The 56495-nt window shown below is 62.1% G+C and carries 48 protein-coding genes and 1 pseudogene (1 of these 49 running past the window's edge); 20 read left to right on the top strand and 29 right to left on the bottom strand.

The genetic code is table 11. From position 1 onward, the window contains the following. Positions 1-465, top strand: partial view of an amino acid ABC transporter permease gene (locus tag ACOI6Z_RS10495; RefSeq protein WP_048296980.1) — the 3' portion only. 201 nt of this gene lie to the left of the window's left edge; 465 of the gene's 666 nt are visible here — the last part of the coding sequence; the start codon falls outside the window, past its left edge; it ends in the stop codon at positions 463-465. Next, positions 458-1219, top strand: a complete 762-nt coding sequence (locus tag ACOI6Z_RS10490; protein ID WP_032455037.1) for an amino acid ABC transporter ATP-binding protein — start codon at positions 458-460, stop codon at positions 1217-1219. Before ACOI6Z_RS10495 ends, ACOI6Z_RS10490 begins: the two co-directional genes overlap by 8 nt. A 53-nt stretch (positions 1220-1272) precedes the next feature. Here ACOI6Z_RS10490 and ACOI6Z_RS10485 read toward each other — a convergent pair whose 3' ends face one another. Continuing rightward, positions 1273-2037 (bottom strand): SDR family NAD(P)-dependent oxidoreductase, encoded by a 765-nt coding sequence (locus ACOI6Z_RS10485; RefSeq protein ID WP_023288749.1) that lies wholly within the window; start codon positions 2035-2037, stop codon positions 1273-1275. A gap of 180 nt (positions 2038-2217) precedes the next feature. Here ACOI6Z_RS10485 and ACOI6Z_RS10480 point away from each other — a divergent pair, with 180 nt between their 5' ends. After that, positions 2218-3555, top strand: a complete 1338-nt coding sequence (locus ACOI6Z_RS10480; protein ID WP_065812434.1) for an aspartate aminotransferase family protein — start codon at positions 2218-2220, stop codon at positions 3553-3555. 1338 nt (positions 3556-4893) lie between these two features. On the opposite strand, the gene ACOI6Z_RS10475 is transcribed toward ACOI6Z_RS10480, so the two are convergent. The 5 genes from ACOI6Z_RS10475 to ACOI6Z_RS10455 all read right to left on the bottom strand — a co-directional run bounded on the left by ACOI6Z_RS10475 (position 4894) and on the right by ACOI6Z_RS10455 (position 9958). Further along, the gene (locus tag ACOI6Z_RS10475; protein ID WP_023288751.1) at positions 4894-5598 is read right to left on the bottom strand and encodes an ABC transporter ATP-binding protein; all 705 of its coding nucleotides are present in this window, start codon (positions 5596-5598) and stop codon (positions 4894-4896) included. Then, complete coding sequence (locus ACOI6Z_RS10470) at positions 5585-6421, bottom strand: ABC transporter ATP-binding protein (RefSeq protein ID WP_065812435.1); 837 nt, start codon at positions 6419-6421, stop codon at positions 5585-5587. The genes ACOI6Z_RS10475 and ACOI6Z_RS10470 overlap by 14 nt, the downstream gene beginning before the upstream one ends. Then, positions 6414-7247, bottom strand: coding sequence for an ABC transporter permease (locus tag ACOI6Z_RS10465; protein WP_065812436.1), 834 nt, complete (start codon positions 7245-7247; stop codon positions 6414-6416). The genes ACOI6Z_RS10470 and ACOI6Z_RS10465 overlap by 8 nt, the downstream gene beginning before the upstream one ends. Beyond that, complete coding sequence (locus tag ACOI6Z_RS10460; RefSeq protein WP_044521521.1) at positions 7247-8269, bottom strand: ABC transporter permease; 1023 nt, start codon at positions 8267-8269, stop codon at positions 7247-7249. The genes ACOI6Z_RS10465 and ACOI6Z_RS10460 overlap by 1 nt, the downstream gene beginning before the upstream one ends. 120 nt (positions 8270-8389) lie before the next feature. Continuing rightward, positions 8390-9958, bottom strand: coding sequence for an ABC transporter substrate-binding protein (locus ACOI6Z_RS10455; protein ID WP_032455044.1), 1569 nt, complete (start codon positions 9956-9958; stop codon positions 8390-8392). 205 nt (positions 9959-10163) lie between these two features. On the opposite strand from ACOI6Z_RS10455, the gene ACOI6Z_RS10450 reads away from it, so the two are divergent. Beyond that, complete coding sequence (locus tag ACOI6Z_RS10450; RefSeq protein WP_044521523.1) at positions 10164-10859, top strand: GNAT family N-acetyltransferase; 696 nt, start codon at positions 10164-10166, stop codon at positions 10857-10859. A gap of 140 nt (positions 10860-10999) precedes the next feature. Here the strand turns inward: ACOI6Z_RS10450 and betA are convergent, their stop codons facing one another. From betA to betI, 3 genes are read right to left on the bottom strand one after another with little or no spacing between them, the layout of a single operon-like run. Continuing rightward, a complete protein-coding gene (betA, locus tag ACOI6Z_RS10445) occupies positions 11000-12664 on the bottom strand; it encodes a choline dehydrogenase (protein WP_023288757.1) in 1665 nt (554 codons plus the stop codon). Between the two features lie 13 nt (positions 12665-12677). After that, positions 12678-14150 (bottom strand): betaine-aldehyde dehydrogenase, encoded by a 1473-nt coding sequence (gene betB, locus ACOI6Z_RS10440; RefSeq protein ID WP_032455046.1) that lies wholly within the window; start codon positions 14148-14150, stop codon positions 12678-12680. Between the two features lie 13 nt (positions 14151-14163). Beyond that, complete coding sequence (gene betI, locus ACOI6Z_RS10435) at positions 14164-14751, bottom strand: transcriptional regulator BetI (RefSeq protein ID WP_023288759.1); 588 nt, start codon at positions 14749-14751, stop codon at positions 14164-14166. A gap of 128 nt (positions 14752-14879) precedes the next feature. Between betI and betT the strand changes: the two genes are divergently transcribed. Then, complete coding sequence (gene betT, locus ACOI6Z_RS10430) at positions 14880-16913, top strand: choline BCCT transporter BetT (protein ID WP_023288760.1); 2034 nt, start codon at positions 14880-14882, stop codon at positions 16911-16913. Between the two features lie 46 nt (positions 16914-16959). Here betT and ivy read toward each other — a convergent pair whose 3' ends face one another. Then, a complete protein-coding gene (gene ivy, locus ACOI6Z_RS10425) occupies positions 16960-17406 on the bottom strand; it encodes an Ivy family C-type lysozyme inhibitor (protein WP_023288761.1) in 447 nt (148 codons plus the stop codon). Between the two features lie 225 nt (positions 17407-17631). Between ivy and ACOI6Z_RS10420 the strand changes: the two genes are divergently transcribed. Beyond that, a complete protein-coding gene (locus ACOI6Z_RS10420; protein ID WP_420687270.1) occupies positions 17632-18888 on the top strand; it encodes a mechanosensitive ion channel family protein in 1257 nt (418 codons plus the stop codon). Here the strand turns inward: ACOI6Z_RS10420 and ACOI6Z_RS10415 are convergent. Next, entirely contained in the window at positions 18885-19778 is an 894-nt protein-coding gene (locus ACOI6Z_RS10415) for a LysR substrate-binding domain-containing protein (RefSeq protein ID WP_065812457.1), read from the bottom strand. The two genes, ACOI6Z_RS10420 and ACOI6Z_RS10415, sit on opposite strands and share 4 nt — an antisense overlap. Positions 19779-20031: 253 nt before the next feature. Between ACOI6Z_RS10415 and ACOI6Z_RS10410 the strand changes: the two genes are divergently transcribed. Beyond that, positions 20032-20637 carry a glutathione S-transferase family protein gene (locus tag ACOI6Z_RS10410; protein ID WP_049013967.1) on the top strand — a complete coding sequence of 202 codons (606 nt, stop codon included), beginning with the start codon at positions 20032-20034 and terminating at the stop codon, positions 20635-20637. A gap of 52 nt (positions 20638-20689) precedes the next feature. Here the strand turns inward: ACOI6Z_RS10410 and ACOI6Z_RS10405 are convergent, their stop codons facing one another. The 8 genes from ACOI6Z_RS10405 to ACOI6Z_RS10370 form a co-directional block, all read right to left on the bottom strand. Further along, positions 20690-21475 (bottom strand): SDR family oxidoreductase, encoded by a 786-nt coding sequence (locus ACOI6Z_RS10405; RefSeq protein WP_048334340.1) that lies wholly within the window; start codon positions 21473-21475, stop codon positions 20690-20692. An 88-nt stretch (positions 21476-21563) separates the two neighbouring features. Further along, a complete protein-coding gene (locus tag ACOI6Z_RS10400; protein WP_040243511.1) occupies positions 21564-22361 on the bottom strand; it encodes an SDR family oxidoreductase in 798 nt (265 codons plus the stop codon). A 60-nt stretch (positions 22362-22421) separates the two neighbouring features. After that, a complete protein-coding gene (locus ACOI6Z_RS10395; RefSeq protein WP_023288766.1) occupies positions 22422-23489 on the bottom strand; it encodes an ABC transporter permease in 1068 nt (355 codons plus the stop codon). A gap of 17 nt (positions 23490-23506) precedes the next feature. After that, a complete protein-coding gene (locus ACOI6Z_RS10390) occupies positions 23507-25051 on the bottom strand; it encodes a sugar ABC transporter ATP-binding protein (protein ID WP_023288767.1) in 1545 nt (514 codons plus the stop codon). A gap of 1 nt (position 25052) precedes the next feature. Beyond that, positions 25053-25673, bottom strand: coding sequence for a DUF2291 family protein (locus ACOI6Z_RS10385; RefSeq protein ID WP_032455053.1), 621 nt, complete (start codon positions 25671-25673; stop codon positions 25053-25055). 43 nt (positions 25674-25716) lie between these two features. Next, entirely contained in the window at positions 25717-26652 is a 936-nt protein-coding gene (locus ACOI6Z_RS10380; RefSeq protein ID WP_023288769.1) for a D-ribose ABC transporter substrate-binding protein, read from the bottom strand. Between the two features lie 160 nt (positions 26653-26812). Then, positions 26813-28333: an FGGY family carbohydrate kinase gene (locus tag ACOI6Z_RS10375; RefSeq protein ID WP_023288770.1), complete on the bottom strand. Its 1521-nt coding sequence runs from the start codon at positions 28331-28333 to the stop codon at positions 26813-26815. A 347-nt stretch (positions 28334-28680) separates the two neighbouring features. Further along, on the bottom strand, positions 28681-29631 hold the full coding sequence (locus ACOI6Z_RS10370) for a sugar-binding transcriptional regulator (protein WP_002893602.1): 951 nt from the start codon (positions 29629-29631) through the stop codon (positions 28681-28683). A 381-nt stretch (positions 29632-30012) separates the two neighbouring features. Between ACOI6Z_RS10370 and ACOI6Z_RS10365 the strand changes: the two genes are divergently transcribed. Both ACOI6Z_RS10365 and ACOI6Z_RS10360 read left to right on the top strand, forming a co-directional pair. Then, positions 30013-30843 carry a transketolase gene (locus tag ACOI6Z_RS10365; RefSeq protein WP_032455056.1) on the top strand — a complete coding sequence of 277 codons (831 nt, stop codon included), beginning with the start codon at positions 30013-30015 and terminating at the stop codon, positions 30841-30843. Continuing rightward, positions 30836-31771, top strand: a complete 936-nt coding sequence (locus ACOI6Z_RS10360; protein WP_049013966.1) for a transketolase family protein — start codon at positions 30836-30838, stop codon at positions 31769-31771. Before ACOI6Z_RS10365 ends, ACOI6Z_RS10360 begins: the two co-directional genes overlap by 8 nt. A gap of 34 nt (positions 31772-31805) precedes the next feature. On the opposite strand, the gene entD is transcribed toward ACOI6Z_RS10360, so the two are convergent. Beyond that, positions 31806-32435, bottom strand: coding sequence for an enterobactin synthase subunit EntD (gene entD / locus ACOI6Z_RS10355; protein WP_101997186.1), 630 nt, complete (start codon positions 32433-32435; stop codon positions 31806-31808). 66 nt (positions 32436-32501) lie between these two features. Continuing rightward, on the bottom strand, positions 32502-34730 hold the full coding sequence (gene fepA / locus ACOI6Z_RS10350; RefSeq protein ID WP_048296999.1) for a siderophore enterobactin receptor FepA: 2229 nt from the start codon (positions 34728-34730) through the stop codon (positions 32502-32504). Between the two features lie 259 nt (positions 34731-34989). Here fepA and fes point away from each other — a divergent pair, with 259 nt between their 5' ends. Genes fes through entF form a run of 3 tightly spaced genes read left to right on the top strand, consistent with a single transcriptional unit; the run spans position 34990 to position 40321 of the window. Then, a complete protein-coding gene (gene fes / locus ACOI6Z_RS10345) occupies positions 34990-36198 on the top strand; it encodes an enterochelin esterase (RefSeq protein ID WP_023288776.1) in 1209 nt (402 codons plus the stop codon). Between the two features lie 27 nt (positions 36199-36225). After that, positions 36226-36429 carry an MbtH family protein gene (locus ACOI6Z_RS10340; RefSeq protein ID WP_065812439.1) on the top strand — a complete coding sequence of 68 codons (204 nt, stop codon included), beginning with the start codon at positions 36226-36228 and terminating at the stop codon, positions 36427-36429. 10 nt (positions 36430-36439) lie between these two features. Next, complete coding sequence (gene entF, locus ACOI6Z_RS10335) at positions 36440-40321, top strand: enterobactin non-ribosomal peptide synthetase EntF (RefSeq protein ID WP_420687267.1); 3882 nt, start codon at positions 36440-36442, stop codon at positions 40319-40321. A gap of 64 nt (positions 40322-40385) precedes the next feature. On the opposite strand, the gene fepC is transcribed toward entF, so the two are convergent. Genes fepC through fepD form a run of 3 tightly spaced genes read right to left on the bottom strand, consistent with a single transcriptional unit; the run spans position 40386 to position 43173 of the window. Further along, entirely contained in the window at positions 40386-41180 is a 795-nt protein-coding gene (gene fepC, locus ACOI6Z_RS10330) for an iron-enterobactin ABC transporter ATP-binding protein (protein ID WP_064158184.1), read from the bottom strand. Beyond that, positions 41177-42169, bottom strand: coding sequence for an iron-enterobactin ABC transporter permease (gene fepG / locus ACOI6Z_RS10325; protein WP_004147521.1), 993 nt, complete (start codon positions 42167-42169; stop codon positions 41177-41179). Before fepG ends, fepC begins: the two co-directional genes overlap by 4 nt. Continuing rightward, positions 42166-43173: a Fe(3+)-siderophore ABC transporter permease gene (gene fepD / locus ACOI6Z_RS10320; RefSeq protein ID WP_023288781.1), complete on the bottom strand. Its 1008-nt coding sequence runs from the start codon at positions 43171-43173 to the stop codon at positions 42166-42168. The genes fepG and fepD overlap by 4 nt, the downstream gene beginning before the upstream one ends. A 112-nt stretch (positions 43174-43285) precedes the next feature. Between fepD and entS the strand changes: the two genes are divergently transcribed. Further along, the gene (gene entS, locus ACOI6Z_RS10315) at positions 43286-44527 is read left to right on the top strand and encodes an enterobactin transporter EntS (RefSeq protein WP_048334354.1); all 1242 of its coding nucleotides are present in this window, start codon (positions 43286-43288) and stop codon (positions 44525-44527) included. A gap of 284 nt (positions 44528-44811) precedes the next feature. Here entS and fepB read toward each other — a convergent pair whose 3' ends face one another. After that, positions 44812-45771: a Fe2+-enterobactin ABC transporter substrate-binding protein gene (fepB, locus tag ACOI6Z_RS10310; RefSeq protein WP_065812441.1), complete on the bottom strand. Its 960-nt coding sequence runs from the start codon at positions 45769-45771 to the stop codon at positions 44812-44814. Between the two features lie 188 nt (positions 45772-45959). Between fepB and entC the strand changes: the two genes are divergently transcribed. From entC to ACOI6Z_RS10275, 7 genes are all read left to right on the top strand, one after another. Then, positions 45960-47135 carry an isochorismate synthase EntC gene (gene entC / locus ACOI6Z_RS10305; RefSeq protein ID WP_032455077.1) on the top strand — a complete coding sequence of 392 codons (1176 nt, stop codon included), beginning with the start codon at positions 45960-45962 and terminating at the stop codon, positions 47133-47135. 9 nt (positions 47136-47144) lie between these two features. After that, a complete protein-coding gene (gene entE, locus ACOI6Z_RS10300; protein ID WP_064155093.1) occupies positions 47145-48752 on the top strand; it encodes a (2,3-dihydroxybenzoyl)adenylate synthase EntE in 1608 nt (535 codons plus the stop codon). Positions 48753-48765: 13 nt separating this feature from the next. After that, positions 48766-49617 carry an enterobactin biosynthesis bifunctional isochorismatase/aryl carrier protein EntB gene (gene entB / locus ACOI6Z_RS10295; RefSeq protein WP_064158181.1) on the top strand — a complete coding sequence of 284 codons (852 nt, stop codon included), beginning with the start codon at positions 48766-48768 and terminating at the stop codon, positions 49615-49617. Continuing rightward, positions 49617-50372 carry a 2,3-dihydro-2,3-dihydroxybenzoate dehydrogenase EntA gene (gene entA / locus ACOI6Z_RS10290; protein WP_065812442.1) on the top strand — a complete coding sequence of 252 codons (756 nt, stop codon included), beginning with the start codon at positions 49617-49619 and terminating at the stop codon, positions 50370-50372. Before entB ends, entA begins: the two co-directional genes overlap by 1 nt. After that, positions 50373-50786 (top strand): proofreading thioesterase EntH, encoded by a 414-nt coding sequence (entH, locus tag ACOI6Z_RS10285; protein WP_023288788.1) that lies wholly within the window; start codon positions 50373-50375, stop codon positions 50784-50786. A gap of 698 nt (positions 50787-51484) precedes the next feature. Further along, the gene (gene cstA / locus ACOI6Z_RS10280; RefSeq protein ID WP_023288789.1) at positions 51485-53590 is read left to right on the top strand and encodes a pyruvate/proton symporter CstA; all 2106 of its coding nucleotides are present in this window, start codon (positions 51485-51487) and stop codon (positions 53588-53590) included. A gap of 60 nt (positions 53591-53650) precedes the next feature. Beyond that, a complete protein-coding gene (locus tag ACOI6Z_RS10275) occupies positions 53651-53848 on the top strand; it encodes a YbdD/YjiX family protein (RefSeq protein ID WP_023288790.1) in 198 nt (65 codons plus the stop codon). Here ACOI6Z_RS10275 and ACOI6Z_RS10270 read toward each other — a convergent pair. From ACOI6Z_RS10270 to ACOI6Z_RS10255, 4 genes and pseudogenes are all read right to left on the bottom strand, one after another. Further along, complete coding sequence (locus ACOI6Z_RS10270; protein WP_065812444.1) at positions 53845-54249, bottom strand: helix-turn-helix domain-containing protein; 405 nt, start codon at positions 54247-54249, stop codon at positions 53845-53847. The genes ACOI6Z_RS10275 and ACOI6Z_RS10270 overlap by 4 nt on opposite strands. Further along, positions 54224-54307: pseudogene (locus ACOI6Z_RS10265) on the bottom strand (type II toxin-antitoxin system RelE/ParE family toxin); the annotation flags it as partial. The gene ACOI6Z_RS10270 and the pseudogene ACOI6Z_RS10265, both read right to left, overlap by 26 nt. A 232-nt stretch (positions 54308-54539) precedes the next feature. Beyond that, positions 54540-55283, bottom strand: a complete 744-nt coding sequence (locus ACOI6Z_RS10260) for an SDR family NAD(P)-dependent oxidoreductase (RefSeq protein WP_023288792.1) — start codon at positions 55281-55283, stop codon at positions 54540-54542. Between the two features lie 57 nt (positions 55284-55340). Next, a complete protein-coding gene (locus tag ACOI6Z_RS10255) occupies positions 55341-56429 on the bottom strand; it encodes an oxidoreductase (RefSeq protein WP_065812445.1) in 1089 nt (362 codons plus the stop codon). Between the last annotated feature and the right edge of the window lie 66 nt (positions 56430-56495).

Below are 56495 nucleotides of genomic sequence, written 5' to 3'. Positions count from 1 at the left end.
ATCCTCGCCTATCTGCTGTATTACGGACTGCCGCAGCTCGGTATTAGCATGGAGCCGTGGACCGCCGGTTTACTGGCCCTGATTATTTATCATGGCGCCTATTTCTTTGAAATACTGCGTAGCCAGCGGCGGGTATTTTCCGGCGGGTATATTGAAGCCGCCATTGCTCAGGGCTTTTCTCGCTATGCCATTTTTCGGCGGATTATTTTACCCAATATCGTCTCTTCCGCCTTACCGCTGATCGGCAATCAGCTGATTATCTGCCTGAAGGACACCGCTTTCCTGAGCATTATTACCGTTCAGGAGATCACCGCCGCCGCCAACAGCGTCCAGGCGACCTATTTTATTCCGTTTAACGCCTTTATCGTCGCCATTGGGCTTTACTGGGCGATTAGCATTCTGCTGGAGCTGCTGATTAAGCGCCTGACCGCCTGGGGAGCCAAAAGAGGAATGAGCCATGCCTGAGTCTATTGCCGTAAGCGTCAAAAACGTCTCCAAGCAGTTCGATAATGTGGAAGTCCTGCGGGATATTAACCTGACGGTGGAGAAGGGGACCGTGGTGAGTATTCTCGGCTCGTCCGGGTCGGGAAAATCCACCCTGCTGCGCTGTATGAACTGGCTGGAACAGCCGGACCGCGGCGAAATTCATATCGGCGGTCAGCGGCTGGGGATTGATGAGCAGCGCGGCCGGGCGATGTCGCACCGCCAGCTGGCGAAAATTCGCGAGCGGGTGGGGATGGTGTTTCAGAGTTTTAACCTGTGGCCGCACCTGACCGTGCAGCAGAACGTCAGCGAGGCGCTGCTGCGCGTTAAGGGCATGAAACGAGACGAGGCGCAGGCCATGGCCATGCAGCAGCTGGAGAAAGTCGGCATGGCGCACAAAGCCGATGTCTACCCGATCACCCTCTCCGGCGGGCAGAAGCAGCGGGTGGCGATCGCCCGTTCGCTGGCGATGTCGCCGGAAGTTATCCTCTTTGACGAACCGACCTCGGCGCTGGATCCGGAGCTGGTGAACGAGGTGTTAGGGGTGATGAAAGCCCTTGCCGCCGAGGGCTACACCATGGTGGTGGTGACCCACGAGATGGATTTTGCCCGCCAGGTGTCCAATGAGGTGGTGTTTCTGGAGAAGGGGCTGCTGATTGAGAAGGCGCCGCCGGAGAAGTTTTTCACGCAACCTGACTCCGAACGCGTCAGGCAGTTTCTGCAAAGCAGCCGCTAGACCGGCCTGTGCCCCCTGCCGGCAGCGCCGGCAGGGGGAGCGTCGGGTTTCGCTTAATCCCGGTCGATGGCGAACGGCTGCCACGCCTGGCGCACCGGCATCACCTCCACCCGGTTAATGTTCATATGCGCCGGCAGCGTGGCGATATAAAACATCTGCTCGGCGATATCGCGCGCGCTCAGCGGCGTGGTGCCGCGATAGAGCTTATCCGATGCCGCCTGGTCGCCCTTAGTGCGCACCAGGGTAAATTCGGTCTCGGCAATCCCCGGCGCCAGATCGGTGACCCGCACGCCGGTGCCAAGCAGATCGCAGCGCAGGTTATAGCTGAACTGTTTTACAAAGGCCTTGCTGGCGCCATAGACATGGCTGCCGGGATAGGGCCACTGCCCGGCGATCGAGCCGATATTGATAATGCTCGCCCCGGCGCCATGGCGGATCAGCGTCGGCAGCAGGGCGTGGGTCATCGTCACCAGACCGGTGACGTTGGTGTCGATCATCGTTTTCCAGTCCTCCAGCGCCACCTCCTGCGCCGGCAGCGGCGACAGCGCCAGCCCGGCGTTGTTGATCAGGGTGGTGATATCGGCGAAATCGGCGGGCAGCGACGCCACCGCCGCAGCCACCGCCTCGCTGTCGCGAACGTCAAGCTCAATAATATGCACCGGCACCTGGGCGGCGAGTCTGTCCTGCAAGGCCTTCAGTCGCGGATAGCGGCGCCCGCTCAACACCAGCGACCAGCCCGCATCGGCAAACACCTGCGCTGCCGCTTCGCCAAAACCCGAGGTCGCCCCGGTGATAAACACTACGTTGCTCGTTGCCATCTCATTCTCCTGTGCGGTTGTCCCTTCACTATAAAAACGCCGGACGGCAAGGCACAGGGCCAGACGACGGGCGGGGATGTGACACCGTGTCACATCGTTTTGCGCACACTGGCTCTATCCGATTTGCGCGGCCGCGGCCAATGATGAAGTCAACCACTACGACATGAGAGAGGGCAGGGTATGAAGCTGGCAATTCACAACGAGGTCGCGGTAAGCAATGACGAAGTTCGGCAATTGGATCGCGCCTATGTGTTTCATTCATGGTCGATGCAGGGCAATCTCAACCCGCTGGTCATCGCCGGGGCGCAAGGCTGCGAGCTATGGGATTATGAGGGGAACACCTGGCTCGACTTCAGCAGCCAGCTGGTGAATGTCAACATTGGCTATCAACATCCCCGGGTGCTGGCGGCCATGAAGGCGCAGCTGGAGACCCTGGTCACCATCGCGCCCGCTACCGCCAACCTTGCCCGCGGCGAAGCGGCGAAGCGCATCGTCGACCTGGCGCCGGCGGGCTTCAGCAAGGTGTTTTTCACCAACGCCGGGGCGGATGCCAATGAGAACGCGATTCGCATGGCGCGGCTGTATACCGGACGCGACAAGGTGCTGTCGGCCTATCGCTCCTACCATGGCAACACCGGCAGCGCGATCGCCGCCACCGGCGACTGGCGCCGGGTGCCGAATGAGTTTTCCCGCGGCCATGTGCACTTCTTCAATCCTTACCTTTACCGCAGCGAGTTCAACGCCGCGACCGAGGAGGAGGAGTGCCAGCGCGCGCTGGCCCATCTGCGGCGGATCATTGAATGCGAGGGGCCGACGGCTATCGCGGCGATCCTGCTGGAGTCCATCCCCGGCACCGCCGGGATCCTCGTGCCGCCGGCAGGCTATATGCAGGGCGTGCGCGCGCTGGCCGACGAGTTTGGCATCGTGCTGATCCTCGATGAGGTGATGGCCGGCTTTGGTCGTACCGGCAGCTGGTTCGCCTTCGAACAGGATGGCGTGGTGCCGGATCTGGTGACCTTTGCCAAGGGGGTTAACGCCGGCTACGTGCCGGCGGGCGGGGTGCTGATTAGCGAGCCGATTGCCCGCTATTTTGACGATCACTTCTTTGCCGGGGGGCTGACCTACTCCGGCCATCCGCTGGCGATGGCGGCGATTGTCGCCACCATCGACGCGATGAAAGAGGAGAAGGTGGTTGAGAACGCGGCCTATATCGGCAACGAGGTGCTGCGCCCCGGTCTCGAGGCGCTGGCGGAGAAGCACGCCATTATCGGCGAGGTGCGCGGTCGCGGCCTGTTCCAGGCGCTGGAGCTGGTGAGCAGCCGTGAACAAAAAACGCCGTTGACCGCCGCCGACATGGCCGCGATCAAAGGGGCCCTGACCGAAGCCGGGCTGCTGGCCTTTGTGGTGGATAACCGCATTCATGTGGTACCGCCGTGCACCATTACTGCTGAGCAGGTGGCGCAGGGGCTGGGGATTTTTGATGCGGTCTTCGCCCGCTTTGCCAGCCTGGCGAAGTAGGGGAGAGTAGCGGAAGCGACCGCCGGACGGTTCCCTTTCCCTCCGGGAGAGGGCCAGGGGGAGGGGAAGCGCTGCCGTGTGGTTTTTTATGTTATCTGTGGCTTCAGCGTAGTTTGCGCTCCCGGCTAATCGTCTGCGTTATGTCAATTCCGGGCAGATTGCGCTCCCGGTTAATTTTCTGCGTTATGTCAATCATGGCGCAGGGAGCGCACAGGGGGCGGCCAGTCGCCGCCGCCCCCTGTACCCCCGGCCTGCCGGGAACGTCTCAGCGATTTTGAGGCCGCCAGCACCGGCAGTTTCAGCGACCCCGGCGCCAGCGGTGATTTGGGGCCCCAGGCCGGGTAAGGCGCAGCCGCCACCCGGCAAAATAACGGCACAACCGGAAATGTCCTTGTTCGCACTGCGCCTGGCAGGGCTACAACTTCTATGTTAATTCCGGGCAGATTGCGCTCCCGGTTAGTCTTCTGCGTTATGTCCCTTATGGCGCAGGGAGCGCACAGGGGGCGGCCAGTCGCCGCCGCCCCCTGTACCCCCAGGCTCCGGCCAGCAAAATCGCCGCTGCGCGGTCCCTTCGACTTATCCCTGCAGGCTTCGGGTCGGGCCGAGGCAGCGTCCATGCAAAACACGGCCCTCAGCCCGCATCCATGCGGGCTGCCCCGGCCTTCCGGGAACGTCTCAGCGATTTTGAGGCCGCCAGCACCGGCAGTTTCAGCAACAATGGTGAATAAATTAACGACAGGTCGTAAGAACGTAGGCCGGGTAAGGCGCAGCCGCCACCCGGCAACACCACGGGTACCGTGCCTGATTATTCCCGGTGGCGCTGCGCTTGCACGGGCCTACGAGGTATGAGCCTGTGAGAGGACCCCGTAGGCCGGGTAAGGCGCAGCCGCCACCCGGCAAAATAACGGCACAACCGGAAATGTCCTTGTTCGCACTGCGCCTGGCAGGGCTACAACTTCTATGTTAATTCCGGGCAGATTGCGCTCCCGGCTAATCGTCTGCGTTAGGTCAATCATGGCGCAGGGAGCGCACAGAGGGCGGCCAGTCGCCGCCGCTCCCTGTACCCCCGGGCTCCGGCCAGCAAAATCGCCGCTGCGCGGTCCCTTCGACTTATCCCTGCAGGCTTCGGGTCGGGCCGAGGCAGCGTCCGTGCAAAACACGGCCCTCAGCCCGCATCCATGCGGGCTGCCCCGGCCTTCCGGGAACGTCTCAGCGATTTTGAGGCCGTCAGCACCGGCAGTTTCAGCAAGGCTGGTGAATAAATGAACGACAGGCCGCACGGACCCCTGGTCGGGTAAGCGAAGCGCCACTGACAAAACGACGGCTACTCCGCTGACCTCACTTCATCCGGTGTTCCCCGTTGAGCAGCGCTTCGCGATCGAAAAAGCGCTGGATCACACCCTCCGCCATAAACGCCGCCCGATCGGACATATGGGCGATGACATCGGCATCGTGGCTGACCAGCAGATAGGTCATGCCGTGCTCCTGTTTCAGGCGATTAAGCAAATTGAGGATTTCCGCCTGCACCGACATATCCAGCGCCGAGGTCGGCTCATCCAGCAGCAGGATCTGCGGACGCAGCAGCAGGGCACGGGCAATGGCCACGCGCTGCCGTTGACCGCCGGAGAGCTGGTGCGGATAGCGGCGTGCGGCGTCGGCGGCCAGACCCACCTGCTCAAGGGCGGTGGTTACCCGCGGGGCAACGTCGCGGATGCCATGGATCTGCAGCGGCTCCGCCAGGGTGCGCCACAGGGTGTGGTTGGGATGCAGCGAAGCATACGGATCCTGAAACACCATCTGCACATTGCGTCGCAGCTCGCCCTGAAAGCGGGCGCCCGGCGCGATGGCCTGGCCCAGCAGCGCCATGCTGCCGCGCCATTCGCGCTGTAATCCGGCGAGCACGCGCAAAATCGTCGATTTGCCGCAGCCCGAGGCGCCGATCAGGCTGAAGGTTTCCCCGGCGTCGACACGGAAACTGGCGGCGGAAACCGCCGTCTTCGCGCCGAATGTTACCTGTAGATCCTTAAGATTAACGATCGCCATGGGTCGTCTCCGTAAAGTCCTGGGTTCTGTCGAGGGTCGGCAGCATCTGACCGTAGGTTTGCGCATTTGGCCGGCAGGTCCACAGGGTGCGGGTATAAGGGTGCGTCGCGGTCGGCAGCGCCCGCGCCGGCATCTCATCGACCTGTCTCCCCTGGTACATCACCAGCACGCGATCGCAATGCGCGGCCACCAGCGGTAGATCGTGGCTGATCAGTAACATGGCCATCTGCCGCTGCGCGCACTGCTCCACCAGCAGCTCGAGGATCTGGTTGCGCAGGCGGGCGTCAAGGGCCGAGGTCGGCTCGTCGGCTATCAGCACCCTCGGGTTATTGAGCAGCGCGAGGGCGATCATCACCCGCTGCCCCATCCCGCCGGAGAGCTCGCCGGGATAGCGGCTGAGGACCGGGAGATCCAGACCGACGGCGGCGATGGCGTCTTTGACCGCCTCGGCGCGAGCGCGGCGGCGGAGACGCTGATGCAGGGTTAACGCCTCCTCCAGCTGCGTCTGAATGGACTGCACCGGATTCAGCGCATAGCGCGGATCCTGCAGCACCATGGCGATATCGTTGCCGCGCACTTCGCGCCAGCCGCGGGCGCTGAGGGTCAGCACATCGCGCCCCAGCACCTCCAGCCGTTCGGCACTCACCACCCCGGGCTTGCGCACCAGGCCCATCAGCGCCCGGGCGGTCATCGATTTGCCGGAGCCGGATTCCCCCACCAGCGCCAGCCGCTCGTTGCCGAGGGTGAAGCTGACGTTGTCCACCACCCGGGCGGTGGGGTAGTCGACGGCGAGTCCCTGGACGGTCAGTCGGATGTCAGTCATGTTGCGGCTCCAGAATATCGCGCAGGCCATCGCCCAGCAGGTTAAACGCCAGGCTGGCGAGCAGGATCGCCGCGCCGGGGATGGCGGCGATCCACCACTGATCGAAAATCACCTGCATCCCGTCGGCAATCATCGCTCCCCACTCCGCCATCGGCGGGCGGGCGCCCAGGCCGAGAAAGCCGAGCCCGGCGGCGGCGAGGATAATGCCCGCCAGATCGAGCGCCAGCCGGACAATCGCCGACGGCAGACACAGCGGCAGAATATGGCCGACCAGCAGCCGCCAGCCGCGGATGCCCAGCATCTCCGCCGCGGCGAGGTAATCGCTATGGCGCAGGCGCTGAATTTCGCTGCGCACCTGCCGGGCGTAGGCCGGCCAGGTAGTCAGGGCTAACGCCAGCGCGCCGTTGACCAGCCCCGGGCCGAGCATCGCCACGAACGCGAAGGCGAGGATCAGCCGCGGCATCGACATCACCACGTCGGTAAAGCGCATCAGTATCCGCTCCAGCCACCCGCCATAGTAGCCGGAGAGAATACCCACCAGCAGACCGACAGGCAGGGTAATGGCGGTCACCAGCGCGACCAGACCCAGCGCCGGACGGGCGCCGTAGAGCAGGCGCGACAGCAGATCGCGGCCGTAGCTGTCGGTGCCGAGCCAGTGCCCCGCGCCCGGGCCCTGCAGACGGGCGGCGGCATCCTGCCAGTTGGGATCGTGCGGCGCCAGCCACGGGGCGAACAGCGTGGTCAGCACCAGCAGGATCACCAGGGTCAGGCCGCAGAAGGCGGCGGGTGAGCGGCGCAGACGGCGTAAAAACAGATAAGTCGGCATCAGCGCACCCTCGGGTCGGTTAACCGCACCAGCAGGTCGGTCAGGTTATTGATCAGCACAAAACTCACGCCGATCAGCAGCGTGCCGCCCATGATCGCCGTGGTATCTCCGGCGAACAGCGCGGTGGTGAGGTAGCGACCGATCCCCGGCCATGAGAAGACGGTTTCGGTGAGCACCGCCCCTTCGAGCATTGAGGTCCAGGCGAGGGCGGTTACCGTCAGCAGGGTGCCGCGAATATTGGGCAGAACGTGACGCAGCAGAATCGTCATCTCACCGGCCCCTTTGGCCCGCGCCAGCAGAATGTACTCTTTGTTCATTTCACTGAGACAGGCGGAGCGGGTCAGACGGGTGATGCTCGCCAGCGAGTAATAGGCCAGCACCAGCCCCGGCAGCAGCAGATGGCCGATAGCATTTTTGAAAGCCGCTGTATCGCCGGAGAGCCAGGTGTCGATCAGCGCAAAGCCGCTGCGCGGCTCGACGGTGTACTGATAAATATCGTCGAGACGACCCGGGCCCGGCGCCCACTGCAGCCGGGCGTAGAACAGGGCCAGCATCAGCAGGCCGAGCCAGAATATCGGCACCGAGTTGCCCAACAGGGTAAAGGTGCGCACCGCCAGATCCCACGGCGAACCGGCGTAACGGGCGCACAGCACCCCGGCGACGATGCCCAGTACCGCGCCGACGATCAGCGCCAGGGTCGCCAGCTCAAGGGTCGCCGGGAAGACCGCCAGCAGATCGTGGAGCACCGGCTGGCCGGTGGCGCTGGCGATACCGAGATCGCCATGGGCCAGGTTGACCAGGTAGTGCCAGAACTGCACCGGCAGCGGCTGGTCGAGACCCAGCTGATGGCGAACCTGATCATAGGTCGACTGGCTGGCATGGTCGCCGACGATCTGCAGTACGCGGTCGACCGGCGACAGCGCGGAGAGCGAGAAGGTGACCAGCAGCAGCCCGAACAGCGTCAGCAGCAGGGTCAACAGCCCCTGCAGCAGGCGGGTAAGATGAGTGGAAAACGATGGCATGGAAAATGGAAATTCCTGGTATATCAACATGGTTCCCGGCGGCGCGACGTCCACCGGGTCCGGGTGGAGAAACGGTCATCCGGGCAGGGCGAGACCGCCGTGCCCGGTAACATAACCCGCTTACTTGGTCACGTTATCGTACCAGACCATGTCGGCGTTCAGCCCCTGCTGATAGCCCTTCACGTTATCGCGCACCACGATCTGGGTTTTCCCCTGGTCAATAAAAACGTATGGCGAATGCTGCAGCAGGGTTTCCTGCATCGTTTTGTACAGGTCGAGGCGTTTTGCCGGGTCCGGCTCCGCCACCGCGGCGAGAGTGGCTTTATTCAGCTCAGGGATCTGCCAGCCGTTGAGCCCGGCCACGGTGCTGGATTTACCATCGTTCCACGCGAAGGCGCTGGCGTTGGAATGGGCATCAAAGTAGTCCGGGATCCACAGGCGGATCGCCGCCTGATGCTGCTTCGCGCGCACCCGGGCATAGACCTGGCTGCCGGCGGCCGGCAGGAGATCTACCTTCACCCCGCCCTGGGCAAAGCTGGCCTGCAGCGACTGGGCGATGGTGATAAACGGCGGTTTGTTCTCCACGTCGAGGGTGAAGTGCGCATCCTTAATGCCCGCTTTATCAAGGATAGCCTTAGCTTTTTGCGGGTCGAAGGCGAATGGATTGGTCTCCAGCGCCCCCGGCAGGCCGGCCGGCAGGAAGCTTTGGTGAATAAAGTACTGGCCTTTCAGCAGATTTTTGGTAATGCCCTCATAATCGACCAGCCAGCGCGCCGCCTCCCAGAAGGCCGGATTATTGAGCAGCGGGTTGGCGCTGTTGGCGGTATTAAACACCAGATAGTTCTGCTCGGCGGACGGGATGCTCAGCACCTTCACGCCGGGTTTATCTTGCAGGGCGGCAATCTGGTCAGCGCCGAGATCGCGCGCCACGTCGGCATCCCCCTGCTGGATCAGCAGGCGGCGGGAAGCCGGGTCGGGGACGTTTTTAATAATGATGCTCTTGATCTTCGGCGCGCCGGTGGGGGAGCTGGCGTTGGCTTCCAGCACGATGGCCTGATGCGGCTGGTAGACGCGCATTTTATAGGCGCCGCTGCCCGCCGAGTGCATCTTCAGCCAGTCGTTGCCGAAGTCGTTATTTTTCGCGTTCGGCGCCACCTGTTTTTCATCAACGATGGAGGCGATGGGGGTGGAGAGAATATTCAGCGCCACCGCCGGGCTGACGTCGGCAGTCCAGTGCAGCGTCAGGGTATGGTCGTCAACCTTTTTCAGCTGGCTGGCGATGTTGTCCGGCTGCCAGCCGAGCACGTTGAGAATAAACGCCGGCGATTTATTCAGCGTCACCGCGCGGGTGTAAGAGAAAATCACATCTTCCGGGCGCAGTGGATTACCGGAGGCGAATTTGGCATCCGGCTTCAGTTTAATGGTCAGGGTTTTCGCCGCCGGGTCGGCCTGCCAGCTTTCGGCGAGGATCGGTACGATTTTTTCAGGGTTGTTGCGGTCTGGCTGTACCAGACGCTGGTAGAGGCTGGGCACCGTCTGAATGCTGGAGAGTTCGTTCGCTTCCGCCGGGTCGAGGCTGACGATATCGTCGAGACCCTGGGCGACCACCAGCGTGTTGGGCGGCGTGGCGGCATGCGCGGCGGCGGAGAGCGCCGTCAGTACCAGTAAAGGCAACAGTTTCTTGGTCATATGCAATCCCTGAAAAATGGTTATTTTAATTTTTTATGCTTCGCTACGTTAGGCCGCTTGCCAAAAGGCGTAAAGTCAAAATAAGGATATCCTTATGCTAAAAACGCATAATCAAGAACGACAGGTTATTGCCAGGCGTGCAGAAGCGCCTTTCTCCGCTGCTGGCTTCTTGCTATAACGCATTGTCTATTGCGAGGAGGTGGGTGTGCCGGAAATCAATGAGTTTGGCCAGCAGGTGAACGACCTTGTCCCTGGCTGGCAGGGGGCGCGAGTCCTGCGGCGAACGGCGTTAAATGGCCGTTTTTGTCGACTGGAGCCGCTGGACGTTGACCGTCATGCGGCGGATCTGTTTGCCGCCTATGCGCTCGGCGACAACAGCGACTGGACGTGGCTGGCGTCTACGCGGCCGGAGAGCGTGGCGGCGACCGCCCACTGGATCGCGGGCAAGGTGAATGATGATGCCCTGGTGCCGTACGCGGTGATTGACCTGCGTAGCGAGCAGGCGGTGGGTATCGTCAGCTATATGGCGATCGAACGGGAAATGGGCACGGTTGAGATCGGCCATGTCACCTGGTCGCGACGGATGAAAAACACCCCGCTGGGTACCGAAGCGGTCTGGCTGTTGCTGAAGAACGGCTTTGATCATGGCTACCGTCGGCTGGAGTGGAAATGCGATTCGATGAATGTCGCCTCGCGCCGGGCCGCCGAGCGGCTGGGCTTTAGCTGGGAAGGGCGCCTGCGGCAGAGGCTGGTGCGCAAAGGGCGGACGCGCGACAGCGATATGCTGTCCATCATCGATGGCGAGTGGCCTGCGCGCGATGCGGCGCTGCGGGCATGGCTGGCGGCGGAAAACTTTACTGCCGACGGGCGGCAGATCAAACGCCTGGAGGCGTTTCGCTAACATCAGAGGCTGTCCCGACCTTCCGGGAACGCCTCTGCGATTTTGACGCCGCCGATACCGGTGGCGTAAGTGGCTACATTAACCGCTGGCCGCCCGGACCGTAGGCCGGGCAAGGCATAGCCGCCGTCCGGCCTAAACGATTAGCGGCGAACCGGCGCGTCGCCAGCGACATAATACGCCGCGGTACTGCGCGGCAGCGGCTGGCGGCCGCGAATGGCGTCAGCCATCTTCTCGCCGATCATAATGGTGGTGGCGTTCAGGTTGCCGGTGATGATCTGCGGCATAATTGACGCATCGACCACCCGCACGCCTTCCAGACCGTGGACCCGGCCTTCGCCGTCGACCACCGCCATTTCGTCGTAACCCATCTTACAGGTCCCGCACGGGTGGAACGCGGTCTCGGCGTGGTTGCGCACAAACTCATCCAGCTCGGCATCGCTCTGGCAGTCAATACCCGGGCTGATTTCGCGGCCGCGATACTTATCCAGCGCCGGCTGGTTCATGATCTCCCGGGTGATGCGAATGGCGTCGCGGAACTCCTGCCAGTCCTGCTCATGGGACATATAGTTAAACAGGATCGCCGGATGGGCGTGTGGGTCGCGCGACTTCAGACGCACGTGGCCGCGGCTGGGGGAACGCATCGAGCCGACGTGGCACTGGAAGCCATGCTCTTTCACCGCGTTGGAGCCATTGTAGTTAATCGCCACCGGCAGGAAATGGTACTGAATGTTCGGCCAGGCGAACTCTGCGCGGCTGCGGATAAAACCGCCTGCTTCGAACTGGTTGCTGGCGCCGATCCCGGTGCCGCCGAACAGCCATTCGGCGCCGATCTTCGGCTGGTTCCACCACTGCAGCGCCGGGTAGAGCGACACCGGCTCTTTGCACTCGTACTGCAGGTACATCTCCAGATGGTCCTGCAGATTCTCACCCACGCCGGGAAGATCGTGGACCACCGGGATATCGAACTGCCTGAGCAGCTCGGGGTTGCCGACGCCGGAGCGCTGCAGGATCTGCGGCGAGGCAATCGCCCCGGCGCACAGCAGCACCTCTTTGTTGGCCGTCGCTTTTGACGGGATAGTGCTTTCCCCCTCCAGCCACTCGACGCCCACCGCGCGCTTGCCGGAAAAAATAATGTGATCGGTCAGCGCATGGGTGCGGATGGTCAGGTTGGGGCGACCGCGCGCCTGGTCGAGATAGCCGCGGGCGGTGCTGGCGCGACGGCCCTGCGGCGTCACGGTGCGGTCCATCGGACCAAAGCCTTCCTGTTGGTAGCCGTTGAGATCGTCGGTGCGCGGATACCCCGCCTGCACTCCGGCTTCAACCATCGCCTCGAAGAGCGGATTATTGCCCGGCTTCGGCGTGGTGACGCTCACCGGGCCATCGCCGCCGTGATAGTCGTTGGGCCCGATATCGCGGGTTTCCGCTTTCCGGTAGTAGGGCAGGCAGTCGAGATAGCTCCAGTGTTCCAGTCCCGGGGCGGCGGCCCAGTTATCGAGGTCCAGAGCGTTGCCGCGAATGTAGCACATGCCGTTAATCAGCGAGGAGCCGCCGAGCCCTTTGCCGCGCCCGCACTCCATGCGGCGGTGGTTCATATAGGGCTCCGGTTCGGTCTCGTAGGCCCAGTTGTAGCGTTTGCCCTGCAGCGGGTAAGCCAGCGCGGCGGGCATTTGGGTGCGGAAGTCGAACCGGTAGTCCGGGCCGCCGGCCTCCAGCAGCAGGACGGTGGTGTTTGGATCTTCAGTCAGTCGTGTCGCCAGAACGTTGCCGGCGGAGCCGGCGCCAATAATGATGTAGTCAAATTGCAAAAAAACCTCCCGGTTAAAATATGGACTGGAATTTACCCATCTCAACCTGGATGGACTTCACCTGGGTGTAACTCTGCAGGGTCATCACGCCGTTCTCGCGGCCAATACCGGAGTGCTTATAGCCGCCGACCGGCATCTCCGCCGGGGATTCCCCCCAGCTGTTGATCCAGCAGATGCCGGCTTCCAGCTGATGAATGGCGCCGTGGGCGCGGTTCAGGTCGGCAGTGACGATACCCGCCGCCAGACCGTAGTCGGTATCGTTGGCGCGGCGGATCGCTTCTTCTTCGGACGCGTAGCTGAGGATGGACATCACCGGGCCGAAGATCTCCTCGCGCACGATGGTCATCTCATCGGTGCAGTCGGTAAACACCGTCGGGGCCACCCATGCGCCGTTGTCAAAGCCTTCGCCCTTCAGCACGTCGCCGCCGCACAGCAGGCGCGCGCCTTCTGCTTTGCCTTTGGCGATGTAGCGCAGCACATTGTCACGGTGCGGGAAGCTGACCAGCGGGCCAAAGTTGGTGGTTTCATCGAACAGATCGCCCGCGCGGATGCGGCCCACGCGCTCAACGATTTTCTGCTCAAACGCCGCCTTAACCTTCGCGGGGACGAACACGCGGGTGCCGTTGGTGCACACCTGGCCGGAGCTGAAGAAGTTGGCCATCATGGCGATGTCGGCCGCGAGATCGAGATCCGCATCGTCGAAAATAATCAGCGGCGATTTACCGCCCAGCTCCATGGTGACCTCTTTCAGCGATGAGGCTGCGGAGTTGGCCATCACCTTTTTGCCGCTGGCGACGCCGCCGGTAAAGGAGACTTTAGCGATGCCCGGATGTTCAGTCAGGTACTGGCCGGTCTCCGCACCCACGCCCGGCAGGACGTTAAACACCCCGTCCGGCAGGCCCGCTTCGCTGTAAATTTCCGCCAGCCTGAGGGCGGTGAGCGGGGTGACTTCGCTCGGTTTGAAAATCATTGCATTGCCGGCGGCCAGCGCTGGCGCCGATTTCCACAGGGCGATCTGGATCGGATAGTTCCACGCGCCGATCCCGGCCACCACGCCCAGCGGTTCGCGGCGGGTGTAAACGAACGACGTCTCGCGCAGGGGGATCTGACTGCCTTCCAGCGCCGGGATCAGCCCCGCGTAATACTCCAGCACGTCGGCGCCGGTGACGATGTCCACGGTTGAGGTTTCGGAATACGCTTTACCGGTGTCGAGGGTTTCCAGCTTTGCCAGCTCGTCGTTGCGCTCGCGCAGGATATCGACGGCGCGACGCAGGATGCGCGAGCGTTCCATGGCGGTCATCGCCGCCCAGATTTTTTGCCCGCGCCGCGCGCTCTCAACGGCGCGGTCGACATCCTCGCGTCCGGCAGCCTGAACGGTCGCCAGCACCTCGCCAGTGGCAGGGTTGATGGTCTCGAAGGTGCGACCGCTGGTGGCCGATGTATAACCACCATTAATATAAAGCTGCTGTTCTGCCATTCGGGACATAACGCCTCCTCGGTTATGGGTTCGGTAAATGCTGACGAATAAAGTGGCTGGTCAGCGACTGCGCCAGCGTCTTATCCAGCGGTTTGCCGCTGAGCGCCGCCCGCAGCCACAGGCCGTCTATCAGCGCCGCCAGCCCGTAGCCGGCCTCCTGGGCCTGCTCGCGCGGCAGCTCGCGGCGGAACTCGTACACCAGGTTTGACAGCAGGCGGCGGCTGCTCACCTGCTGCAGGCGGTAGAGCATCGGCTGGTGCATGCTGCTGGCCCAGAAGGCCAGCCAGGCCTTCATCGCCGCGCTGCTGATCTGCGTCTCATCAAAGTTGCCGCCGACTATCGCCTGCAGACGCTCTCCGGCGCTGCCGTCCGGCAGGGCGTGCAGACGGTTAAGCACCGCGTCGCGCAGCTGGCTGGTGATGTCGCGCATGGTCGCTTCCAGCAGACCATTTTTGTCTTTGAAATAGTGACTGATGATCCCCGTCGATACGCCCGCCCGCCGGGCGATCTGCGCGATGGTCGCGTCGTGCATTCCGACTTCATTTATTGCGTCCAGCGTGGCGTCGATCAGTTGCCTGCGCCGGATTGGCTGCATCCCCAGTTTGGGCATTTTTGCCACTCCATTCATCAGCGTTGGTTAACTATTAAAGCGGTTTTTGATTGGACGTTCAATATAAAATGTGTCTTAATTGTTACGTTATTGAATTTTAATAGTTACAAAAACAGTGGGGATACTGGATGACAGATCTTTCGCAAAACAGAGAAAAGGACAAAATCAATCCGGTGGTTTTTTATACCTCGGCCGGACTGATTTTGTTGTTTTCCCTGATGACGATATTTTTTCGCGATTTTTCTGCCGAGTGGATTGGGCGCACCCTGGACTGGGTGTCGAAAACCTTCGGCTGGTACTATCTGCTGGCGGCGACGCTGTATATCGTCTTCGTCGTCTGCATTGCCTGTTCGCGCTTCGGCTCGGTGAAGCTCGGGCCGGAGCAGTCTAAGCCCGAGTTCAGCCTGCTGAGCTGGGCGGCGATGCTGTTCGCCGCCGGGATCGGCATCGACCTGATGTTCTTCTCGGTCGCCGAACCGGTGACGCAATATATGCAGCCGCCGGAAGGGGCGGGGCAGACCATCGAAGCGGCGCGCCAGGCGATGGTGTGGACGCTATTCCACTACGGACTCACCGGCTGGTCGATGTATGCCCTGATGGGCATGGCGCTGGGATACTTTAGCTATCGTTATAATTTGCCGCTCACCATCCGCTCGGCGCTCTATCCTATCTTCGGGAAGAAGATTAATGGCCCCATCGGCCACAGCGTCGATATCGCGGCGGTGATCGGCACCATCTTCGGCATCGCCACCACCCTCGGCATTGGCGTGGTGCAGCTCAACTACGGTCTGAGCGTGCTGTTCGATATTCCTGACTCGCTGGCGGCGAAGGCGGCCCTGATAGCGCTGTCGGTGATCATCGCCACCATCTCGGTCACCTCCGGGGTGGACAAGGGCATCCGCGTGCTCTCCGAGCTGAACGTCGCGCTCGCGCTGGGGCTGATCCTGTTCGTGCTGTTCATGGGCGATACCTCCTTCCTGCTCAATGCGTTAGTGCTGAACGTCGGCGACTACGTCAACCGCTTTATGGGCATGACGCTGAACAGCTTCGCCTTCGACCGCCCGGTGGAGTGGATGAACAACTGGACGCTCTTTTTCTGGGCGTGGTGGGTGGCCTGGTCGCCGTTCGTTGGCCTGTTCCTGGCGCGCATTTCGCGCGGGCGCACCATCCGCCAGTTTGTGATGGGCACCCTGATTATTCCGTTCACCTTTACCCTGCTGTGGCTGTCGGTGTTCGGCAACAGCGCGCTGTATGAGATCATCCACGGCGACGCGGCCTTTGCCGGGGAGGCGATGCTCCACCCGGAGCGCGGCTTCTACAGCCTGCTGGCGCAGTATCCGGCGTTTACCTTTAGCGCGTCGGTGGCGACCATTACCGGTCTGCTGTTCTACGTCACCTCTGCCGACTCCGGCGCGCTGGTGCTGGGAAACTTTACCTCGAAGCTGAAGGACATCAACAGCGACTCCCCGAACTGGCTGCGCATCTTCTGGTCGGTGGCTATCGGTCTGTTGACCCTCGGGATGCTGATGACCAACGGCATCTCGGCGCTGCAGAACACCACGGTGATCATGGGGCTGCCGTTCAGCTTTGTGATTTTCTTTGTGATGGCCGGACTGTATAAGTCCCTGAAGGTGGAAGATTACCGCCGGGTCAGCGCCAGCCGCGACACTGCCCCGCGCCCGCTCGGCCTGCAGGATCGGCTGAGCTGGAAGAAGCGCCTGTCGCGGCTGATGAATTACCCGGGCACGCGCTATACCAAACAGATGATGGAGACGGTGTGCTTCCCGGCGATGGAGGAGGTTGCCCAGGAGCTTCGGCTGCGCGGCGCCGCGGTGGAACTGAAGAGCCTGCCGCCGGAAGAGGGCGAGAACCTTGGTCACCTCGATCTGCTGGTGCACATGGGCGACGAGCAGAACTTTATCTACAAGATCTGGCCGCAGCAGTACTCGGTGCCGGGCTTTACCTATCGGGCGCGCAGCGGGAAATCCACCTATTACCGGCTGGAGACCTTCCTGCTGGAGGGCAGCCAGGGTAACGACCTGATGGACTACAGCAAAGAGCAGGTGATCACCGATATTCTCGACCAGTACGAGCGGCACCTGAACTTTATCCATCTGCACAGGGAAGCGCCGGGGAACAGCGTGATGTTCCCGGATGGCTAGTCAGGGGAGCCCCCGTCGGGGAAAGACTGACGGGGGCGACGGGCTGTTACTGGTAGTTAAAAGCGTCCGGATGGTTGTCGAGGCTGCCGCTGAGGGCGGCAAACAGCACGGTTTTGCCATCAATGGACAGGGCGTCGCTGACGTTAAGCCAGGTCAGCTTCTCCTGGTCGGTTTTTTCATCGACCACCGAGTAAACGCCTGACATCTGTTTGGTTTTTTCCGACCAGATCACCGCGATACGCTCATGGCCGCAGTCGTGGGGTTTGCAGGCGCTTAACACCTGCCAGGATTCGCTACCCAGCTTCACCGTCTGCGCCGGCGAACCGGTGCCGCCGGTGGTCACCCAGGCGGGCAGCTGATGGCCTTTGACCATCTGGTTAAACGACGCCCGGGTGGCGGTATCGTGGGCCAGACTGTTCAGCGTGACGTCGCCTTGCGCCATGACGCTGGCGGAGGCGGCTAAGGCGATAATAGCGGTAAGCGTTTTAAACATGTTTCCTCCTGGACTTATTCCGTCCTCATAACAAGCCTCTTTATAGTGAGCGTAGATAATGATTAATGCAAACTATGACATAAATCCCGCGAATGATTAGCAGCGGTGCGCGCATGGACGTTACGCTAAGCGATATGCCATGATGCGGATTGATTAAAATTTTCCAATATATGCCCTTGTGATAAAGCAGTTAGCGAAATGGCATAGTTATTCAGGCGATAAAGCATGGCGTATGTGAATCATCTACTGACGTTTATTGAGAGTAATCCGGCGCTGGCGGTGGGATTTAACCTTATTCTGCTGCTGCTCTCTGGCATATTTGCCCACCTTTTATGCAAGTTCTTGCTGATTAAAGTGGTGCGTAAGGTCTTCTTTGGCAGCCATAAACAGGACGTGCCGCTGGAGAAGGATCGACGCATCGCCGAAAAGTTGTCCAATTTCATTCCGGTTATTATCGTCTATTACGTTCTGCAGTTTATGCCAGCGATGCCGGCATCGCTGGTGACGGCGATTAATACCATCTGCGGGATCTTGTTTTTTATTTTTATGTCGGTGTTTTTCAACGAGATGCTGGATATTGTCAACAGCTCTTATCTGCGAAAAACCAAACGTAAAAATCATTCCATTAAGGGCTATATCCAGATAGGCAAAATCTTAGTCCACATCCTGGCGGCGATTATGATCCTCGCCGTGATGTCGAACAAATCGCCGATCATTATTATCTCCAGTCTCGGGGCGGTGGCGGCGGTGCTGATGATCGTCTTCCAGCATACCCTGCTGTCGCTGGTGGCGAACGTTCAGCTGTCGTCCAACGACGTGCTCCAGCTGGGGGACTGGATTGAAATGCCTGACAAAAACCTCAGCGGTGAGGTGACGGATATCGCGCTGCACACCATTACCATCCGTAACTGGGACAATACCATTTCCCGTATTCCCACCAAGAATTTCCTCACCGAGACCTATACCAACTGGCAGGCGATGTTCTCCTCCGGGGCGCGGCGGATCATGCGCAGTATCGCCATCGATCAGCACTCGGTGCGTTTTCTCAACCAGGAGATGCTCTCCTCGATGCTGACTATCCGCGGGGTAAGCGAGCCTCTGACCACGCTGCTTGACGGTCGGGATCCCGGCGGCGTGGCGGACCGCTGGTTTGTCGATAACGGCCTGACCAACCTGACCCTGTTTCGCCACTACCTGATGCACTATCTCGCCGAGCGACCGGATATTATTAAGGAGATGTATATTGTGGCGAGGACGCTGAAACCGTCGCCGTGGGGCATCCCGCTGGAGATTTACTGCTTCACCTCTTCGACGCTGTGGAAAGACTACGAGAATACCCAGTCGGCGATATTTGAGTACATTACCGCGGTGGCCGGGCAATTTTCCCTGCGCCTCTATCAGTATCCCGCCGGGCACGATTTCTGGCGTCTCTCCCAGGAGCACGCCGCCCGGGCGGGCCTGCCGCCGTCGGCGGAAGGCTAAGCGCTGAGCTGCTGGCGCCAGAGGGCGATCTCCTCCTCCAGCCAGGCGATGAACCGGGCGACTTCCGGGCGGTTCTCCGCCTGCGGGGAGACGGTCAGCCAGTAGTGCCAGGGGTAGGGGACGGTGACGGCGGTGAGCTGCACCAGCTCGCCGCGGGCTATCGCCCCCGCCACCAGCGAGCGCCGCTCCAGCGCCACGCCCGCTCCCAGGCGAACCGCCTCCAGCACCAGGTTGGAGTCGTTCAGGCGCAGGCCCGCAGGAATGATTGTCTTTTCCAGCCCCGCCTGGCTGCACCAGGCGTTCCAGGACTCCATGGAAAAAACGATATCGCTGGCGGCGATCGCCTGCGGGGTGGTCGGCAGGTCGCCGCCGCGATAGTGCGGCGCGGCCACCACCAGCTGTTCATCGGCAAACAGATGTCGGCTTTCCATCCCCTCCCAGTCGCCTTGCCCCATGCGAATGGCCAGATCGATACCCTCCTGCTGCAGGTTGACCACCGCCAGGCTGGTCAGCAGGCGCACCGCGATCTGCGGATGCCGCGCCTGAAAGCGCGCCAGCCGCGGCAGCAGCCAGTGGCAGCCAAAGGAGGGGAGCGTCGCCAGGGTCAGTTCCATCGTGCGGGGTTTGATCTGCACCATCCGCGTGGCGTCGGCGATGTGCTGTAACGCCTCGCGGATTTGCAGGGTATAAAGCCGCCCCTCTTCCGTGATGCGCACCCCGCGGCCGTGGCGGACAAACAGTGTGACGCCGACCAGGGCTTCCAGCTGTTTGATGTGCTGGCTGACCGCCGAATGGGTCACGCTCATCTCATGGGCGGCCTGCGTCACGCTGCCGAGGCGCGCCACCGCCTCAAAGCTGCGCAGGCTGGCGACAGGGGGAAAATCTGCCATGGTCATCTCTCTTGTCAGGACGTCAATACGTTAACGTTACTACCGGGTTAGCGGGTTTAAAGCCGCCGCGATCAGACAGTGGACGGACTTCAGGCGCTCTCAGTCGGTATAGCACAGGGGAGACAGGCGGACTATCCCGTGGCGCCAATTTGTTAGTTTTTCTAACCTTTGGGGTAAGCATCCCCTGATATTCGCGGGGCGGGTTTTCCAGTAAGGTAAGCCAGCAACCCCTTTATCGCAGGCAGGAGTGACGATGAAACTCATTGGTATGATGGATTCACCTTATGTAAGACGCGTGGCGGTTTCTCTGGCGCTCTATGGCGTGGAATTCGAGAGCCTGCCGCTATCGGTCTTTAGCGGCTTTGATAAATTCTCCCGTATTAATCCGGTGGTCAAGGCGCCGACGGTGGTTCTCGATGACGGGACACAGCTGATGGACTCCACGCTGATCCTCCACTATTTCGAAACGACCCATCCCGCCGGACGCCGGCTGCTTCCCGCGCATCCCGAGGCGCTGGCCCGCGACCTGCACCTGCTGGGGGTGATCCTCGCCGCCAGTGAAAAAGCGGTCCAGCATGTTTATGAGCACCGTCTGCGGCCGGAGGAGAAGCAGCATCAGCCGTGGATAGCCCGGGTGACCGGTCAACTGCTCGCCGCCTGTCGGGAATGGGACGCCCGGCTGGCAGACCGCGTTGCCGCCGCGCAGCCGGACCAGGTGTTGGTCACCAGCACGGTGGTCTGGTCCTTTATCCAGTTGATGATCCCGACGGTGGTGCCGGCAACGGCGTTTCCGCATATCCGCGCGCTGGCGGAGAAAGGAGAGGCGCTGCCGGCGTTTCAACAGTATCCGCTGAGTTAACGGCGGGGATGGCGAGGGGCGCCGCAGCGTGGCGCCCTGAAGCAGGAGAGGATCACCAGCAGACAAACCCGCCGTCGACCACCAGGTCTACGCCGGTGCAGAACGAGGCGGCGTCGCTGGCGAGGAACAGCGCCGGGCCGGCCATCTCTTCCACCTTCGCCATCCGCTGCATCGGCGTCTGGCTTTCAAACTCGCGGGTCTGGTGCACCATCTCCGGGCGGGTATTCATCGGCGTGGCGGTATATCCCGGGCTGATGGAATTGACGCGGATCCCTTTGTCCACCCACTCCATCGCCAGGCTTTTCGACAGATGGATCACGCCGGCTTTGGAGCAGTTGTAATGCGCCTGGTCGAGGCCGCGGTTAACGATAATCCCCGACATCGAGGCGATGTTGATAATCGACCCGCCGCCGGACTCCAGCATCAGTTCCGCTTCCGCTTTGCAGGAATTCCACACCCCGGTGAGATTGATATCGATCACCCGCTGCCATTGCTCGCTCTCCATCACCAGCGCCGGATTGGCGTTGGCGATCCCGGCGGCGTTGACGGCGATGTCGAGGCGGCCAAAGCGGCTTTTGGCCAGCGCGACGGCGGCGCGCAGGTCGGCCAGCTGGCGGACGTCGCCGGTGTAGGCGCAGGCCTGGCCGCCGATAGATTCAATATGACTGACCGTTTCCGCCAGCCCGCCGTCGTCGCGAAGATCAAAACAGACCACCCGCGCGCCGGCGCTGGCGAGACTGCAGGCGATAGTCTGGCCAATGCCGCTGCCGGCGCCGGTAACGAAGGCGACGCGATCCTGCAGGCTAAACAGCTGTTGTGCAAAGTCTTTACCGATCATAATGATTATTCTCTTCAATATAGTGTCGAACGTCGGGAGCCTGACGTCCCGGATAGCGGCGCGTCGCGCCTAATCCGGGCTACCGTGCTCAGGACATAATCAAACCGCCATCGATATTAATGGTCTGTCCGGTGAGATAGCGGGCGTCGTCGGAGGCGAGAAACGCCACCAGGCCGGCGACATCTTCCGGCTTGCCTGCGCGCTTCATCGGAATGCCTTCAACCCACTCCGCCATCAGCTCGCCTTTGCCGTAGCGCTTCTGCTCGGTGCTGAGAATTTCGCCCCACACGCGGTCGTTGTAATCCCACATTTCGCTTTCAATAATGCCCGGGCAGAAGGCGTTGACGGTGATATTCCACGGCGCCAGCTCGTGGGCCAGGCTTTGGGTAATGCCGATCACGCCCATCTTGCTGGCGGCATAGTGCGGGGTGTAGATGAAGCCCTGACGCCCCTGGCCGGATGAGGTGTTGATCAGGCTGCCGTGGTTCTGTTTCACCATATATTTGGCCGCCTCGCGGCAGCATAGCCAGACGCCGGTGGTATTGACCGCCAGCACTTTCTCGAAATCGGCTTTTGGCATCCGATCGTAGTAATCAATGGTGATGACCCCGGCGTTTTGAATCGAGACGTCAATGGTGCCGAAGCGGGCGGCGGCCTGCTCATACAGCCCCTGCACCTGGGCTTCGTCGGTGACATCGACCTGCAGCGATAAAATATCCGCCTGATAGCGCTGACGCAGGGTTTCGGCGGTCTGATGAACGCGCTCGGCGTTGGAGACCATCACCAGGTTCGCGCCGTCGCGGGCGAAGCGTTCGGCAATACCCGCGCCAATGCCGCGGCAGGCGCCGGTGATCACCACCGTTTTGTTCTGGAAATCTCGTTGCATATTTTTTCCCTTTCGCTGAGCCGGGCACCAGGCCCGGCGGAAGATGTGAATCGTTGCCGGTTAGCTGGAGGTGGCGCCGTTGGGGGGGAGGGCGGCCAGTTTCTCCTCATGGCGGCGCATCAGGATGACCTTGCTCTGCAGCTTCTGCTGGAACTGGTCGACGACCACGGCGGTAACGATCACCACGCCTTTGATCACCATCTGCCAGAAGTCGCTGACGCCCATCATCACCATGCCGTCGGCAAGGAAGACGATCACGAAGGCGCCGATAATCGAGCCGGTCACCCGACCACGGCCGCCGGCCAGCGCGGTGCCGCCGAGCACGGTGGCGCCGATGGCGTCCATCTCAAACATGTTGCCGGTCATCGGGTGCGCGGTTTGCAGCTGTGATGCGACGATCAGGCCGACAAAGGCCGCGCACAGGCCGGAGAAGGCATAGACGAATATTTTCGCTTTCACAATCGGCACGCCGGCAAGGCGGGCGGCGGACTCATTGCCGCCGATGGCGTAGATGTAGCGGCCAAGCGGCGTTTTGGTGGTCAGCCAGTAGCCCAGCACCAGGAAGCCGATCATCAGCCAGATGGGAAGATAGACGCCGAGCAGAGTGCCGGAGCCGAGGGTGGCGAAACCGGTGTTGCCCAGCGCTTCCATACCGTTGAGATTGGGGTAGGTGCTCCCGTCGTTAAACAGCAGCGCGGAGCCGCGGGCGACGTACATCATGCCTAAGGTGCAGATAAACGGCGCCACGCCGAAGCGGGTGATCACCGCGCCGTTCACCAGGCCGACCAGTACGCCGAAGATCGCCACGCAGAGGATCACTTCCGGGACGTTAAAGAAGAGGATGTCGCCGTTCCACAGCGGCAGGCCGTTGGTCAGCAGCGCGCCCGCCACCATGCCGCAGATCCCCGCCACCGCGCCGACGGACAAATCAATGCCGCCGGTGAGAATGACCAGCGTCATGCCGATGGCCAGCAGGCCGGTGATCGCCACGTGCTGGGTCATGATCAGCAGGTTAGAGGCGGTCAGGAAGTTGGGTACCATCACGCTGAAGAATGCGATCACCAGCAGCAGGGCGATAAAGGTGCGGGCCTTCAGCAGGTACATATAAATCATATATTTCTGGTTCATGATGGATTCCAGCCTGATTAATCTTGAGGTGTTGAAGCCGCGATTAACTGTTCGCGGGTCACCGCATGACGCGGTAGATCGGCGGTAATGCGGCCATCGGCCATCACCAGGATGCGGTCGGCCAGGGCCATCACCTCATCCAGCTCTGAAGATGAAAACATCACCGCCAGCCCCTGCTGGGCCATTTTGCCGATCAGGTGATAGACGTCGGTTTTCGCGCCGACGTCGATGCCGCGCGTCGGTTCGTCGAGGAACACCACCTGCGGTTGGGTCATCAGCGCTTTACCCAGCACCACTTTTTGTTGATTACCGCCGCTCAGCGAGGTGATGGGCAAATTGGCGTCGCTGACCTTGATCGCCAGCTGCTGGATCATCGTTTTCACGCAGGTCTCTTCTTTTTGCGGATTCAACCAGCGCCAGGCGCGGCGAAACCCCTGCAGGCTGAAATCAGAGAGCGTCATGTTGGCCTGAATCGACATCATCTGCACCACGCCTTCGCCCTGGCGGTCCTCCGGCACCAGCGCCAGCCCCTTTTTCAGACGCTGCTGAAAGCGTGATTTGCCGATGCTTTCGCCGTTGAGATGCACCTCGCCGCGCTGGCAGGGCATCAGCCCCACCAGACCTTTAAACAGCTCGGTGCGTCCGGCCCCCAGCAGGCCGTAAATGCCGATCACTTCACCTTTGCTAAGAGTGAAGGTAACGTCATTGAGCTTGTAGCCGCCGCTGGGATGCAGCGCGGTCAGCCCCTTGACGTCAAGCACCGCGTTGCCTTTTGGCGCCGGTTGATAATCAAAGTGTTTTTTCTTATCGCCGACCATCTGCTCAATGATCCACGGCACGCTGGCGTCGCTGACGTGACGCTCGCTGATAAAGCGACCGTCGCGGAAAATGGTGATGTTGTCGCCGATCTCCATCAGCTCTTCGAGGCGATGCGAGATATAGATAATGGTCACCCCGCGGCGCTTAAGCTGCGCGATCACCTTGAACAGCACTTTCACCTCAGACTGGCTGAGCGCCGAGGTGGGTTCGTCCATGATCAGCACCCGGGTGTCTTTCGACAGCGCGCGGGCAATCTCGACTAACTGCTGGTGGCCGATACCGAGTTCGCCCAGCGGGGTGTAGGGATCGACATCCAGCTCCAGTCGCTCCAGCAGCGATTTGGCCAGCGCGTACTGGTATTTTTCGTTGATGCGTCCTTTCTGAAAGAATTCATTTGCCATGAAGATGTTGTCCATCACATTCATATTGGGAAATAAATTCAGCTCCTGGAAAATAATGCTGATGCCGAGTTTTTCTGCCTGATGAGTCGAATGTAATGAAACCGCTTCGCCATCGAGAATAATTTGCCCGGAGGAGGGCGTTTCCACACCGGCAAGCATTTTCATCATGGTGGATTTACCCGCACCATTTTCTCCGATCAGCACGTTGACCTTATTTCGATAGACCCGGTAATTGACATTATCCAGGGCGGTCACGCCGGGATAGACGCGTGACAGGCCGCGGGTTTCGATAATCACTTCGGACTCAGCGGGCTGGGGAGCGACGAGTTCTTGCGGCGCCATATTATTGCCCCCCCGCGTGAACGATTTTCGCCGGGGTAATTTCCGGGAGAGTTGGCGGAATATCCCAGGCCGAGAAGACGCCGTAGACCTCCACGCTGTCGCCGGTTTTGAGGTTGGCGGTCTGAATCATTTTGACTGCCTGGCTGTTGATATTCTTGCTGTACTCGCCGAACAGCACCTGGTCATTAAAGTCCTGATAGCTGGCGCCGCTGTAGCCGTCGCGCAGCTGGGTGCCGCGCAGGGTGGGGCCAATCTGCACCGTCACCTTGCCGACGCTGGGGTCGGACAGGGTCATCTTGCCGCTGCGCGAGGCGGTATCGAGTTTGCTGACAGTACCTGAAACCTTGACGTAGAAGATGCAGGGGTTTTCGTCCTGCGCGCGGTAGCCGAGGGTTTTGCAGGCGCTATCAATGTCTTTTGCCGCCTTGAGCGCGCTCATCAATTCCGCCGCCGGGCGCGCTTTCGTCACCACCTGCGGTACGATGCTCTGCTGCCAGGTTTTATCCATATTTGCCATATGCGGGTTGGGCGGCGATTTCAGGTCTGCCAGCTCCTGCTGCGAGACGATGCGACAGCCCCCAAGCGCCAGCACGGCCAGCGTCAGACAGGTTTTCTTAAACATAATGCTCTCCTCTGCGCCCCCGCAGGGGCGCAACCACCCGAACTCAGGACTTAATGTTGAAATCCTGGACTTTATCGGCGTTATCCTGAGTAATCAGGATGCCGCGGAACATCACGCGCTGTTTAGCCGGCTTTTCGCCTTTTTGCAGGTAATTATCCAGATCGGTGACGCCCTGAGCGGCGATGGCCTGCGCCTGCAGCATCACGGTCGCCTGCAGGGTGCCGGCCTTCACGGCGTCGCGCTCATCGTTGCTGCCGTCGATGCCGACGACGATCACATCGCTGCGGTTGGCCGCCTTCAGCGCCGCAATCGCGCCGAGGGCCACCGGCCCGTTGCCGCAGATCACGCCTTTCACGTCCGGGTGAGCCTGCAGAATGCTGTCCATGATGCGCTTGCCGTCGATCAGGGTCCCTTTGGCATCCTGTTTGGCTACGCTGACCATATCCGGATACTGGTCAATGACCTGATGGAAAGATTTAGAACGGGTGACGCAGTTATTATCGGCGAGGTTGCAGGTCAGCTCGGCGTATTTGCCTTTCTCCGCCATCTTCTCGACGAAGACGTTGGCGACCTCGGAGCCGGCCTGGAAGTTATTGTGGGTAATTTGTTCCAGCGCCACATCATCAACCGGAATTTCACGGTTAATTAAGACCACCGGAATGCCGGCTTTTTTGGCCTTTTCAATGGCGGCGACGCTGGCGGTGGAGTCGGCGTTATCAAGAATAATGCCCTGCACCTTTTTACCAATGGCGGTGTCGATAAGCTCATTCTGCTTTTTGACATCTTCGCCATGGGACAGCACGGTGGTTTTATAGCCGAGAGCTTGCGCTTTTTCACTGGCGCCTTTGGCTTCCGAGGCGTAATACGGGTTATCCAGCGAGTTGACCATGATCATTATGGTGCCTTTCTCCGCGGCGTGCGCGGCAAAGGATAAGGCGGTCAGGGTAGCAGCGGTTAAAAGGGTTTTACGTAATTTCATGACTCTGTTCCTGTATTTTTATATTCGAACAAATGAGCCCCTGAGCGGGCAGGCTTTTACGGTCTGAAATTTCCCCTGAATACATTCAGGGATAGCGATATCGTTATGGGCCGGGTTTCTCCTGTGATAAGTGAATGCATGTCGTCGCGCAGTCTGGCGGTCAGGCTGGCGAGTCCGGTTTCCATAATGTTCGGTCGACCGCATGGCGCCACTCCTGCCAGCGCGTTTGCAAGCGCTGGTGGCGGGCCATATCGGGCTGAAAGGTGCTGTGTTCGGTTAAGAAGGCCTGCAGGTCGGCGGTCGACCCCGGATGGAGCGCTTTGCGCGCCAGCAACGCCGCGCCGATGGCGGACAGCTCCGGTACGTCGCTGCGCATCACCGGGCAGCCGAGCAGATCGGCCTGGTATTGCATCAGCCAGTCATTGTTGGTCGGCCCGCCGTCCACCATCAGCGCCGTCAGAGTGAACTCTTCATGTTGCCGCATCGCCACCACCACGTCGGCAATCTGATAGGTGATGGATTCCAGCGCCGCGCGGATCAGATGCGCGCGTTTCACCCCGCGACTCAGACCGCAGATCACGCCGCGGGCGCTGTCGTCCCACCAGGGGGCGCCGAGGCCGGTCAGCGCCGGCACGAAGTACACCCCGAGGGTCGAATCAACGGAGGCGGGAAGGGTGTTCAGCTCATGGGCCAGCTCGGCGGCAGAGAGCTCGCTCAGGCCAGTGCTGTCCGCCATCCAGGCGACGGCATCGCCGGTGTGGGGAATATTACCTTCCAGACCCCACACCAGCTGGTCGCCATCGTGCCAGGCGACAGTGGTCGCCAGCGCCTCGATATCGCACTGCGCCGATTTGACTGGCGCCATCACCGATGAACCGGTGCCGTAAGTGGCTTTCACGCAGCCCGCTTCGCCGAGCGCGTGGCCGAACAGCGCCGCGTGGGAGTCGCCGATCATCGCCATAATGGGAATACCGTCCGGAATGGCGGCCAGCCCTTTGGTATGGCCGAAGAGGCCGCTCGACGGTTTAATTTCTGGTAACGCCGCGCGCGGAATGCCGAACAGCGCCAGCATCTCGTCGTCCCACTCGCCGCGGTGCAGATTCAACAACTGGGTACGGGCGGCATTGGAGTAGTCGCAGCAGAAGGCGTCTCCGGCGGTCAGATTCCACAGCAGCCAGCTGTCGATGGTGCCGAGGCAAATCTCGCCGCGTTCGGCGCGCAGGTGGCCATCGGCAGTCGCATCCAGCAGCCAGCGCATTTTGGAGGCCGAGAACAGCGGGGCGATCGGCAGGCCAGTGGCCTGTTTAATCCGCTGTTCCTGACGATCGTGACGCAGCGTGTCGCAGAACGCGGCGCTGCGGGTGCATTGCCAGGTGATGGCCGCGTTAATCGGTTCGCCGCTGTCGCGATACCAGCCGATGGCGGTTTCCCGCTGGTTGCTGATGGCCAGCGCGGCGACGTTTTCCGCGCCGACGTGGGCTATCGCACTGGCGATCACCGCCAGCGAGGCGGCCACCAGCGCCTCGCCCGACTGCTCCACCCAGCCGTCGCGCGGCGTTTGGATCGCCAGCGGCTGAGAGAATTTGACGATAACCTTACCCCGGCTATCCAGCACCACCGCTTTGGCGTTGGTGGTGCCTTCATCCAGGGCAATGATGAATTCTTTTGCTGTCGCCTGCATCGTGCTCTCCTCGGTCACCCGGTGTCCTGGAACAGCGGAGACGGGATCTTTTCCACCGTCTCATGCGTCTACGCAGGCCATGATGTGACATTTCGTTATCATCTTTTTAATCACTGAATATATATTCGATAGTGATTATTTATTTGATACCTTAAGCCACAAACCCGGTGACGGGCTACCGGAAAAATCATCAATTGTGCTGGCAATCACATTTCGCCGATCGGCGAAAGCGGCGGCAGACGGCTGGGTTGGTTGACTAAATTATTGAATTTAAATGTATTAACAGAGCCAGCCCTGAGGTTAAAAAAGCACGTCAGGGCGGCAGAGAGGAAAAACAGCGCGGCAGGTTAGTCGCTGACCAGCATGCGGGCGGTAGGATAATCGGTGATTAAAACGTCAATGTAGCCGCCGGTGAGGGCGCCTTTGATGGCCGCGACTTTGTCAGTGCCGCCGGCCAGCGCGACGACGTTCGGGCATTTTTTGACCTTTTCAAGCGCCATGCCGATAACCGGATCTTCATCATCGCGTAACACCGGATGGCCGTTTTTGTCGTAGTAGTGCAGGCAGATATCGCCCACCGCGCCGCGCGCCGCCAGCACCTGCAGCATATCTTCGTGATAGTAGTTCCCGGAGGTTTTCAGCAGCTGGGAGGGTTCGAGAATGCCGATGCCGACGATGGCGATATCCACCTCGTCAAAGCGCGACACCACGTCCGCGACGTCCTTGCTGGCCAGCAGCCGGTTGCGCTCCTCCATGGATCCCTCAATGCTCTGCGACGGCAGCAGCCAGGCGTCGCAGTTCAGGCGCTGGGCGAGGGTCTGGGTAAGAATCGTCGCCTGCACGTTACCGTTGGGCCCGACGCCGCCGAGCAGCTGGATCACGCCGCTGGCCTTCAGGTTCTGCGCATGAACTTCATCGACCATCGCGCGAATGGTTGAGCTCCAGGAGGAGACGCCAATCAGATCTTTTGGCCGCAGACGGGTTTCCAGATAGTGGGCGGCGGCGGAGCCAATCGCCCGCTTAATGGTATGATCGCTGGCCTCTTCTTCGGTATCCACCACCACCGCCTGCTTAAGACCGTAGCGATCCTCAAGCCCTTTTTCGAGCTTCAGAAAAATGTTTGACGGCTGTACGACGCTGATTTTGACGACGCCCTCTTTCTGGCAGCGGGTGATGGCGCGGGAGACAAATGACTGTGAGAGCGAGAGAAGTTGGGCGATATCAGACTGCTTTCGTCCTTCCAGGTAGTAAAGCGTGGCAATCTTAACCAATAGCCGTTGTTCATCCTGCTTAGCCATATTAATCCTCGAAAATCATTTATCGCCTGTGTTCAGGCGCTTAGCGGCAGCCATTTTATTTAGGGTATAGAGGCTTCTATCATACGCGAAAAAAAATCACACTTAAGTGTGACAGGCGTCTAACTTTTGCCAATCCTCAAAATCGACTATGGACAAAAACAAAACAGCCAGGTCATAATCGAATAAAGAATCATCATTGAATATATATTCAAGGCGATTTCAAGTCAATGTGTTTCTCCGGGCTAAGTCCGGAGCGGGAGGCAGAATGTTCCTGAGTAGGGCGCTGTGGCAGAAGGCTTACCACCCGGCATAGGGATATCTGGTTTTTTAGTCCTTGCTGGAATAAATATTCCATGCTGAAAATAAATTCAGAGGTGTGAAATGAATCCCTACAGATTTGATATTCAGACGCTGGAGCGTAAAGCCCGCGCGGTGCGGCGCCACATTGTGCGCTTAAACGCCAATAGTCCGGCCGGCGGCCACACCGGGGCTGACCTTTCGCAGGTCGAACTGTTAACCGCGCTCTATTTCCGGGTCCTCAACGTGGCGGCGGATCGGCTCGACGACCCGCAGCGCGATATCTACATCCAGTCGAAAGGCCACGCAGTGGGCTGCTACTACTGCGTCCTGGCGGAAGCCGGCTTCTTCCCGGTGGAGTGGCTGGAGACTTACCAGCATGCCAATTCCCATCTCCCTGGCCACCCGGTGCGGCAGAAAACGCCGGGTATTGAGCTGAACACCGGCGCGCTGGGCCACGGTTTGCCTGTTGCGGTGGGGCTGGCGCTGGCCGCGAAGAAAAGCAACAGCACCCGCCGCATTTTTTTGATCACCGGCGATGGCGAACTGGCGGAAGGCAGTAACTGGGAAGCCGCCCTGGCGGCGGCGCACTACGGGCTGGATAACCTGGTCATTATTAATGATAAGAACAACCTCCAGCTGGCCGGGCCGACGCGCGAAATCATGAATACCGATCCGCTGGCCGACAAATGGCGCGCCTTCGGCATGGAGGTCAGCGAATGCCAGGGTAACGATATGGCCTCGGTGGTCGCGGCCATCGAGGGGCTGCAGCAGAAGGGTAAACCAAACGTCATTATTGCCAACACCACGAAAGGCGCGGGGATCTCCTTTATCCAGGGGCGCCCGGAGTGGCACCACCGGGTGCCGAAAGGTGAAGAGATCGCTCTGGCGCTGGAGGAACTGAAAGATGAGTAATGCAGAACACCTGGCTAACGTCATGGTCGAGGCCTTTATCGCCGCCGTGGAAAGCGGTGTCGATCTGGTGCCGGTGGTGGCCGACTCCACGTCGACGGCCAAAATCGCCCCCTTTATTAAGCAATTTCCCGGCCGGCTGGTGAACGTCGGCATCGCTGAGCAGAGTATGGTCGGCACCGCCGCCGGTCTGGCGCTTGGCGGCAAAGTGGCGGTGACCTGTAACGCCGCGCCGTTTCTTATTTCGCGGGCCAATGAGCAAATCAAAGTGGATGTCTGTTACAACAACACCAACGTGAAGCTGTTTGGCCTTAACGCCGGGGCCAGCTACGGTCCGCTGGCCAGCACCCACCATGCGATTGACGATCTGGCGGTGATGCGCGGCTTCGGCAATATCCAGATCTTCGCCCCCTCCACGCCGCGCGAATGTCGGCAGATTATCGACTATGCCCTTGCTTATCAGGGGCCGGTCTATATTCGCCTCGATGGCAAGGCGCTGCCGGAGCTGCTTGACGAGTCGTATCGCTTTGTACCCGGCGCCGTGCTGACTCTGCGCGAAGGCGAGGACGTCGCACTGGTGGCGACCGGTTCGACGGTGCATGAGGTAGTGGAGGCGGCGCAGCAGCTTGCCGACCTCGGCGTTCAGGCGAAAGTGGTCAGCGTGCCGTCGATCCGCCCCTGCGATACCGCCGCGCTGCTGGCGGCGCTGAAGCCGTGCAAAGCGGTGATCACCGTCGAAGAGCATAACGTCAACGGCGGGCTGGGCAGCCTGGTGGCCGAGGTGCTGGCGGAAGCGGGCGTGGGCATTACCCTGCAGCGGTTGGGGATCCCGGACGGGGAGTACGCCGCCGCCGCCGATCGCGGCTGGATGCGCCAACACCACGGGTTTGATGCCGCCGCCATCGTCGCCCGGGTGCAAAACAGGGGCTGATGGTCTGAACGCCCGTCGCGTGTAGCGCGGGCGTTTACTGCTGCAATGCGCAAAACGTGACGACCTGCTCCTCCGACGCTGTCCAGTACAGCGGATAGCGTTGCCCCGCAAACCGAAGCGCTAAGGTGCTTGCCGTTATTTCCACGATCTGAAAATCGGTGAACCCCAGCGCGCGCTGGCCTGCCGTCGGCGTCGCCTTAAACCCACTCTCTTTCGCCGAAAAGGCCAGCGTCAGCGCCAGCGGGAAGGGCAGGCCGCAGTGCAATAGCACCTTTTTTTCCGCCTCGTTGATAATGCTGCTCTCCAGCTCCGCCGCCAGCTGTGGAGTAAACCGGCGCTCGATGTCGACGCCCACCGGCCGGTCGGCGACCACCGCCAGCGCGCGCTGGCCGCAGTGGCTGATACTACCGAACCAGGGCGCGGGCCACAGCGGCTGGCGCCGATCGCCAATCGCGGGAGGCCGTTTTTCTCCCACCTCGCGCAGGGCGTACACCGCGGCGATGCGCCCGGCCAGGTGCTCCGCCTGCCGCTTGCGGCTCCAGCCGCTCAGGCTGGCGTGATAGGGCAACCACAACAGATCGGCAGCCTGAAAAGTCGCCGGGTCGAAGTCGATGTGCTGCAAGCGATAGCCGGCCAGCGGCAGGGTGGAGTGAAGAATGCGCATAAGGCAAGTATACCGCGGTTGTCCCCGCCCTTTATCCTGCAAGGGCGGGGGAGGGAGAACCCGCTATCAGAAGTGGGTGTTGACGCTCATATACCAGGTGCGGCCCGATTCGTTGTAGGTCTCGGCGCCGGCGCCGTACATCGTGCCGGTGGCGCCCCCGGTGGTCTGGGCGTTGCCCGCGCGCCAGTGGCGCTTGTCAAAGACGTTATCCACGCCGCCGGTCAGACTAACGTATTTGGTCACGTCCCAGGTCGCGCTCAGGCCGAGGATGCTGTAGGGGCTGACCTCGTTCTTCTCGCTGCCGGTGACCGGTTGACCCTTGTAGTTGTACTTCTTCGGCTCCTGTTTGCCGTACCAGGTAAAGGTCGACTGCAGCGAAACGTCATCGCGTACCTGCCAGCTCAGCGTGGAGTTCAGCGTGTATTCCGGGATAATCGACAGCCGATCGCCGGTCTCTTTATTCTTACTCTGCAGCATGTAGGTGATGTTGTTGGTCCAGTTCACGGTCTCGCTCACCGGGACGTTCAGCGTACCTTCCAGGCCTTCCACCACCGCTTTCGGCACGTTTTCCCACTGGTAGAGATCGGTACCTTTACCGTTTTGATAGACCGGAGCATAGCCAGCTTCAATCTTGTTGCGGTAATCGTTGCGGAACCAGGTCACGCCCGCCAGCCAGCCGTCGCGTTTAAACTCGAGGCCAATCTCTTTGTTGATGCTGGTCTCGGCTTTTAAATCTTCATTCCCCTGCAGATAGCAGCCGTCTTTACTGGCGTAGCAGCCCTGGCCTTTGCTGTAGAGAATGTAGTTCGGGTTGGTCTGATACAGGCTCGGCGCTTTATAGGCACGGGCGATACCCATCTTCAGCGTGAAGTCGTCCCACAGGCCCTGAGACAGATTGAGGGACGGGCTCCAGTTGTTGCCAACGATGCTGTGATGATCGAAACGCAGCGCCGGGGTCAGCATGGTGGTGTCGGTCAGCTCCATGTTGTTCTCAGCGAACAGGGAGAAGATCTCCGCCTTCGAGTAGGGGCTGCGGCCGGTGCTGTCGTAGCCCGGAATTTCTCCCCCCGACAGCGCCTGGGTGTTGGAGGCCTTATCCTTCATGCGCTGCTGGTTCCACTCGCTGCCCAGCGTCAGGTTCTGATTAACCAGATAGTCGAACGGGATGCTGACTTCGCTGTGCAGCATCACATCCGCCAGATCGATATCCGTGAACTGGTTGCTGTTGAAGATCCCCTCGGTCCCCCCGGCCAGGCCTTCGCCTTTACGCGAGTTGCGGGTACGTTCGTACTGCGCCCAGTTGCTGGTGGTCACCCCGTTGTCCCAGGCGCCGTTCCAGGTGACCGAGTAGGTGTTGCGGTACAGACGGTTGGTCTCTTTGCCGTAGTTCTCTTTTACCAGGTCGTTGGAGTTGGTGTTCTGGGTGTCGCCTGCGTAGAGGTTGCCCTGGCGGCTGTAGCCGGCCTCAAACTCCAGCGACTGCATCGGCGCGAATTCCCAGCGCACCAGACCATCGATGTTTTTATTTTTTACCCCTTCGCGCCCGGCCGGCAGGGTGTCGGCATAGATCCCGGTACGTTCGGACTGATGGCCCTGGTTGATGTCCCAGGCGTCGGCCTGGGTTTTGTCGAGGTTACCGAACAGGCGGAAGCTGAAATCGCCGCCCAGCGGGCCGCTGAGGCTGAAGTTGGTGCGCTTGGTGGAGCCTTCGTCTTTGTGCTCCGGGGCGTTCATATAGGTGTTCCAGGAGCCGTGCCACTCATCGCCGGTTTTTTTAGTGATGATATTCACCACGCCGCCGGCGGCGCCGTTGCCGTAGCGGGCGGCGGCCGGGCCGCGAATCACTTCGATGCGTTCGATCATCTCCGGCGGCACCCAGCTGGTGTCGCCGCGGGTGTCGCGCTCGCCGCGCCAGCCGAGACGCACAGAGTTGCGGCTGGTGACCGGCTTGCCGTCGATCAGGATCAGGGTGTTTTCCGGGCCCATGCCGCGGATATCAATCTGGCGGTTATTCCCGCGCTGGCCGCTGGTGGAGTTGCCGGTCAGGTTGACCCCCGGCATGGTGCGAATGATCTCCGAGACGTCGCGCGCCGGCGGACGTTTGCGGATCTCATCGGCGGTGATGGTGGAGACGCCCGGCGCCTGCAGGTTCTGCTCGGCGGCGGTGACCACCATGGTCTCTTCCGCGGCGCTGTTTTTATCGTCGGTGGCGGTTTCCGCTGCGCTTAACGGAAAAGCAACCCCGTAAATTCCCAGATTGACCAGCAAGGCCAGGGATTTGATCCTGTTATTCATTGTTATTCCTGCTTTTTTGTCGCCACGTTCCCCAAACGCCCCTTCCCACCGGGAGGGGAGGCGGCATAAATGTTGCCGGAAGAGGGCAAAGGCACTCCGTCGCTAGCTGAATAAGCTCTCTTCGACATGTGTTGTGAAAGACGCGCTTCCCACGGCGCGCTAATACGCTATTGCAAATGCAAATAGTTATCAATAATATTATCAATAAAGAATGACAATTAATTAAAAAAGTCACGCGATACATAGGGTTAATGACTGAATGTTAACGACAGGAAGCGAGGAGTGGTGGCGAACTCTGCAGGGACCGCAGTCCCGGGCGGTGGATGACGCCATCGAGGTGACGTTCTGGTGGCGGGATCCGGCGGGGGATGAAACGCGTTCTCCGCGCCGTCGGGTATGGCTCTATATCACCGGCGTGACCGACCACCATCAAAATGCGCGGCCGCAATCGCTGCAACGTCTGCCCGGGACCGACGCCTGGTGCTGGCGAACCACGCTGTCGCCGACCTGGCGCGGCAGCTACTGCTTTATTCCCTCCGACCGTGACGATGATTTTTCCCCTGAGGTGTTCAGCGCCGATAAGCCGGACCGCGCGCTGCTGCGCGAAGGCTGGCGCAAACTGCTGCCGCGGGCGATAGCCGATCCGCTGAACCCGCACAGCTGGCGGGGCGGACGCGGCCATGGCGTCTCCGCCCTGGAGATGCCGCAGGCGCCGGCGCAGCCCGGTTGGGATCAGCTTAATGAGGCGCATCCTCCCGCCCGTTGCCTTGAGTGGCGCAGCGCGCGTCTGGGCAACCATCGCCGGGTCTGGATCTACACCCCCGGCGAGGCCGTCGACCCGCAAACGCGGCCCCTGGCGATCCTGCTTGACGGCCAGTTCTGGGCCGAAAGCATGCCGGTGTGGTCGCCGCTGGCCGCGCTGACCCGCGAGGGGAGGCTGCCGCCGGCGGTCTACCTGCTGATCGACGCGATCGACAATCAGCGCCGGGGGGTTGAGCTGCCCTGTCATCGCGATTTCTGGCTGGCGGTGCAGGAGGAACTCCTGCCGCTGGTCCGCGGTCACGTCCCGTTCAGCGACCGCCCGGAGCGGACGGTGGTGGCCGGGCAAAGCTTCGGCGGCCTGGCGGCAATGTTCGCCGCCCTCAACTGGCCGCAGCGCTTTGGCTGCGTGCTCAGCCAGTCAGGCTCCTACTGGTGGCCGCATCGCGATGGCAGCGGGACGGGCTTTATCGGCGAACGTCTCCGCCAGGGCGAGGCGTCCGCGGCCGGGCTGCGCATCTGGCTGGAAGCGGGCCAGCGTGAACCGATTATTTTTCGCGCCAACCAGGCGCTGCTGGCGCAACTCACCACAACGCAGCAGACGATTTTCTGGCGTCAGGTTGACGGCGGGCATGATGCGCTTTGCTGGCGCGGCGGGCTGACGGCGGGGCTGATCCAGCTCTGGCAGCCTCTGCTGTCGCCCCCTTAGCACAGCGCTTTACGACAGGAGTTTGATATGCAATTCAGTAACCCCTTCGACAATCCGCAAGGGCAGTTTTACATTCTGCGCAATGACCAGCGGCAGTTCAGCCTGTGGCCGGGGCATTGCGCGCTGCCTGCCGGCTGGACGGTGGTGTGCCCTCCGCAGTCGGTCGAGGCGTGCAACGCCTGGCTGGCGGCCAACTGGCCGACACTGACCCCCGCCTATCATGCGGCATAAGGAGCTGACCATGACCACTCGTTTACCGCTGGTTGCCGCGCAGCCGGGGATCTGGATGGCCGAGCGCCTCTCCACTCTGCCTGGCGCCTGGAGCGTGGCCCACTATGTTGAACTGCGCGGCGCGCTCGACCCGGCGCTGCTGGGTAAGGCGATTGTCGCCGGGCTGCAGCAGGCGGATACCCTCAGCCTGCGCTTTGAGGAAGAGGAAGGGGAAGTCTGGCAGTGGCTGGCGGCGGAACGCACCTTTGGCGAACCGCCGATCGTTGACCTGCGTACGGCGCCGGATCCGCACCGCGCCGCCACGGAGCGGATGCAGGCGGATCTGGCGCAGGATCTGCGCGTCGACGGCGGCAACCCGCTGGTGTGTCATCAGCTGCTGCGCGTCGGCGACGACCGCTGGTACTGGTATCAGCGCTATCACCACTTGCTGGTGGATGGCTTCAGTTTCCCGGCGATTACCCGGCAGATCGCCGCCATTTACCGCGCCTGGCAGCGTGGAGAAGCCACCCCGGAATCGCCTTTCACCCCCTTTGCCGAAGTGGTGGACGAGTACCAGCGCTACGCCGGCAGCGAGGCCTGGCAGCGGGATAAAGCCTTCTGGCAGGCCCAGCGCCAGGCGTTACCGGCGCCCGCCTCGCTCTCTGCCGCCCCGCTGGGCGGGCGCGCCGCCGGGAGCGATATCTGGCGGATGAAGCTGGCGATGAACGCCGACGCCTTCCGCCGCCTGGCCGGCCATACGCCGCAGTGTCAGCCCGCTGACCTGGCGCTGGCGCTCACCACGCTGTGGCTGGGCCGCCTGTGCAACCGGATGGACTACGCGGCGGGCTTTATCTTTATGCGCCGGATGGGCTCAGCGGCGCTGACCTCGACGGGGCCGGTGCTCAACGTCCTGCCTCTGGCGGTGCATATTGACGCCCAGGAGACGCTGGCGGACCTGGCGATGCGCCTCGCCGCGCAGCTGAAAAAGATGCGCCGCCATCAGCGCTATGACGCCGAGCAGATCGTCCGCGACAGCGGCAAAGCGGCCGGGGACGAACCGCTGTTCGGCCCGGTGCTGAACGTCAAAGTCTTTGATTACCAGGTGGATATCGACGGCGTCGAGGCGGTGACCCACACCCTCGCCACAGGCCCGGTCAACGATCTCGAGCTGGCGCTGTTCCCGGATGAGACCGGCGGGCTGTCGCTGGAGCTCCTCGCTAACAAGGCCCGGTACGATGAAGCCGAGCTGCGTCGCCACATGGCGCGACTGACCGCGCTGCTGGCGCAGTTTGCCGCCGATCCGACGCTACGCTGCGGCGAAGCGGAGATGCTCTCCGCCGACGAGCAGGCCCGGCTGGCGGCGGTCAACGATACCGCTATGCCGCTGCCCGCCACCACCCTCAGCGCGCTGGTGGTCGACCAGGCGCGGAAGACCCCGGATGCTCCGGCGCTGGCGGATGCTAACTGGCAGTTCAGCTATCGTGAGATGCGTCAGCAGGTGGTGGCGCTCGCGCAGCTGCTGCGACAGCGCGGCGTGAAGCCGGGCGACAGCGTGGCGGTGGCCCTGCCGCGCTCGGTGTTCCTGACCCTGGCGCTGCACGGCATTGTCGAAGCGGGAGCCGCCTGGCTGCCGCTGGACACTGGCTACCCGGACGACCGCCTGCGGATGATGCTGGAAGACGCCCGGCCGTCGCTGCTGATCGCCACGGAGGATCAGCTGGCCCGCTTCAGCGATATCCCCGGGCTGGAGAGCCTCTGCTACCAGCAGCCGCTGGCCGTTGCGGATGACGCGCCGCTGGCGCTGTCAAAACCGGAGCATACCGCCTATATCATCTTTACCTCTGGCTCCACCGGGCGGCCAAAAGGGGTGATGGTCGGTCAGACCGCCATCGTCAACCGCCTGCTGTGGATGCAGGATCGTTATCCGTTATCTGCCGACGACGTGGTGGCGCAGAAAACGCCGTGCAGTTTCGACGTGTCGGTGTGGGAGTTCTGGTGGCCGTTTATCGCCGGCGCGCAGCTGGTGATGGCCGAGCCGGAGGCGCACCGCGACCCGCAGGCGATGCAGCAGTTCTTCGCCCACTACGGCGTGACCACCACCCACTTTGTGCCGTCGATGCTGGCGGCGTTTGTCGCCTCGCTGGATGCCGACAGCGTGGCCGCCTGCCGCACGCTGCGGCGGGTATTCTGCAGCGGCGAAGCGCTGCCGACGGAATTGTGCCGCGAATGGGAGCGCTTGACCGGCGCGCCGCTGCATAACCTGTACGGCCCGACGGAAGCGGCGGTGGACGTCAGCTGGTATCCGGCCTGCGGGCCTGAGCTGGCGGCGGTGACCGGCAGCAGTGTGCCGATTGGCTGGCCGGTATGGAACACCGGGCTGCGCATTCTCGACGCCGCGATGCGCCCGGTGCCGCCGGGGGTGGCGGGGGATCTCTATCTCACCGGCATTCAGCTGGCGCAGGGCTATCTGGGGCGTCCGGACCTCACCGCCAGCCGCTTTATCGCCGACCCGTTTGCCCCCGGCGAGCGGATGTATCGCACCGGCGACGTGGCGCGCTGGCTGGCGAACGGCGCGGTGGAGTATCTTGGCCGCAGCGACGATCAGCTGAAGATCCGCGGGCAGCGCATCGAGCTTGGCGAGATTGACCGGGTGATGTCGGCCCTGCCGGACGTGGCGCAGGCGGTGAGTCACGCCTGCGTCTTCAACCAGGCGGCGGCGACCGGCGGCGATGCCCGGCAGCTGGTGGGCTATCTGGTCTCTGACTCCGGCCTGCCGCTGGATACCGCGGCGCTGAAAGCGCGGCTGGCGGAACAGCTGCCGCCGCATATGGTCCCGGTGGTGCTGATGCAGCTCCCCGACCTGCCGCTCAGCGCCAATGGCAAACTGGACCGCAAAGCGCTGCCGCTGCCGACCCTCGGCGGCGAGCGCAGCGGCCGGCCGCCGGAGCCCGGGATGGAAACCGTTGTCGCCGCCGCCTTCAGTCAGTTGCTGGGCTGCGAGGTGAATGATATCGACGCTGATTTCTTCGCCCTCGGCGGCCATTCGCTGCTGGCGATGCGCCTGGCGGCGCAGCTCAGCCGCCAGCTGGCGCGGCAGGTGACCCCGGGGCAGGTGATGGTGGCCTCGACGGTGGGCAAACTGAGCGCGCTGCTGGCCGCCGATCTCAGCGATGAGCAGGCTCAGCGCCTGGGGCTGGATGCGCTTCTGCCGCTGCGCGAGAGCGACGGCCCAACGCTGTTCTGTTTCCATCCGGCCTCCGGCTTCGCCTGGCAGTTCAGCGTGCTCGCGCGCTATCTCAGCCCGCGCTGGTCGATTACCGGTATTCAGTCGCCGCGCCCGCAGGGGTCGATGGCCGGCGCCGCCAGCCTCGACGAGGTGTGCGAGCATCATCTGCAAACGCTGTTGGCGCAGCAGCCGCACGGTCCTTATTATCTGTTCGGTTATTCGCTCGGCGGCACCTTAGCCCAGGGCATTGCCGCCCGCTTGCGCCAGCGCGGCGAAGCGGTGGCCTTCCTCGGCCTGCTGGATACCTGGCCGCCGGAGACGCAAAACTGGGCGGAGAAAGAGGCGAACGGGCTGGATCCGGCGGTGCTGGCGGAAATTGCCCGCGAGCGCGAAGCGTTCCTCGCCGCCCAGCAGGGGCAAGCCTCCGGCGAGCTGTTCAGCGCCATCGAAGGCAACTATGCCGACGCGGTGCGGCTGTTAACCACCGCACACAGCGCGAAGTTTGACGGCAAGGCGACGCTGTTCGTGGCGGAGAAGACGCGGCAGGCGGGGATGGATCCGCAGGTCGTATGGGGCCCGTGGGTGGGCGAGCTGGAGGTGTTCAGCCAGAACTGCGCCCACGTCGACATTATCTCCCCGCAGGCCTTTGAAGCCATCGGCCCGGTGGTCAGGGAGATTCTGGGATAACGGTTGAGTTCGGGCTACAGCAGGTAGCCCGGCTCAGCGTCGCGCAAGCCGGGGAAAGGGGAAATTACCGGCGGCCCAGCGGCACCACCAGCGGAGTATGCGCCACCGGATCCTCAATGATCGTGCAGCGCAGACCGTAAATCTGTTCAATCAGATCCGCCGTGACGATCTCCTTCGGCGCCCCCTCGGCGACGATCTTACCGTCGCGCAGGGCGATCAGGTGGGTGGCGTAGCGGCAGGCCTGGTTCAGATCGTGCAGCACCGCCGCCAGGGTATAGCCCTTCTCGCGATTCAGCTCGCTCAACAGCTCCAGCAGGTCGATCTGATGGCTGATGTCCAGCCAGGTGGTTGGCTCATCCAGCAGCATAATCGCCGTCTCCTGGGCCAGCACCATCGCAATCCACGCCCGCTGCCGCTGGCCGCCGGAAAGCGTGTCGACGCTCTGCAGCGCCAGATCGCTGATCCCGGTCGCCCGCATCGCCTTGTTCACCGCCGCTTCATCTTCTTTGCGCCAGCGGGTAAACAGCGGCTGGTGCGGATAGCGCCCGCGGGCCACCAGCTCCTGCACCGTGATATCGCCAGGGGTGGTGGCATTCTGCGCCAGCAGCCCGATGCGGCGGGCAACCTCTTTACTGGCGTACTGCTGGATCTGCGCGCCGTCGAGCCAGACATGGCCGCTGGCCGGCGTCATCAGACGGCTGAGGGTGCGCAGCAGCGTCGACTTGCCGCAGCCGTTGGGGCCGATAATGGCGGTGAAGTGGCCGTCAGGGATGGTCACGTTCAGCGACTCGGCGATGGTCTTGTTCCCGTAGGCCAGGGTTAACTGCTCGCCGCGCAAACGGGAGGGGACAGCACTCATTTTTTGCGGGACTCCTGAATCAACAATGCAATAAGGTAAATACCGCCGAGGCTGACGGTTAGCACGCCCACCGGCAGCTGCCAGGGCATAAACAGCCGCTGGGCGCCGTAATCGGCCAGCGCCAGCAGCAGCGCGCCGCACAGGGCCGACTGGGTCAATCCCCAGCGGGCCGTGCCGCTCAGGCGGCGGGCGATGTGCGGCGCCACCAGCGCAATAAATGAGATGGGCCCGGCCAGCGCCGTCGAGGCGGCGGTGAGCACCACCGCCACCAGCATCAGCAGCAGGCGCGAACGCTCGACCTGCACGCCCAGCGCGCAGGCGGTATCGTCGCCCATCTCCAGCAGCCGCATCCGACGAACCAGCAGGGCGCTGCCCACCAGCATCAGCAGGATCAGCGGCGCCGACGGCCAGGTTTTACCCCAGGTCAGGCCGTTAAGCGATCCGGCGTTCCACAGGCCCGCAGAAAGGGCGGTCTCCAGCGAGGCGCGCAGCAGCAGCCAGGTGTTGAAGGCCACCAGCATGGCGCGCACGCCGATGCCGATAATAATCAGGCGAAAGGTCTCGATCCCATTGCGCCAGGCCAGCAGCCAGACCACCAGCGAGGTGAGTACCCCGCCGGCCATCGCCGCCAGGGCAATCGCCGTCAGGTTCTGGCCGAAGAGAACCATCGCCACCAGCACGCCGCTCCAGGCGCCGGTATTAAAGCCCATCACGTCCGGGCTGCCGAGCGGGTTACGGGTCAGCGACTGGAAAATGGCGCCGCTGACGCCGAGCGCGGCGCCGATGAGCAGCGCCATTAACACCCGCGGCAGCCGCCATTCGTTCACCACCATCGCGACGTTGCGCGGCGCGTCGCCGAACAGGGCGGAGAAGACCTGGTCAATCGTTAGCGGCACCGGGCCTTGCGCCAGCCCGAGCAGGGAAATCAACAGGCTGGCGGCCATCAGCAGCAGACAGCTGGCTATCAGGCGGCGGGACGGGGCAATCACAGGCCACCTCCGCGCGGCTGGCGCCGCACCAGCCAGATCAGCACCGGCGCGCCGAGAAAGGCGCTCACCACCGATACCCGCAGTTCGCCGGGCACCAGCAGGCGGCCAATCACGTCGGCAAACAGCAGCAGGGCCGGGGTGGCCAGCAGGGTGACCGGCAGCGACCAGCGATGATCGGCCCCCACCAGCCAGCGGGCCATATGCGGCATCATCAGGCCGATAAAGGCGATCGGGCCGACCACGGCGGTAGCGCTGCCGCACAGGACGGTAATCACAATCAGGCCGATCAGCTGGGTGCGGGCGACGCGGCTGCCGAGGGCGGTGGCGGTATCGTTACCGAGGCTCAGGCTGTTAAGCGCCCGGCTCAGCAGCAGGGCGGCGATCCCCGCCATCGCCACCGGCAACAGGACAATTTTCAGGGTTTGCAGGGTGCGGATATCCAGCGAACCGGCCTGCCAGAAGCGCAGCTGATCGTAGACGTCCGGGTTGAGCAGGGCGATGCCGTTGGACAGCCCCTCCAGTACCGCCGCGAGGGCGACCCCGGCGAGGGTGAGGCGCACCGGGCTCAGCTGGCCGCCGCCCTGACTGCCGGTGAAGGCCACCAGCAGCGAGGCGCAGAGCGCGCCGCAAAACGCCAGCAGCAGCTGCTCCTGCGGGGAGGTGATCCCGAACAGCGCCGCGCCGAGGACGATGGCGAAGCTGGCGCCGGAGTTGACCCCCAGCAGGCCGGGGTCGGCCAGCGGGTTACGGGTGAGCGTTTGCATCAGCGCGCCGGCGAGGCCGAGGGCGACGCCGGCCAGCAGACCGGCCAGGGTGCGCGGCAGGCGCGCGTCCAGCACGATGGTGCAGTCGGCGCTTTGACAGGTTCCGCTAAAGGCGGTGAATACCGTGCCGATCGGCAACGATTTGGCGCCGATGGTCAGGCTAAGCGCGGCGGCTAAGGCGAGTAACAGCAACAATCCGGGCACGGCGACAGAGCGTACCGCGGTCGTAGAAAACGACATAACTGACATCCCTGATATGATAATGATAGTAATTATCGTTATCGATTTTATTCAGCTATGGTAGCATGACCCACAGTAAAAAGGGTATTAAAAATAACGACAAGGCGCTGTAATGAACCGACAATCCTGGCTGCTCAACCTCAGCCTGCTGAAAACTCACCCGGCGTTTCGCGCCGTTTTTATCGCTCGCTTTATCTCTATTCTGTCGCTTGGCCTGCTGGGCGTGGCCATCCCGGTGCAGATCCAGATGATGACCCATTCGACCTGGCAGGTCGGGTTGTCGGTGACGCTGACCGGCGCGTCGATGTTTATTGGCCTGATGGTGGGGGGGGTACTGGCCGACCGCTATGAGCGCAAACGCCTGATCCTGCTGGCGCGCGGCACCTGCGGCGTGGGCTTTGTCGGCCTGTGTCTGAACGCCCTGCTGCCGGAGCCGTCGCTGGCGGCGATCTACCTGCTGGGGATCTGGGATGGGTTCTTCGCCTCGTTGGGGGTGACCGCGCTGCTGGCGGCGACGCCGGCGCTGGTGGGGCGGGAAAATCTGATGCAGGCCGGGGCCATCACTATGCTCACGGTGCGTCTGGGCTCGGTGATTTCGCCGATGATCGGCGGCCTGCTGCTGGCCTCCGGCGGTGTGGCCTGGAATTTCGGCCTGGCGGCGGCGGGGACCTTTATCACCACCTTAACCCTGCTGCGTCTGCCACAGCTGCCGCCGCCTCCGCAGCCGCGCGAGCATCCGCTGCGTTCCCTGCTGGCGGGGCTGACCTTCCTCTGCCAGAGTCCGCTTATCGGCGGGATTGCGCTGCTCGGCGGCCTGCTGACCATGGCCAGCGCGGTGCGGGTGCTCTATCCGGCGCTGGCCGGGAGCTGGCAGATGTCGGCAGGGCAGATTGGCCTGCTGTACGCCGCGATTCCGCTCGGCGCGGCGCTGGGGGCGTTGACCAGCGGCCAGCTGGCCCAGACCGTGCGGCCGGGCGCGCTGATGCTGGCGACGACGGTGTGCTCCTTTGTCGCCATTGCGCTGTTCAGCCTGATGCCGCACTGGGCGTTGGGCGCGCTGTGCCTGGCGCTGTTTGGCTGGCTGAGCGCTATTAGCTCGCTGCTGCAGTACACCCTGATCCAGACCCAGACGCCGGAACATATGCTCGGGCGAATTAACGGTCTGTGGACCGCGCAGAACGTTACCGGCGACGCCATCGGCGCGGCGCTGCTCGGCGGGTTAGGGGCGGTGATGACGCCGGTCGCTTCCGCCAGCGCCAGCGGCTGGGCGCTGGCCCTCGTCGGCGTGCTGCTGGTGGGGCTGCTACGCGAGCTGCGCCGTTTCCAGCGCCCGGAAATAGTCAACGAAAGCTGAGTACGGTGCGATTGCCCGGTGGCGGCTACGCCTTACCGGGCCTACGGTACCGGGGCCTCGGGCGTTGTAGGCCGGGCAAGCGCCGCGCCGCCCGGCAAGGTGTTCCGACCGCGTACCCGTCCTGATGCCCGGTGGCGGCTACGCCTTACCGGGCCGAAGGACTGGCCTGGAGGGCGCAAGCATTGTAGGCCGGTGCAAGCGTAGCGCCGCCCGGCAAGGTGTTCAGGCCGCGCCGCCCGGCAAAGCGTTCAGGCCGCGTACCCGTCCCGATGGCACGGCCCGCGTTAGCCGAACAGGCTGGAGAGACGCTGGAGCACCAGCAGGGCGCTGTAGTAGTCAAGACGGAAGGTCTCGGTGCCCAGCGGGTAAACGCGTTTGCCTTCGACCGCCGGGAGATGCGCCAGCAGCGGGTTGGCGTAAATGGCATCGACATCTTTCTGGTCGCCGGCGAACAGGAACAGGCTCTGGCCGTTCAGACCGGCCGCCAGGTTCTCCCCGCCCAGCTGCACGATATCGTGGCGTTTGCCCTGACTATGGCTGGCGGGCAGGCCGCCCGGCAGCGTCGCCAGGCTAAAGCCCAGCTGTTCGAGCATCTGCCCCTGGGCCGATTCCGGCGTCCAGATATTGGCGCTGTGCGCGGCGGCGGTATAGACGAGGGCGGTGACCGGCTGCGGCGGCAGCTTCATTTTTTCTTTTAACGAAACGAGCTGTTTATTGAAGTCGGCGATGCGCGCGCTGGCCTGCTGCTCATGGCCGGTGATCTGCCCCAACTGGGTAAGCAGCGTTTGCCAGCTTTTATCGTCATAGTTGATGACCAGCGTCGGGGCGATCGTTTTGAGCTGATCGTACAGCGGCAGGGCGGAGTCGCCGCCGGTGGCGCTCACCAGGATCAGATCCGGCATCTGGGCGGCCACCGCTTCCGCGCTCGGTTCGCCGATGTACAGCCGCGCCAGCTTGCGGGCTTTGGCGACCTCACTCCACTGGCGCAGAAAGCCCTGGCTATCGGCCACGCGGTTGTTCGGGGTGGTGGCGCCGCTGGCGACCACCGGGGCGTCGATCGCCAGCAGCGAGCCGGTGAGGGTCACGCTGGTGGAGACAATGCGCAGCGGCTGGCTCGGCAGGGTGTGCGTCCCGTAGCTGTCGGTGACCTGGCGCGGCCAGTCCGCCGCCTGGGCTGAGGTAATTCCTAAAAACAACAGCATCCCGGCCAGCGCACCGCGGCGGTAAAAAGAAGAGAAGTTCACGTCATCGCATCCTGATTCGAAGGGTAATAAATGCGTCTCATTTTCAACTTTGCGCCGACAGGATGCAAGCCAAAGTGGCGGCGCGATGACGTAACGCGGTTGACATGACGGGCAATACCTTTTAGGTTAGCCAACCAAAATACAAATGATAATTATTCGTAATATATTTATCGTTTTTGGAGGATGATATGGAAACGTCACTGGCTGAGGATGTACAGAAATCTACCCGGACCTTATCGCCGGACAGCTTCTTCTTTATGTCGCCGTACCGCAGTTTTAGCACCTCAGGCTGCTTCCGCCGCTTCTCAGCGCCCGCCGACGGCGGCGATGCGCTGAATGGCGAGTTCCAACAGCAGATGGCCGCCGCCTTTGCCGAGGCCCGGGCGGCGGGGATCCGCAAGCCGGTGATGGTTGGGGCCATCCCGTTCGACACCTGTCAGCCTTCCGAGCTCTATATCCCGGAGCGCTGGGAAGCGTTCTCGCGCCCGGAAAAACAGCGTTCCGCCCGCTATGCCGCGCCGCTGGAGACGATGGAGGTGGTGGAGCGCCGGGAGATCCCGGAACAGGATGCGTTTTTAGCCATGGTGGAACGCGCCGCCGCGCTGACCGCCACGCCGGAAGTGGACAAAGTGGTGCTATCACGACTTATCGATATCACCACCCGCGATCCTGTCGATAGCGGCGCCCTGATGGAGCGACTGATCGCCCAGAACCCCGCCAGCTTCAACTTCCATGTGCCGCTCTCCGACGGCGGCGTGCTGCTGGGCGCCAGCCCGGAGCTGCTGCTGCGTAAAGAAGGACCACACTTCAGCTCGCTGCCGCTGGCCGGCTCCGCCCGCCGCCAGCCGGACGATGTGCTGGACCGCGAAGCGGGCAACAGGCTGCTGGCGTCTGGCAAAGATCGCCACGAGCACGAACTGGTGACCCAGGCGATGAAGAGCGTGCTGGGCCCGCGCAGCAGCCAGCTGTCGCTGCCGGCATCGCCGCAGCTGATCACCACCCCAACGCTCTGGCATCTGGCGACGCCGATTGAGGGCACGGCGCTGGCGGAAGAAAACGCCATGTCGCTGGCCTGCCTGCTGCACCCGACTCCGGCGCTGAGCGGCTTCCCGCACCAGGCGGCGAAGCGCCTGATTGCCGACCTGGAACCCTTCGACCGCCAGCTGTTCGGCGGCATCGTCGGCTGGTGTGACGATGAAGGCAACGGCGAATGGGTGGTGACCATCCGCTGCGCGCGTCTGCAGCAGCGTACGCTGCGCCTGTTTGCCGGCGCGGGCATCGTTCCGGCCTCCTCGCCGCTAGGCGAATGGCGCGAAACCGGCGTCAAACTGACCACCATGCTTAACGTATTTGGCTTGAATTAAGAGGCAAGGATGATTGCATTTACCCGTTGGCCGGATGAGTTCGCGGCCCGCTATCGCCAAAAAGGCTACTGGCAGGATCTGCCATTAACCAATCTGATCACCCGTCACGCGGAAAACGACGCCGTAGCGATTATCGATGGCGATCGACACATTAGCTACCGCCAGTTTAACCAGCGGGTGGACAACCTTGCCTGCTCTCTGCAGCGTCAGGGACTGAAGCGCGGGGAAACCGCGCTGGTGCAGCTGGGCAACGTCGCCGAGTTTTACATCACCTTCTTCGCGCTGCTGCGCATCGGCGTCGCGCCGGTGAACGCGTTGTTCAGCCACCAGCGCAGCGAGCTTAACGCCTACGCCGCGCAGATTAAACCGGCGCTGCTGATCGCCGACCGCGAGCACGCGCTGTTTGCCGACGATAGCTTTCTTCACGCGTTTATCGCTGAACATCCTTCCCTGCGCGTGGCGCTGCTGCGTAACGACGGCGGCGAGCGCGATCTGGCGACGGAGATTAACCGCCCGGCGGATAACTTTATCGCTAACCCAACCCCTGCCGACGAAGTGGCCTTTTTCCAGCTCTCCGGCGGCAGCACCGGGACGCCGAAGCTGATCCCGCGTACCCATAACGATTACGACTACAGTATCCGCCGCAGCAACGAGATCTGCGGGATTAACGCTGAGACGCGCTACCTCAACGCGCTGCCGGCGGCGCATAACTATGCGATGAGCTCCCCGGGGTCGCTGGGCGTTTTCCTCGCCGGCGGGCGGGTGATCCTCGCCGCCGACCCCAGCGCCACCCTCTGTTTCCCGCTGATTGAAAAACATCAGATCAACGTCGCCTCGCTGGTGCCGCCGGCGGTCAGCCTGTGGCTGCAGGCCATTCACGAATGGGGTAGCAACGCGCAACTGCAATCGCTGCAGCTGCTGCAGGTCGGCGGCGCGCGCCTGTCGGCGACCCTTGCCGCGCGCATCCCGGCGGAAATTGGCTGCCAGCTGCAGCAGGTGTTCGGCATGGCGGAGGGGCTGGTGAATTACACCCGCCTTAACGACAGCCCTGAGCGGATCATTCATACCCAGGGCTGCCCGATGTGCCCGGACGATGAAGTGTGGGTGGCGGATGCCGACGGCAACCCGCTGCCGCGCGGCGAAGTGGGCCGCCTGATGACCCGCGGGCCGTACACCTTCCGCGGCTACTACAACAGCCCGCAGCATAACGCGGAAGCCTTTGACGCCGACGGGTTTTACTGTTCCGGCGATCTGATATCGATCGATGAAGACGGGTATATCACCGTCCAGGGCCGGGAAAAAGACCAGATCAACCGCGGCGGCGAGAAGATCGCCGCCGAAGAGATCGAAAACCTGCTGCTGCGCCATGAGGCGGTGATCCACGCCGCGCTGGTCAGCATTGAGGACAACCTGCTGGGCGAGAAGAGCTGCGCTTACCTGGTGGCGACCTCGCCGCTGCGCGCCGTCGCGGTGCGCCGCTTCCTGCGCGAGCAGGGGGTGGCTGAATTTAAACTGCCGGACCGCGTGGAGTGCGTTGCCGCGCTGCCGCTGACGCCGGTGGGCAAAGTCGATAAGAAACAATTACGTCAGTGGCTGGCCGAAGGCAAGCTGGGCTGAAGGAGAACAGAAAATGGCAATCCCTAAATTACAGGCTTACGTGCTGCCGGAAGCCAGCGATATCCCGGCGAACAAAGTCAGCTGGGCCTTTGAGCCTTCCCGCGCCGCGTTGCTGATCCACGATATGCAGGAGTATTTCCTCAATTTCTGGGGCGAAAACAGCGCGATGATGGAGAAAGTGGTGGCCAATATCGCCGCCCTGCGCGACTTCTGCAAACAGAACGGCATTCCGGTGTACTACACCGCCCAGCCGAAAGAGCAGAGCGATGAAGATCGCGCGCTGCTGAATGATATGTGGGGGCCGGGGCTGACCCGTTCGCCGGAGCAGCAGCAGGTGATTGCCGCCCTGGCGCCGGATGAAGACGACACCGTGCTGGTGAAATGGCGCTACAGCGCGTTTCATCGCTCGCCGCTGGAGGCGATGCTGAAGGAGAGCGGCCGCGACCAGCTGATCATCACCGGCGTGTATGCCCATATCGGCTGCATGACCACCGCCACCGACGCCTTTATGCGCGATATCAAACCGTTCTTTGTCGCCGACGCGCTGGCGGACTTCAGCCGCGAAGAGCACCTGATGGCGCTGAAATACGTCGCCGGCCGCTCCGGCCGCGTGGTGATGACCGAAGCGCTGTTGCCGCTGCCGGCCTCCAAAGCGGCGCTGCGCGCGCTGATCCTGCCGCTGCTCGACGAATCCGACGAACCGCTGGATGATGAAAACCTGATCGACTACGGTCTGGATTCGGTGCGGATGATGGCCCTGGCCGCCCGCTGGCGCAAAGTGCACGGCGATATCGACTTCGTGATGCTGGCGAAAAACCCGACCATCGACGCCTGGTGGGCGCTGCTTTCCCGCGAGGTGCGATAATGGCGGCGCTGGATTTTCGCAGCCAGACCGTGTGGGTGACCGGCGCAGGTAAAGGGATCGGTTATGCCACCGCGCTGGCTTTTGTGGAGGCCGGCGCCAACGTCACCGGTTTCGACCTCGCCTTTGACGGCGAATGCTACCCGTTTGCGACCGAAACGCTGGACGTCGCCGATGCCGACCGGGTGCGCGAGGTGTGCAGCCGCCTGTTGGCGAACACCGAGCGGTTAGACGTGCTGGTGAACGCCGCCGGGATCCTGCGCATGGGCGCCACCGACCAGCTAAGCACGGAAGACTGGCAGCAGACCTTCGCGGTCAACGTCGGCGGGGCGTTCAACCTGTTTCAGCAGACGATGGCCCAGTTCCGTCGCCAGCGGGGCGGGGCCATCGTCACCGTCGCCTCCGATGCCGCGCACACGCCGCGCATCGGCATGAGCGCCTATGGCGCCTCGAAGGCGGCGCTGAAAAGCCTGGCGCTGACCGTCGGCCTTGAGCTGGCGGGCAGCGGGGTGCGCTGTAATCTGGTCTCGCCGGGCTCTACCGATACCGATATGCAGCGCACGCTGTGGGTCAGCGACGATGCGGAGCAGCAACGGATCCGCGGTTTCGGCGAGCAGTTTAAGCTCGGCATCCCGCTGGGTAAGATTGCCCGCCCGCAGGAGATCGCGAATACCATTCTGTTCCTCGCCTCTGCTCATGCCAGCCATATCACCCTGCAGGATATCGTGGTGGACGGCGGCTCGACGCTGGGGGCGTAAATGGCCTGGAAACGAGCGCTCACGCTGGCGGCGCTGAACGCCAGCAGCGAAAACACCCTGGTGGCGCATCTGGGGATCGTCTACACCCGGCTGGAGGCGGGGCTGCTGGAGGCGGAGATGCCGGTGGATGCCCGCACCCATCAGCCGTTTGGCCTGCTGCACGGCGGCGCTTCAGCGGCGCTGGCGGAGACGCTGGGGTCGATGGCCGGCTGGCTGATGACCGACGAGGGGCAGTGCGTGGTCGGCACCGAGCTGAACGCCACCCATCACCGGGCGGTCTCCAGCGGGAAAGTGCGCGGCGAGTGCCGCCCGCTGCATCTTGGCCGGCAGAGCCAGAGCTGGGAGATTGTGGTGTATGACGAGAAGGGGCGGCGCTGCTGCACCTGTCGTCTGGGCACCGCGGTGCTGGGCTAAGTAGCCACGCTTTCCCCGGCTTGCGCTGCGCTGAGCCGGGCTACGTATCGGCGCAATGGGTAGCCCGGATAAGGCGCAGCGCGCCGCCATCCGGGAATCTCCCTGCTCGGCTGTACTTAGCAGGGCTACGGTTTCTGGGTCAGGAAGCCGCTGTTTCCCCGGCTTGCGCTGCGCTTAGCCGGACTACGTATCGGCGCAATGGGTAGCCCGGATAAGGCGCAGCGCGCCGCCATCCGGGAATCTCCCTGCTCGCGCTGTACTTAGCAGGGCTACGGTTTCTGGGCCAGGAAGCCGCTATTTCCCCGGCTTGCGCTACGCTTAGCCGGGCTACATATCGGCGCAATGGGTAGCCCGGATAAGGCGCAGCGCGCCGCCATCCGGGAATATCCCTGCTCGGCTGTACTTAGCAGGGCTACGGTTTCTGGGTCAGGAAGCCGCTGTTTCCCCGGCTTGCGCTGCGCTTAGCCGGACTACGGATCTGTAGGTCGGGTAAGGCGTTAGCCGCCACCCGACAAACAAACGGCACCGTTCACGATAATCCTTTCATTCATTTTCCTGCCTTAAGTGATCTCGCTAGCAATGTGAGACAAATCTCTGTGGGTGGACGGCATCTGCGCTGTTTCGATGTTGTTAAATTCTGCGTTGTGTTCTAGAAACAAACTGTAACATCCTGATTACCCTACCGGTGGACCACAACAATGAATAATTCAGGGAAATACCTTATCTGGGCACTGCTCTCCGTGATCGGAGCCTTTGCCCTCGGCTACATTGCTTTAAACCGGGGTGAGCAGATCAACGCGCTGTGGATTGTCGTCGCGGCAGTCTGCGTTTATCTGATCGCGTATCGTTTTTATGGCCTGTATATCGCCAAAACCGTGCTCGGCGTCGACCCGACGCGCATGACGCCCGCGGTGCGGCATAACGATGGCCTCGACTATGTCCCGACTGACAAAAAAGTGCTGTTCGGTCACCATTTTGCCGCCATCGCCGGCGCGGGGCCGCTGGTGGGTCCGGTGCTCGCCGCGCAGATGGGCTATCTGCCGGGGATGATCTGGATCCTCGCCGGCGTAGTGCTGGCCGGGGCGGTGCAGGACTTTATGGTGCTGTTCGTTTCCACCCGTCGCGACGGCCGTTCGCTGGGCGAACTGGTGAAAGAGGAGATGGGGGCGACCGCCGGGGTGATTGCCCTGGTGGCGACCTTTATGATCATGGTGATCATCCTCGCGGTGCTGGCGATGATCGTGGTGAAAGCGCTGACCCACAGCCCGTGGGGAACCTATACCGTGGCCTTTACCATTCCGCTGGCGCTGTTTATGGGGATCTACATTCGCTATCTGCGCCCGGGGCGCATTGGCGAAGTGTCGGTGATTGGGCTGGTATTGCTGGTGTTCGCCATTATCTCCGGCGGCTGGGTAGCGGAAAGCCCGACCTGGGCGCCGTTCTTTGACTTTACCGGCGTCCAGCTCACCTGGATGCTGGTGGGCTACGGCTTTGTCGCCGCGGTGCTGCCGGTCTGGCTGCTGCTCGCCCCGCGCGACTACCTCTCCACCTTCCTGAAAATCGGCACTATCGTCGGTCTGGCGATCGGCATTCTGATTATGCGTCCGACCCTGACCATGCCGGCGCTGACCAAATTTATCGACGGCACTGGCCCGGTATGGACTGGCAACCTGTTCCCGTTCCTGTTTATCACCATCGCTTGCGGCGCGGTGTCGGGCTTCCACGCCCTGATTGCCTCCGGTACCACGCCGAAGATGCTGGCGAATGAAAATCAGGCCTGCTTTATCGGCTACGGCGGCATGCTGATGGAATCCTTCGTGGCGATTATGGCGCTGGTGGCCGCCTGTATCATTGACCCGGGCGTCTACTTCGCGATGAACAGCCCGATGGCGGTGCTGGCGCCGGCGGGAACCACCGATGTGGTGGCGTCGGCGGCGCAGGTGGTGAGCGGTTGGGGCTTTGCGATTACCCCGGAAACGTTGACGCATATCGCGAATGAGGTGGGCGAGCAGTCCATCATCTCCCGCGCCGGCGGGGCGCCTACGCTGGCGGTGGGCATGGCCTACATTCTCCACGGCGCGCTGGGCGGGTTGATGGACGTCTCGTTCTGGTACCACTTCGCCATTCTGTTTGAAGCGCTGTTTATCCTGACGGCGGTGGATGCCGGCACCCGTGCGGCGCGCTTTATGCTGCAGGATCTGCTGGGGGTGATCTCCCCGAACCTGAAGCGTACTGACTCTTTACCGGCTAACCTGCTGGCGACGGCGCTGTGCGTGCTGGCGTGGGGCTACTTCCTCCATCAGGGAGTGGTCGATCCGCTGGGCGGCATTAACACCCTGTGGCCGCTGTTCGGTATCGCCAACCAGATGCTGGCGGGGATGGCGCTGATGCTCTGCGCAGTGGTGCTGTTCAAGATGAAACGTCAGCGCTATGCGTGGGTGGCGCTGGTGCCGACGGCCTGGCTGCTGATCTGTACCCTCACCGCCGGCTGGCAGAAGGCCTTCAGCCCGGACAATAAAGTGGGCTTCCTGGCGATTGCCAACAAGTTCCAGGCGATGATCGACAGCGGCAAAATCCCGGCGCAGTACACCGAGTCGCAGCTGGCGCAGCTGGTGTTTAACAACCGTCTCGATGCCGGGCTGACCATCTTCTTTATGATCGTGGTGGTGGTGCTGGCGCTGTTCTCGATTAAAACCGCGCTGGCGGCGCTGAAAGAGAATAAACCGACGGCGAAAGAGACACCGTATGAGCCAATGCCTGAAAACCTGGACGCGATAGTGACCCAGGCGAAAGGGGCGCATTAACCTGTGTGCCGGGTGGCGGCTTCGCCTTACCCGGCGTACTTTTTCTGTGAGATCAGAATTATGTTCGACACCCTTTCCAAAGCAGGTAAGTACCTGGGCCAGGCCGCCAAAATGATGATCGGCGTGCCGGATTACGACAACTACGTCGAGCACATGCGCGTCAACCATCCGGATCAGACGCCAATGACCTACGAAGCATTTTTCCGCGAACGCCAGGACGCCCGCTACGGCGGCAAGGGCGGGGCGAAGTGCTGTTAACCCTCTTTCGGCAGATAGAGGCTGATCTGCTCCTGCTTACAGCCGTAGAGCGCCGCCAGCTTCTCGCGGGTGCGCTTCTGCGGACGGGAGTCCAGCGCTTCCAGCTGTGACACGGCGGACTGGCTGATGCCGAGCTTTTCGGCGACCTCCTGCTGGGACATCCCGCGCAGGATGCGCCACGCAGCCTGCAGGCTGACGTTTTCTTTATGCATCACGTCGCATACTTCGCCTGGCAGCATGACGTTATCATAGATGTCTGATTCATAAGGAATATCTTCCCAGTCCCTTTCATCCTCGTCGTCGTACTCCAGCAGAGCCAGGCGCATACGAAAGTAATTACTGTAAGGAATGACGACATACTGGTCTTTTCCTTCTTCATCCTTGATGTACTGAATAGTCATATTCGGCATGCTCCTCATGCAGGTAGGTGGTGGTGGTTCGGCGTTTAACCGCCACTATCGATTTTAGAAAATGGCTTATCTGCCGTTTTTGACCAGACAATCTTCATCCGTACCTCCACTGTGCGACCACACAAAATATAAGGAAATAATAAGACTATTAGATAAATTCCGAATTTCTTATGGGGTAGGGTAGAGCGGAGAAAAAACGCAGGTAAGCGGCAAAACGCAACCCGTCGAGGCGGCTCGAAAAGGCCTCTGCCGGGCGACAGAGGCTTGCAGAAAATGTGCGATCAGGCGTTCAAACCGCCATCCACATCCAAACCGGTGCCGGAGATCTGCCCGGCGGCCGGGCTGGCGAGGAAGGTGACCGCCGCGGCGATGTCTTCCGGCTGGCCGTAGTGACCTAACGCAATAAGTTGACGCTGGGCATCGGCCTGCTCGCCGTCTTCCGGGTTCATATCGCTGTTGGTCGGGCCAGGATGGACGAGGTTAACGGTGATCCCGCGGGGGCCTAAATCGCGCGCCAGGCCGCGGGTAAGGGAGTTGAGGGCGGACTTGGTCATCGAGTAAACCGCGATGCCCGGCTGCGCCACGCGGTTAGCCAGACAGCTGCCGATGTTGATGATGCGCCCGCCGTCTGACATATGCACCAGCGCCTCCTGGATGGCGATAACCACCCCACGAATATTGACGTTGATAAGCGCGTCGATGTCCGCCAGCGTCATGGACTCCAGCGGGCCGCCGCGCGCGATCCCGGCGTTGTTGACCAGAATGTCCAGCCCGCCGAGGGAACGCGCCGCATGGGTGACGGCATCCTGAATCGCCTGCGCGCTGGCGCTGTCGGCCTGCACTGCTTCACCGTGCCGGCCCAGCGCTTTTATTTCGTCGGCGACCGCCTGGGCTTTATCGGCCGATTTTTCATACGTAATAACCACATCGGCGCCGGCGCGCGCCAGCGACAGGGCGATAGCCCGACCCAACCCACGGCTGGCGCCGGTAACCAGCGCCTTCTTACCTGTTAAATCGATCTGCATGATGACCTCGTTGCGAGAGTGGTGAGAATCATCATTAGGTATAGATGGTCGGGGTGATTAACGGCTGAAGTATTCCACCTTCTCAAACGCCGCGCGCAGAACCTCAGGGGTTAACGTCACCGGTAAATAGTGAATCGACTCGCCCGGGCGCAGGGTATGGGTAATGACCCGGTCAAGCTCTGCGCGGTTAGTGATATCGACCTCCAGCGCCGCCAGCGTCGCCGGCAGGTTAAAGCGCTGCCAGGCCTGCACCAGCTGCGCAAGGACCTCATCCTGACCGAGCAGGGCGCTTTGCACCAGAATGCCGTAGGCCACTTTGGTGCCGTGGAGGAATTTATCCGTCTGCGGCAGTACCGTCAGCCCGTTATGCACCGCGTGGGCGGCGGCGACCCGGGTGTAACGTTCCCCCAGCCCGCCAACCATCCCGCCGCCGGCGATAACCGCATCCACCACATCGCGAAACGCCTGGCTCAGCTCGCCGCGGCGCTGGTCCGCCAGCGCCGTTTCGCTGCTGGCCAGCAGCACGTCGCGGATCGCCAGCGCGCCGTTAATCCCCAGCCGCACGGTGAGCGGCAGCGCCTCCGGCTGCGGCGCCAGCACCACTGCCTCATACCATTTGGCTAAGGTGTCGCCAATGCCCGCCAGCAGGTACTCCGCCGGGGCGTTGAGAATGATGCGCGGCTCGACCAGCACCAGGAAATTCGCGTCATCGAAGATCTCAAAATTCAGGGCCTGTCCGGCGTCGCTGTACCACACCGACAGCGGCGTCCATGCCGCGCAGGTGGCGGCGATGGTCGGGATGGCCACCAGCGGAACTCCCAGGCGGCGGGCCAGCACTTTCGCGCTGTCGAGCAGCGCGCCGCCGCCTACGCCAATCACTACCGCCCGATCGTCACCTGAGGCCTGCGCCAGCGCCGCCACATCGCGTTCGCTGCAGTGGCCGGTAAAGCGGATCTTTTTTGCCTCCGGCAGGTGGAAGGCCGCCGGCAGAAAAGGTTCGGCGCCGGCCAGGGCGCGCTCGCCATAGACCCACACCGCCCGCGATAGCTGGTCGGCGTTAAAAAAATCGCTTAGCCGCTGAAGGCTGCCAGGGTGGGAGAAATAGTTGGCCGGGCCGGGCACGACGCGGATCTCGCTGTTGCTCATGAAAGCTGTCCTTATAGGTGTTGGGCTAACCTGATGTTATGTCTGGACATCCAGATGGCTAATATT

Origin of the sequence: Klebsiella sp. C239 (assembly GCF_048822715.1) — a bacterium.
In the GTDB taxonomy this organism is placed as follows: domain Bacteria; phylum Pseudomonadota; class Gammaproteobacteria; order Enterobacterales; family Enterobacteriaceae; genus Klebsiella; species Klebsiella quasipneumoniae.
Note: the sequence above shows the minus strand (reverse complement) of the source record. Positions and strands in the feature narration are given on the sequence as shown.

Bases quoted from the DNA above. Each gene is read 5' to 3' on its own strand.
- entF (WP_420687267.1), top strand. From the start codon at position 36,440: ATGACCACTCGTTTACCGCTGGTTGCCGCGCAGCCGGGGATCTGGATG.
- ACOI6Z_RS10455 (WP_032455044.1), bottom strand. From the start codon at position 9,958: ATGACCAAGAAACTGTTGCCTTTACTGGTACTGACGGCGCTCTCCGCC.
- ACOI6Z_RS10405 (WP_048334340.1), bottom strand. From the start codon at position 21,475: ATGATCGGTAAAGACTTTGCACAACAGCTGTTTAGCCTGCAGGATCGC.
- ACOI6Z_RS10390 (WP_023288767.1), bottom strand. From the start codon at position 25,051: ATGGCGCCGCAAGAACTCGTCGCTCCCCAGCCCGCTGAGTCCGAAGTG.
- ACOI6Z_RS10485 (WP_023288749.1), bottom strand. From the start codon at position 2,037: ATGGCAACGAGCAACGTAGTGTTTATCACCGGGGCGACCTCGGGTTTT.
- ivy (WP_023288761.1), bottom strand. From the start codon at position 17,406: ATGTTTAAAACGCTTACCGCTATTATCGCCTTAGCCGCCTCCGCCAGC.
- betT (WP_023288760.1), top strand. From the start codon at position 14,880: ATGACAGATCTTTCGCAAAACAGAGAAAAGGACAAAATCAATCCGGTG.
- fepD (WP_023288781.1), bottom strand. From the start codon at position 43,173: ATGTCGTTTTCTACGACCGCGGTACGCTCTGTCGCCGTGCCCGGATTG.
- ACOI6Z_RS10370 (WP_002893602.1), bottom strand. From the start codon at position 29,631: ATGGCTAAGCAGGATGAACAACGGCTATTGGTTAAGATTGCCACGCTT.
- fepA (WP_048296999.1), bottom strand. From the start codon at position 34,730: ATGAATAACAGGATCAAATCCCTGGCCTTGCTGGTCAATCTGGGAATT.
- ACOI6Z_RS10340 (WP_065812439.1), top strand. From the start codon at position 36,226: ATGCAATTCAGTAACCCCTTCGACAATCCGCAAGGGCAGTTTTACATT.
- ACOI6Z_RS10410 (WP_049013967.1), top strand. From the start codon at position 20,032: ATGAAACTCATTGGTATGATGGATTCACCTTATGTAAGACGCGTGGCG.
- ACOI6Z_RS10395 (WP_023288766.1), bottom strand. From the start codon at position 23,489: ATGAACCAGAAATATATGATTTATATGTACCTGCTGAAGGCCCGCACC.
- ACOI6Z_RS10490 (WP_032455037.1), top strand. From the start codon at position 458: ATGCCTGAGTCTATTGCCGTAAGCGTCAAAAACGTCTCCAAGCAGTTC.
- ACOI6Z_RS10420 (WP_420687270.1), top strand. From the start codon at position 17,632: ATGGCGTATGTGAATCATCTACTGACGTTTATTGAGAGTAATCCGGCG.
- ACOI6Z_RS10375 (WP_023288770.1), bottom strand. From the start codon at position 28,333: ATGCAGGCGACAGCAAAAGAATTCATCATTGCCCTGGATGAAGGCACC.
- entH (WP_023288788.1), top strand. From the start codon at position 50,373: ATGGCCTGGAAACGAGCGCTCACGCTGGCGGCGCTGAACGCCAGCAGC.
- cstA (WP_023288789.1), top strand. From the start codon at position 51,485: ATGAATAATTCAGGGAAATACCTTATCTGGGCACTGCTCTCCGTGATC.
- ACOI6Z_RS10475 (WP_023288751.1), bottom strand. From the start codon at position 5,598: ATGGCGATCGTTAATCTTAAGGATCTACAGGTAACATTCGGCGCGAAG.
- entB (WP_064158181.1), top strand. From the start codon at position 48,766: ATGGCAATCCCTAAATTACAGGCTTACGTGCTGCCGGAAGCCAGCGAT.
- ACOI6Z_RS10465 (WP_065812436.1), bottom strand. From the start codon at position 7,247: ATGCCGACTTATCTGTTTTTACGCCGTCTGCGCCGCTCACCCGCCGCC.
- entE (WP_064155093.1), top strand. From the start codon at position 47,145: ATGATTGCATTTACCCGTTGGCCGGATGAGTTCGCGGCCCGCTATCGC.
- ACOI6Z_RS10470 (WP_065812435.1), bottom strand. From the start codon at position 6,421: ATGACTGACATCCGACTGACCGTCCAGGGACTCGCCGTCGACTACCCC.
- ACOI6Z_RS10385 (WP_032455053.1), bottom strand. From the start codon at position 25,673: ATGTTTAAGAAAACCTGTCTGACGCTGGCCGTGCTGGCGCTTGGGGGC.
- entD (WP_101997186.1), bottom strand. From the start codon at position 32,435: ATGCGCATTCTTCACTCCACCCTGCCGCTGGCCGGCTATCGCTTGCAG.
- fes (WP_023288776.1), top strand. From the start codon at position 34,990: ATGTTAACGACAGGAAGCGAGGAGTGGTGGCGAACTCTGCAGGGACCG.
- ACOI6Z_RS10415 (WP_065812457.1), bottom strand. From the start codon at position 19,778: ATGGCAGATTTTCCCCCTGTCGCCAGCCTGCGCAGCTTTGAGGCGGTG.
- ACOI6Z_RS10270 (WP_065812444.1), bottom strand. From the start codon at position 54,249: ATGACTATTCAGTACATCAAGGATGAAGAAGGAAAAGACCAGTATGTC.
- ACOI6Z_RS10460 (WP_044521521.1), bottom strand. From the start codon at position 8,269: ATGCCATCGTTTTCCACTCATCTTACCCGCCTGCTGCAGGGGCTGTTG.
- ACOI6Z_RS10365 (WP_032455056.1), top strand. From the start codon at position 30,013: ATGAATCCCTACAGATTTGATATTCAGACGCTGGAGCGTAAAGCCCGC.
- ACOI6Z_RS10260 (WP_023288792.1), bottom strand. From the start codon at position 55,283: ATGCAGATCGATTTAACAGGTAAGAAGGCGCTGGTTACCGGCGCCAGC.
- ACOI6Z_RS10480 (WP_065812434.1), top strand. From the start codon at position 2,218: ATGAAGCTGGCAATTCACAACGAGGTCGCGGTAAGCAATGACGAAGTT.
- ACOI6Z_RS10255 (WP_065812445.1), bottom strand. From the start codon at position 56,429: ATGAGCAACAGCGAGATCCGCGTCGTGCCCGGCCCGGCCAACTATTTC.
- ACOI6Z_RS10380 (WP_023288769.1), bottom strand. From the start codon at position 26,652: ATGAAATTACGTAAAACCCTTTTAACCGCTGCTACCCTGACCGCCTTA.
- ACOI6Z_RS10360 (WP_049013966.1), top strand. From the start codon at position 30,836: ATGAGTAATGCAGAACACCTGGCTAACGTCATGGTCGAGGCCTTTATC.
- betI (WP_023288759.1), bottom strand. From the start codon at position 14,751: ATGCCCAAACTGGGGATGCAGCCAATCCGGCGCAGGCAACTGATCGAC.
- entA (WP_065812442.1), top strand. From the start codon at position 49,617: ATGGCGGCGCTGGATTTTCGCAGCCAGACCGTGTGGGTGACCGGCGCA.
- ACOI6Z_RS10275 (WP_023288790.1), top strand. From the start codon at position 53,651: ATGTTCGACACCCTTTCCAAAGCAGGTAAGTACCTGGGCCAGGCCGCC.
- betB (WP_032455046.1), bottom strand. From the start codon at position 14,150: ATGTCCCGAATGGCAGAACAGCAGCTTTATATTAATGGTGGTTATACA.
- entS (WP_048334354.1), top strand. From the start codon at position 43,286: ATGAACCGACAATCCTGGCTGCTCAACCTCAGCCTGCTGAAAACTCAC.
- fepC (WP_064158184.1), bottom strand. From the start codon at position 41,180: ATGAGTGCTGTCCCCTCCCGTTTGCGCGGCGAGCAGTTAACCCTGGCC.
- ACOI6Z_RS10400 (WP_040243511.1), bottom strand. From the start codon at position 22,361: ATGCAACGAGATTTCCAGAACAAAACGGTGGTGATCACCGGCGCCTGC.
- entC (WP_032455077.1), top strand. From the start codon at position 45,960: ATGGAAACGTCACTGGCTGAGGATGTACAGAAATCTACCCGGACCTTA.